The organism is Butyricicoccus pullicaecorum (assembly GCF_002160355.1).
GTDB classification, from domain to species: Bacteria; Bacillota; Clostridia; order Oscillospirales; family Butyricicoccaceae; genus Butyricicoccus; species Butyricicoccus pullicaecorum.
In genome coordinates, this window is record NZ_NFKK01000016.1 from 1 (window position 1) to 57671 (window position 57671).

43 protein-coding genes and 2 pseudogenes (1 of these 45 running past the window's edge) are annotated in these 57671 nt (G+C 49.8%); 9 read left to right on the forward strand and 36 right to left on the reverse strand.

What is annotated here, in order from left to right:
- Positions 1–830: 830 nt before the first annotated feature.
- The 22 genes from B5F17_RS11335 to B5F17_RS11440 form a co-directional block, all read right to left on the reverse strand.
- Positions 831–1802, reverse strand: a complete 972-nt coding sequence (locus tag B5F17_RS11335; RefSeq protein ID WP_087373938.1) for a flavodoxin family protein — start codon at positions 1800–1802, stop codon at positions 831–833.
- 123 nt (positions 1803–1925) lie between these two features.
- The gene (locus B5F17_RS11340; protein WP_162608164.1) at positions 1926–3281 is read right to left on the reverse strand and encodes an MFS transporter; all 1356 of its coding nucleotides are present in this window, start codon (positions 3279–3281) and stop codon (positions 1926–1928) included.
- 240 nt (positions 3282–3521) lie between these two features.
- A complete protein-coding gene (locus tag B5F17_RS11345; RefSeq protein WP_087373942.1) occupies positions 3522–4505 on the reverse strand; it encodes a sugar phosphate isomerase/epimerase family protein in 984 nt (327 codons plus the stop codon).
- An 11-nt stretch (positions 4506–4516) separates the two neighbouring features.
- Positions 4517–4948 carry a C-glycoside deglycosidase beta subunit domain-containing protein gene (locus B5F17_RS11350; protein WP_087373943.1) on the reverse strand — a complete coding sequence of 144 codons (432 nt, stop codon included), beginning with the start codon at positions 4946–4948 and terminating at the stop codon, positions 4517–4519.
- A gap of 12 nt (positions 4949–4960) precedes the next feature.
- Positions 4961–6064 carry a Gfo/Idh/MocA family protein gene (locus B5F17_RS11355; protein WP_087373945.1) on the reverse strand — a complete coding sequence of 368 codons (1104 nt, stop codon included), beginning with the start codon at positions 6062–6064 and terminating at the stop codon, positions 4961–4963.
- A gap of 241 nt (positions 6065–6305) precedes the next feature.
- The gene (locus B5F17_RS11360) at positions 6306–8723 is read right to left on the reverse strand and encodes a GH39 family glycosyl hydrolase (protein ID WP_087373947.1); all 2418 of its coding nucleotides are present in this window, start codon (positions 8721–8723) and stop codon (positions 6306–6308) included.
- Positions 8724–8809: 86 nt separating this feature from the next.
- The gene (locus tag B5F17_RS11365) at positions 8810–9832 is read right to left on the reverse strand and encodes an ABC transporter permease (RefSeq protein WP_087373949.1); all 1023 of its coding nucleotides are present in this window, start codon (positions 9830–9832) and stop codon (positions 8810–8812) included.
- A gap of 2 nt (positions 9833–9834) precedes the next feature.
- Positions 9835–11325 carry a sugar ABC transporter ATP-binding protein gene (locus tag B5F17_RS11370; RefSeq protein WP_087373951.1) on the reverse strand — a complete coding sequence of 497 codons (1491 nt, stop codon included), beginning with the start codon at positions 11323–11325 and terminating at the stop codon, positions 9835–9837.
- Positions 11326–11376: 51 nt separating this feature from the next.
- Positions 11377–12447: a substrate-binding domain-containing protein gene (locus tag B5F17_RS11375; RefSeq protein WP_087374014.1), complete on the reverse strand. Its 1071-nt coding sequence runs from the start codon at positions 12445–12447 to the stop codon at positions 11377–11379.
- A gap of 26 nt (positions 12448–12473) precedes the next feature.
- Positions 12474–13418: an ROK family glucokinase gene (locus B5F17_RS11380; RefSeq protein ID WP_087373952.1), complete on the reverse strand. Its 945-nt coding sequence runs from the start codon at positions 13416–13418 to the stop codon at positions 12474–12476.
- Between the two features lie 23 nt (positions 13419–13441).
- The gene (locus B5F17_RS11385) at positions 13442–14356 is read right to left on the reverse strand and encodes a sugar phosphate isomerase/epimerase family protein (RefSeq protein ID WP_087373953.1); all 915 of its coding nucleotides are present in this window, start codon (positions 14354–14356) and stop codon (positions 13442–13444) included.
- 17 nt (positions 14357–14373) lie between these two features.
- Positions 14374–15420, reverse strand: a complete 1047-nt coding sequence (locus B5F17_RS11390; RefSeq protein ID WP_087373955.1) for a Gfo/Idh/MocA family protein — start codon at positions 15418–15420, stop codon at positions 14374–14376.
- 316 nt (positions 15421–15736) lie between these two features.
- Entirely contained in the window at positions 15737–16999 is a 1263-nt protein-coding gene (locus B5F17_RS11395; protein ID WP_087373957.1) for an SGNH/GDSL hydrolase family protein, read from the reverse strand.
- A gap of 497 nt (positions 17000–17496) precedes the next feature.
- Positions 17497–18288: a DAPG hydrolase family protein gene (locus B5F17_RS11400; protein ID WP_087373958.1), complete on the reverse strand. Its 792-nt coding sequence runs from the start codon at positions 18286–18288 to the stop codon at positions 17497–17499.
- Between the two features lie 6 nt (positions 18289–18294).
- Positions 18295–18804, reverse strand: a complete 510-nt coding sequence (locus B5F17_RS11405) for a DUF1097 domain-containing protein (protein WP_087373960.1) — start codon at positions 18802–18804, stop codon at positions 18295–18297.
- A gap of 5 nt (positions 18805–18809) precedes the next feature.
- Complete coding sequence (locus B5F17_RS15285) at positions 18810–21530, reverse strand: FAD-binding protein (protein WP_087373962.1); 2721 nt, start codon at positions 21528–21530, stop codon at positions 18810–18812.
- A 3-nt stretch (positions 21531–21533) separates the two neighbouring features.
- Positions 21534–23642 carry an FAD-dependent oxidoreductase gene (locus B5F17_RS11415; RefSeq protein ID WP_087373964.1) on the reverse strand — a complete coding sequence of 703 codons (2109 nt, stop codon included), beginning with the start codon at positions 23640–23642 and terminating at the stop codon, positions 21534–21536.
- A 142-nt stretch (positions 23643–23784) separates the two neighbouring features.
- Positions 23785–24723, reverse strand: coding sequence for a flavodoxin family protein (locus B5F17_RS11420; protein WP_087373966.1), 939 nt, complete (start codon positions 24721–24723; stop codon positions 23785–23787).
- A 271-nt stretch (positions 24724–24994) separates the two neighbouring features.
- Positions 24995–25975, reverse strand: a complete 981-nt coding sequence (locus B5F17_RS11425) for a sugar phosphate isomerase/epimerase family protein (RefSeq protein WP_087373968.1) — start codon at positions 25973–25975, stop codon at positions 24995–24997.
- Entirely contained in the window at positions 25972–26418 is a 447-nt protein-coding gene (locus B5F17_RS11430; protein ID WP_087373969.1) for a C-glycoside deglycosidase beta subunit domain-containing protein, read from the reverse strand. The genes B5F17_RS11425 and B5F17_RS11430 overlap by 4 nt, the downstream gene beginning before the upstream one ends.
- A 32-nt stretch (positions 26419–26450) precedes the next feature.
- Positions 26451–27560: a Gfo/Idh/MocA family protein gene (locus B5F17_RS11435; protein WP_087373970.1), complete on the reverse strand. Its 1110-nt coding sequence runs from the start codon at positions 27558–27560 to the stop codon at positions 26451–26453.
- 186 nt (positions 27561–27746) lie between these two features.
- Positions 27747–30119 carry a GH39 family glycosyl hydrolase gene (locus tag B5F17_RS11440; RefSeq protein ID WP_087373972.1) on the reverse strand — a complete coding sequence of 791 codons (2373 nt, stop codon included), beginning with the start codon at positions 30117–30119 and terminating at the stop codon, positions 27747–27749.
- Positions 30120–30598: 479 nt separating this feature from the next.
- Between B5F17_RS11440 and B5F17_RS11445 the strand changes: the two genes are divergently transcribed.
- From B5F17_RS11445 to B5F17_RS11465, 5 genes are all read left to right on the forward strand, one after another.
- Complete coding sequence (locus B5F17_RS11445) at positions 30599–30880, forward strand: DUF960 family protein (protein ID WP_087373973.1); 282 nt, start codon at positions 30599–30601, stop codon at positions 30878–30880.
- Between the two features lie 15 nt (positions 30881–30895).
- A complete protein-coding gene (locus tag B5F17_RS11450) occupies positions 30896–32008 on the forward strand; it encodes an amidoligase family protein (protein WP_087373975.1) in 1113 nt (370 codons plus the stop codon).
- Positions 32005–32952 (forward strand): glutamine--fructose-6-phosphate aminotransferase, encoded by a 948-nt coding sequence (locus tag B5F17_RS11455; RefSeq protein WP_242968752.1) that lies wholly within the window; start codon positions 32005–32007, stop codon positions 32950–32952. The genes B5F17_RS11450 and B5F17_RS11455 overlap by 4 nt, the downstream gene beginning before the upstream one ends.
- Before the next feature lie 205 nt (positions 32953–33157).
- Positions 33158–33343 (forward strand): hypothetical protein, encoded by a 186-nt coding sequence (locus B5F17_RS11460; RefSeq protein ID WP_087373978.1) that lies wholly within the window; start codon positions 33158–33160, stop codon positions 33341–33343.
- Positions 33336–33890 carry an ATPase gene (locus tag B5F17_RS11465; RefSeq protein WP_087373980.1) on the forward strand — a complete coding sequence of 185 codons (555 nt, stop codon included), beginning with the start codon at positions 33336–33338 and terminating at the stop codon, positions 33888–33890. The genes B5F17_RS11460 and B5F17_RS11465 overlap by 8 nt, the downstream gene beginning before the upstream one ends.
- A 311-nt stretch (positions 33891–34201) precedes the next feature.
- Here the strand turns inward: B5F17_RS11465 and B5F17_RS14880 are convergent, their stop codons facing one another.
- The 7 genes and pseudogenes from B5F17_RS14880 to cas3 form a co-directional block, all read right to left on the reverse strand.
- The gene (locus tag B5F17_RS14880; protein WP_162608166.1) at positions 34202–34375 is read right to left on the reverse strand and encodes a hypothetical protein; all 174 of its coding nucleotides are present in this window, start codon (positions 34373–34375) and stop codon (positions 34202–34204) included.
- Between the two features lie 199 nt (positions 34376–34574).
- Complete coding sequence (cas6e, locus tag B5F17_RS11470) at positions 34575–35189, reverse strand: type I-E CRISPR-associated protein Cas6/Cse3/CasE (RefSeq protein ID WP_087373982.1); 615 nt, start codon at positions 35187–35189, stop codon at positions 34575–34577.
- Entirely contained in the window at positions 35170–35859 is a 690-nt protein-coding gene (gene cas5e / locus B5F17_RS11475; RefSeq protein ID WP_162608167.1) for a type I-E CRISPR-associated protein Cas5/CasD, read from the reverse strand. The genes cas6e and cas5e overlap by 20 nt, the downstream gene beginning before the upstream one ends.
- Before the next feature lie 10 nt (positions 35860–35869).
- Positions 35870–37012: pseudogene (gene cas7e / locus B5F17_RS15110) on the reverse strand (type I-E CRISPR-associated protein Cas7/Cse4/CasC).
- 3 nt (positions 37013–37015) lie between these two features.
- Positions 37016–37534 carry a type I-E CRISPR-associated protein Cse2/CasB gene (gene casB / locus B5F17_RS11490; RefSeq protein ID WP_087373990.1) on the reverse strand — a complete coding sequence of 173 codons (519 nt, stop codon included), beginning with the start codon at positions 37532–37534 and terminating at the stop codon, positions 37016–37018.
- Positions 37531–38976 carry a type I-E CRISPR-associated protein Cse1/CasA gene (casA, locus tag B5F17_RS11495; protein ID WP_087373992.1) on the reverse strand — a complete coding sequence of 482 codons (1446 nt, stop codon included), beginning with the start codon at positions 38974–38976 and terminating at the stop codon, positions 37531–37533. The genes casB and casA overlap by 4 nt, the downstream gene beginning before the upstream one ends.
- Positions 38960–41563: a CRISPR-associated helicase Cas3' gene (cas3, locus tag B5F17_RS11500; RefSeq protein ID WP_162608168.1), complete on the reverse strand. Its 2604-nt coding sequence runs from the start codon at positions 41561–41563 to the stop codon at positions 38960–38962. Before cas3 ends, casA begins: the two co-directional genes overlap by 17 nt.
- A gap of 222 nt (positions 41564–41785) precedes the next feature.
- On the opposite strand from cas3, the gene B5F17_RS15115 reads away from it, so the two are divergent.
- Positions 41786–41935: a DUF960 family protein gene (locus B5F17_RS15115; RefSeq protein ID WP_275532128.1), complete on the forward strand. Its 150-nt coding sequence runs from the start codon at positions 41786–41788 to the stop codon at positions 41933–41935.
- A gap of 865 nt (positions 41936–42800) precedes the next feature.
- Here the strand turns inward: B5F17_RS15115 and B5F17_RS11510 are convergent.
- The 6 genes and pseudogenes from B5F17_RS11510 to B5F17_RS11530 all read right to left on the reverse strand — a co-directional run bounded on the left by B5F17_RS11510 (position 42801) and on the right by B5F17_RS11530 (position 49578).
- Entirely contained in the window at positions 42801–43634 is an 834-nt protein-coding gene (locus tag B5F17_RS11510; RefSeq protein WP_087373995.1) for a Cof-type HAD-IIB family hydrolase, read from the reverse strand.
- Positions 43635–43679: 45 nt separating this feature from the next.
- Complete coding sequence (locus B5F17_RS11515; RefSeq protein ID WP_087373996.1) at positions 43680–45119, reverse strand: glycoside hydrolase family 1 protein; 1440 nt, start codon at positions 45117–45119, stop codon at positions 43680–43682.
- Positions 45120–45121: 2 nt separating this feature from the next.
- The gene (locus B5F17_RS11520; protein ID WP_087373998.1) at positions 45122–46978 is read right to left on the reverse strand and encodes a beta-glucoside-specific PTS transporter subunit IIABC; all 1857 of its coding nucleotides are present in this window, start codon (positions 46976–46978) and stop codon (positions 45122–45124) included.
- A 139-nt stretch (positions 46979–47117) separates the two neighbouring features.
- Positions 47118–47753, reverse strand: coding sequence for a PRD domain-containing protein (locus B5F17_RS11525; RefSeq protein ID WP_242968754.1), 636 nt, complete (start codon positions 47751–47753; stop codon positions 47118–47120).
- 123 nt (positions 47754–47876) lie between these two features.
- A pseudogene (locus tag B5F17_RS15120) lies at positions 47877–47945 on the reverse strand (CAT RNA binding domain-containing protein); the annotation flags it as partial.
- A 1360-nt stretch (positions 47946–49305) separates the two neighbouring features.
- Positions 49306–49578, reverse strand: a complete 273-nt coding sequence (locus B5F17_RS11530; RefSeq protein WP_087374002.1) for a hypothetical protein — start codon at positions 49576–49578, stop codon at positions 49306–49308.
- Between the two features lie 796 nt (positions 49579–50374).
- Between B5F17_RS11530 and iolG the strand changes: the two genes are divergently transcribed.
- The 3 genes from iolG (at position 50375) to B5F17_RS11545 (ending at position 53467) form a co-directional block, all read left to right on the forward strand.
- Positions 50375–51388 (forward strand): inositol 2-dehydrogenase, encoded by a 1014-nt coding sequence (gene iolG / locus B5F17_RS11535; RefSeq protein ID WP_087374004.1) that lies wholly within the window; start codon positions 50375–50377, stop codon positions 51386–51388.
- Positions 51389–51483: 95 nt separating this feature from the next.
- The gene (locus B5F17_RS11540) at positions 51484–52272 is read left to right on the forward strand and encodes a TIM barrel protein (protein WP_016146975.1); all 789 of its coding nucleotides are present in this window, start codon (positions 51484–51486) and stop codon (positions 52270–52272) included.
- Positions 52273–52459: 187 nt separating this feature from the next.
- Positions 52460–53467, forward strand: coding sequence for a sugar ABC transporter substrate-binding protein (locus B5F17_RS11545; RefSeq protein ID WP_087374006.1), 1008 nt, complete (start codon positions 52460–52462; stop codon positions 53465–53467).
- A 994-nt stretch (positions 53468–54461) separates the two neighbouring features.
- Here B5F17_RS11545 and B5F17_RS11550 read toward each other — a convergent pair.
- Positions 54462–57671, reverse strand: partial view of an S-layer homology domain-containing protein gene (locus B5F17_RS11550; protein ID WP_087374008.1) — the 3' portion only. Its footprint extends 1056 nt past the window's final position; only the last 3210 of its 4266 coding nucleotides appear in the window; its start codon lies beyond the right edge, outside the window; its stop codon occupies positions 54462–54464.

Sequence of the window (57671 nt, forward strand, 5' to 3'; positions counted from 1 at the left end):
TAAAATATTGTTTATTGAACTGTCTGATCTGTGTGTAAAAAAATACCCCCTTATTTCTGTGCTATAACATAGGAATAAGAAGGTATATGAGGATTTTTATGTACTTTTACGTGCGGATTTGTTGGAAATACAATAGGGCTTTGCTGTTTCGTTGTTCATGCACAAGATAATATGTCTGATCAACCATTTGCTTGACATCCCTTATTATTTTTATATGGACACATTTTAGCCTCACAATTCCAAAATATGTTTTCTAAACAAAATTCAGAATTTTCATTTTTCTTCAATTTCATTACATCCTTAAAAAGTTCAGTTTTACCTTTCCACTCCGATATCATTTTTTACGTTATATAATTTGTATTATATATACTTTTTACATATATACTTGATTTAATCATCATTATTATTCAATAATTGCCTATTCCAAAATTACTTTTGTGCATTTTACCCATTGAAAAAAGTTCGAAAAAATGGTTAAATATAAATACAGAAAACAAGACGTAAACACACGCCAAACACAAGATATTTATCTTGTCCACCATATTCACCTATTCACACGAGGAGGTTATTGATTATGAACCAGCAGCTCAGAAAGCAGATCCGTCAGTGGAAGGATGTCTCCAAGGATCCCATCAGCTTCGCTATGTATATGCAGTGCATGAACATCTCCCGCGGCTAATTTCCCATTCCAAACAGCAAGAACACACGCAGAGATCAATTTTGATCTCTGCGTTTTCTTTTTACCTGTTTTGAGCGCAGCAAAAAGCCGTACAGCACCTGTCTGTACGGCTTTTCAAGAGAAAGATTACATCTGCATGGCAAAAAATATATTATTTGTTGATATATGCGTCGAAATTCTTATACTTGTCCAGCATCTCGGGCAGTTCATCCTTGATCGCCGCCAGTTTGGGTCCACAAATTGCGCCGAAGCCCTGAATCTCGACTGTATGCTCACGCAGTCCGGCAAACGTACCGCGTGCGCGCGCCTGCTGCTGCTCGGAGAAGGTGACCTTAACCTGATCGCCCTCCACGCTCAGCTTACCTTCAATACCGCAGATCGGACACTCGACCGTGGTGGTACCGTTCATCATCAGCAGATTCTGATGGCATACCGGGCAGGTTCCGGTCTCACCAAACCACTCGATTTCCTCGTCCTTCTTATGATAGGCCAGCGCGGTCTGCTTGCCCATCTCGTGAATGTCGCTCATCAGCTTTTCATCCAGTACCGGGTTTCCGGTCGTTCCCATGTGATGCGCGTCGTAGTTACCGACCACCTTCATCATGGCCGGGAAACCGAACAGGTGCATGGTTGCCGTGCCCATGGATACCCAGTTCTTGGTGGTCGCACCACCGACCGAAATGTAGGACACCGTTCTGCGCTTGAAGCGCTCCTGCGGGAAGGCATCCGGATCGCCGGGTGCCTGACCTGCTCTGCGCTTGTCGAGGACCCAGTTGATCGCGGATACGTCGTGACGGCAGGAAAAGCGGTCTACAAGGTTCTTGAACTGACCAACCGGCTGGAGTACATAGACCGGTGCGCCGACGATCAGGCAGTCGGCCTTGCGGATCTCATCCTCAACCATCTGCATGTCATCCTTGATGATGCAGTCGTTGTCTCCGCCCTTTTCCAGACTGCCCGAGCATGCACCGCAGCCAATGCAACGATCAATCTTGAGGCGATTGGTGTTGATAAACTTGATTTCAGCGTCCGGCTCTGCCTCACGCGCACCGAACAGTGCTTCCTTGACCAGAATGTCAGTGTTTCCCATCTTTCTGCCGAAAGATAAACCCAGAATGTACATAAGTTCCCTCTCTGTCTGTGTTTTTTATAAATTTGAAACGGTTTGCACCATTTTCATGCGTTCATCATGAGGCAGACGAGATCGCCGCAGGGGATATCCCCACAGCGATCCAGTCGGCTCTCTTTACGCCTTTTCTGCAGCCATTGCGCTGCGCTTTTCTTCCAAGCGCTTGAGGATCTCCTCATTTTTCTGCTCACTGAGCGGATAGAAGAAGAGCGGAACCAGACATAGCAAATACATCAGGCCAAAAATCAGATTGGTGGTCAGGTTGATGCCAAACAGAGCCTCGGCAGTCTGCTGCTGGTTTGCAACGTAGCCAAGTGCACCCATAATCAGGAGCGCACCGGATACGCCGAACGCCGAACCGAACTTGGTCGACAGCGAGACGGCTGCATAGGACATACCGTCTGCGCGTACGCCAATGCGATCCTCTTCGTAGTTGATTGCATCCGGAATCATCGCCATAGGAATGGGGAAGGAGAAGCAGAAGAAGCCATAGATGCAATGCAGTGCCAGAAGCAGCGGGATGTTGGTCCAGCCGACCAGATAGATGACGATCAGCGAAGCGCCGGCACCGATGTAGCCGATTGCGGCCATCTTCTTCTTACCTACGCGGACAACGAAGTTCTTGGTCGCGAAGATACCAATAACCGTGCACAGCGACGGCAGCGACATAAAGGCCGAAATCAGGGTGAAGCTCTGCACATTGTACATCAGGTAGTAGATGACAACGCCCATACGGCCAAAGAATGCGGTCATTGCCAGCAACTGGATAAAGAACAGAAGCACAAGCGGCTTGTTGGTCAGCACAGCACGAATACTCATGCGAACCGGCATTTTCTGGCCTTCCGAAACCGGATGGATGGTCTCCTTGCAGTTTGCATAGACAAAATAGAACAGAGGCAGTGCACATACTGCAAAGATGATTGCAACATACAGGTAAGACTGCTTGGTGTAATTCTCCGAGCCGGAGAAGTACAGCAGCATGGGCGAGGTGATCGCATTGAGCAGAACCGAGCTTAAGTTGGTACCCATCATGCGGTAGCTGTTAAGCTGCGCGATGTCTTCGGGATCGGTGGTCATAACCGTAGACAGCGAACCATACGACAGGTTAACAACCGTATATGCCATACCGCAGCCGATATAGGTAACAGCCGCCCAGATAACTGCCGTGCGTCCGGTACCAAAGGTGGTAAATGCCAGTACGGACAGTACCGCCAGAATGGGTGCGCCATAGAAAATGTACGGACGGAAACGTCCCTTCTTGGTATTGGTGCGCTCGGCAATCGCGCCGAACATCGGGTCGTTGATGCCATCCCAAATCTTCGCAATCAGCATGATCGCGGACGCTGCCACCGGCGTGATGCCGACGACATCGGTGTAATAAATACTCAGAAAGCTGCCGATGAACGTCCAGCACAGGTTACTGGCAAAGTCGCCGACACCGTATGCAAACAATGTGCGTTTTGAAAGTTTCATCTCTGTTCTACGCCCTCTCTTATCCATATTTCCACTTTTCCCCCAGCGTTTCCAACTGCGCCAGCTATAAAAGTGTATTTTTTTGTGAGATTCTCACTATTTTTCGCAGAATCTGTGAATGACGATTGACAAGCAAATATAAGAGAGATAAAATAAATCCGGTAAATTCTTTTATTTATCACTCTCAAGACGTGGGTCGGTGCTGGCAGGCACCGGCCCATGTTGCTTTTTTTCGTCTTTTTATCGGCCTAACAGTCTCTTTTCCATCGCAAGCTGACGCTTGGTAAACTCGGTACCGCCGCAGTACAACTCATCCTCGTACTCGCAGATCAGGTAACCGTCAAAATCGGTATCGGTCAGCATTTCCAGAATCTCTTTATAGGGAATGCTGGGCTCGACACAGTCCTCACTCAGGTAATGGAATTTGCCGTGCATCTCAAAACTGTACGGCAGGATATCCTTAAGTTCCTGAAGCAGACCGGGCAGCGCGTCTCTGGACTTGAACTGCACGAAGCCGTACATGCCAGCCAGCACGCCGTTGATCGCCGGATGTGCGCCTGCTTCCATGAGCTTGCGCTGTGCTTCTTCCTGCGGAACACTGGTGCGGCGCATCTCCGCTGCCATTTCCAGATGTTCTTCCTTGACCCCTGCCTGAATGGCCTTCATCCACTGGGGCTTATTGGGTGCCACCGACAAGAAACCAAAGTCCGGAACAAAGCCCAGATACTTGGAACCTGTGCGCTTGATGACATCCAGATATTCCTGCATCACCGGGGAGGCCGGGGTCTCCGGGTTGTGGATCTCGATGCCGACCTTGACGTCGTACAGTTCAGCGTACGGTGCAAGGCGCTCGAATGCCGCCGGGGACAGCATATACTGGCTACGCATGACCTTACAACCCAGCTTATTGGCTGCCTTGAGGTCGATGATGGTATCGGCCAGCATCTCATCGTCGGTCAGGTTGCGGTCGTGCATCATGCCCTTATCATTGTTTGCGCCATAGCCGACCGGTCCAATGCCGTACTTGTTCTTGAGATCCTGCACCAGACCCAGAAACTCATCGCTGACATTGGGGTAAGAGGGCAGCATCTGCGTGCCGACAATCTCATAACCCTCTGCACCGGCTGCCGCCGCCTGCTTGACACACTCTTCAAAATCGTACTGATATCTCGCATACTCCGTTCCGTAGCAGAACAGCGTCGCGCCAAGTTTAATGTTGCTCATGCTGTACCTCCTTACGCAACCGTTACCGTAATCTTATCACCACTGTCAAGCGGCATAAATGTGTGATCGGGGCCGATCTGCATGTACGGAACGCGCAGCATCAGCTTGAGTTCGATCTCGTGCTCGCCCACGGTCAGGCCGCCCTTCTTGATGACACGGATCTTAGCCGGCTGAACCTGACTCCAGAACTCGGTCACTGCATACGTCAATTTATAAACCGGCATCTCCTTGCCGTTAAGCTCAAACGTCACAGCCTCCTGCGGCATCTTTTCACCGTCTACATAGACCTCAAGCAGGTCAATGTCGGACAGATAATGGCCACGATAGTAGGCCAGCTGTACATCAAACTCAAAACCGTTTTTCTGGCCATTGATGTACATGTCCTGAAACGATGCCTTTTTGATGATCTCTTCGTTGAGCTGCATGCGCATTGCGAATCCCATCACGATGCCCCCTTAAAACTTGACTTCCTTGTTTTCCTTGGCAGACTGATAAATCGCGTCCAAAATCTTGGTGACAACCAGTGCTTCCTCAGGCTTAACCAGCGGCTGGGTACCATTCTGAACTGCTTCCAGCCACTGACGGCAGTCGATGGTGCCTTCCTCACCGCCGCCGCCACCAAAGTATGCAACGCCGCCGACCGGAGACAGGGTCTCTTCCATCAGCTGGTTGTTGCGGCCGCGGTTGTAGATCAGCTCGTTCTTGGAGTAGCTCATACCCGAGTGAATCTCAGCGCCGGCCTTGGTGCCGCACAGGGTGGTGGATGCCTCGCGGGACTCCAGAATGTTCAGTGCCCAGCTTGCTTCCAGATTGATGGTTGCGCCGTTCTTCATCTTGACAAAGCCCATTGCAGAGTCCTCAACCTCGAAGGTGTTGGGGTCCCAAGGTCCAAACAGGTTACCCTCGGTTGCCTGCTGCAGGTTACCCAGCTTGTAGAATACCGAACCGCTGACGCTGTCTACATCGTAGTTGTTCATGCACCACAGGGTGATGTCCAGTGCGTGGGTACCGATATCGATCAGCGGACCGCCGCCCTGCTGTGCCTTATCCATAAATACGCCCCAAGTCGGAACGCCGCGGCGGCGAACAGCATGTGCCTTGCCGTAGTAGATATCGCCCAGATCATCGTTCATGCAAGCTGCATGCAGGTTTTGTACCTCAGGACGAAAACGGTTCTGATAACCAACGGTGAACTGCTTGCCCGACTTCTTCCAAGCCTCGACCATCTTCTCAGCCTCGGCAGTGGAGTGGGACATGGGCTTTTCACAGTAAACGTGCTTGCCTGCTGCGAATGCGTCGCAGGTGATCGGGCAGTGTGCTACGTTAGGCGTGCAGACATGAACGATCTCTACATTCGGATCTGCCAGCAGGTCATGGTAATCGGTATAAACCTTGGCACCCGGTGCGCCAAACTCTGCCGCAGCCTTCTCTGCACGTTCCTTCTGCGTGTCACAGAACGCTACGATCTCATTGAGATCGGAATTTGCCTTGAGTGCAGGGAAATGCTTCTGGTTTGCAATACCGCCGCAGCCAATCACACCAATTTTTAACTTGCTCATAATTTGACCTCCTCATTTTGCTTTTCCATTCCGGAACTTTCTCTCCGTTCTTTGTACAATGATTATAACAAACATTTTATTTGCCCACTTCATTTGCAACAACCTAAACAAACAGCAAATTTGACTTGTTTTGCCTGACCCTGCAGACAAGCACAAAAAGAGGTCAAAAACAATCGCTGTTTTTTGACCTCTCCCTGCAAAAGACAAGGCCGCCGCGAATGCCCGCGACGGCCTTGTTCTATTATGACAGTTTGCGCACACGAATAAAGCAGAATTCGTTGGCCTTCATGTTGCACACAATCGGCAGTGTGTGCTCGGATGCCTGCTCGGTACGGATGGTCAGACGCGGTCCGCACACCCGCTGCAAATAAGCAATATCCTTACGCGACAGCTCGGTTTCGAACCCCATCTCTGCCCAGAAATGAATCGGGCTGCCGATTCTTTCGTTAATCTGATAGGTCTTGACCTGATATTTCCCGTTCTTGACACCCTTGAGCTGCAAATTCAGGTGCAGGCTCTCCTGATCCTCGAAATACTTCCAGATGCTGTCTTTGGGGATCTCATCCTCACGGGTCAGGTAATAGTTATAGTTGAGTGCCTTCTGGTTGTGGCACACGATGGCGTAGGAATCATGCCCGTCAGTCGTAATGATAAAATTTTTACCCTTCACGACAAAGTAATTGTACAGCCAACTCAAGAAACGGAAGGCGTATCCGGCAGGCTTCAAAATACCATCCTTGCTGATGAGGCCCGATCCGCCGTGCAGCAGGCCGCGCGAGTCGAAATACTCGGATACACGGTCACTGCCGAAGAAATAGGCCAGCAGGTCAAGCTGTCCATAATTGTCAATGATATTCTTGACAATATATGCACCCTTGAAACAGGTGTCATTAATGTAATTTCGGTCAGAAACGGTCAGATTCCACTCAGTAATGTACAGCTTGGTGCGCGACATGCCTGCCTTTTGCATCAACTCCTTCATCACCGCAACCTTGTGCATCATACCCTCGTTGTCCGAAGATCGTCTGGAATATCGATCCTGATTGATCTCCCCCCGCTCGTACGGATAGTACAGTACTGAGATAAAATCCGGCTGGCAGCTCTGCTCACCCCACTCGCACAAAAACGGAAGAGCCGAACTCTCAATGTCAGAAAAGCCAATGCGCAGTCCGCAGCCACCGACTTCCAGACGGTCAGCATACTGCTTGACTGTCTCATAAATAACCGCAAACTGCTCAAAGTATTTTTCTACCGCGCCCTTTCTTCCCCACTGATCCTCATGAAACCACAGCTCCATACGCCAGGTGTTCAGCTCACTGCGGCGATACCGGTTGTGGAAGTGCCACATCATCGCACTGATCACCTTACGGTATGCCGGTACATCGATGTGATAAATGTTATGGCGCTCGTCAATGATGGCATTCTGCACGTCGCGGTACAGCCGCTTTGGCTTCATTCCCAGTTCGATATAGGGTTTGAGCTCATGCTCAATCAAAAAGTCAATGATCGCATCCAGCTTGGAAAAATTGTAATCATCCACATTCTCATTGGGCTGAATGAACATTTCTTGAGAAAAGATATTCCAAAAGCGCACATATCGGAAACCCAGCAGTTCCTTGAGCATGATGACATGATCGCGCACTTCGGACTTGAGCAGATCGCTCGCTGCACCGATGTTGATGGTATCTCCCCAGAAATCAGCCAGCGGCTGGCTGCCGGAGACCAAACAGCTCTCAGTTTGATCGCTGTTTTCCGGAACAGTCTCCTGTTCTCCCCCGCTCGAACGCAGGTAATTTTCCAGACGCTGTTTGACCACAGGGCTGTTATCGGTCGGTTCCGCGCCCTGTGCCTTACTCTTCTGATTCTTACGCATAGACGACGGCGTTTCTCCGTAACTGTCCTTAAACACCTTGGTCAGCGCCGCAATGTTTGCAAAACCGTTGTCAAACGCAATGCGCGTAATCGGCGTATTGGTGTAAAGCAGATCGTCCATCGCGTGATACAGACGGATATTGGTCAGGTATTCAGTAAAGCTCATGCCGTAGGTCTTTTTGAAAAAGCGCGACAAATAACTCTGCGACAAATGCAGTTTGTCCGCCAGATCCTTGGAGCTAATAGGATGGCTGTAATTGGCGTGGATGTAGTTATTGATCTGCACAATGCGCTCGTCAAACCGCTCGCGCTCATCTGCACCGCCCTGATCGGTAATGCGCAGCAGAAAATGTGTGGAAAGAATGTCCAGCACCTGATAACACAGCGCTTTGTAGCCAAAATCATTCTCCCGATCACGCACGCTGTAATACCGGTTGAGCAGTTTTTTGAACAAGCGGCGCAGGACGTCGTACTGATGGTTCTCGTCTCGTGTAGAGTCACATAGAAAAACTACGTCCGTACTCTTGACCATGCTGCTGATAATTTGGTACGGAATGGATATCTTGACAAACAACACGTCTTTGGATGCCTTATAGCTGTATCCGCGATTGGAATTGACAATAAAAATATCTTCATGCTTCAGATGGGTATGATAATCGCCCATCACAATCTCCATACTGCCCTCGAGCACATAAAACAGTTCGGCATCCTGATGGAAACAGTCAAACTGCTGTTGGACATTGGAAATATAAATTGGTAAAATCTCTTTTTTCAAATTTCCACTCATATTTTCTATGTACCCTTTATCTCATCATGTAGTCCTGACAGTATTATACCATAACGTGTTCTTTCTTGCAGTAACTTGCGCTGCACTTACGCCGACTTTTTACCGTGCAGTCTGGAACGCATGCGCGGACCGGCAACCTGAATGAAGATGACCAGCAGCAGGATAACGCCCTTGATTGCGTCGTTGATGAGCGAGTCCATCTTGAGTGCGACGATGATCTTGTCAATGACCGTGTAGGACATCGCGCCGAACAGCACGCCCAGGCACCGGCCGCGGCCACCCGACATGCTGATGCCACCCAAAACAGCGGCAGCAATGGCGTACATTTCATAGCTGTTGCCGGTGGTTGCCGGGTCGGCCGAGGCATTCATGGCAATCCACAAAAATGCACCCAGTCCGGCGAGCATACCGGTCAGCACGAAGGCGGACAGCTTGATCTTGCTCACACTGATGCCGGCCAGACGCGCAGCCTTCTGGTTGCTGCCGACGGCATACAGCTTTTTACCGTACTTGGTACTGGTGGTCACATAAACCAGCACCAGCGTCATCACGGTCAGAATGAGGCCCACTACCGGGATGGTCAGCAGACGGCCATTGCCCAGCTGATAAAAACTCTGATAGCTTTGGTGATCGGCAATCATGCGGTACACCGAACTGCCGCCGCCAATGAGTTCCTTATCCAGATTCTGGCAGGCATACTGAGCAATCGAGCGATAAATCAGCATAGTGGCCAGCGTGACGATGAATGCGGGCATCTCGGCAACGCCAACCAGAAAACCGTTGAGCAGTCCGAGCAATGCACCACACACCACAGCAAACAGCAGGGTCACGGTAATGCTGTCGGTCAGGTTGAACACCACCACCGAAAAACCACTCAGAAGCGCCAGCATGGAGCCGACCGACAGGTCAATCTCACCGGTCAGGCAGATCAGTCCCATGCCCAATCCCAAAATACCAATGACCGCCGAGTGACGGAAAATGTTCATCATGCCGTTCCAAGTCAGACTGGAACTCGCCGCGGCGTACACGGCAAAGACAATCAAAAACACGACAATATAGTGATACTGCGCCAATACTCTCGATGGCGATAATCGATTCTGTTTGCTCATGGTTACGACACCTCATTCGCATTTGTTGCATAGCGCATAACGGTCTCCTCGTCGATCTCGTCATGCGGCAGTATTTTCTTGAGCCTGCCGTTATAAAACACCGCGCAGGCATCGGCGGTCTTGTAAATCTCAGGAATTTCCTGTGTACTCAGCAGGATGGTCTTACCCGACGCAGCAAGTTCCAGCATCAGCTCATAGATCTCGGCCTTGGCGCCCACATCAATGCCCTGCGTCGGGTTTTCCAGCAGCAAAAGTTCTGCGTTGGTATTGAGCCAGCGGGCTAAAAATACTTTTTGCTGGTTGCCGCCGCTGAGCGACAGAATGCTGTCCTCGGGCTGGTTCATGCGGATGTGCAGCAACTCCCGATAGTGGTCGAAACGCTGGTGTTCCAGCTTCTTATGGATGCGGAAGTCATCGAGCGACAGGGTGTGCTCGGCCAGATACATATTTTCCAGCAGATTCATGTCGGGTACGACCGAATTTTCCTTGCGGTCACCGGGCAGCATGGCAATTTTGGCCCGCATGGCGCGATGGATGGAGCCGGGCTGCACCTGCTGTCCGAATACCTCCATCGTGCCGCCGTTCACCGTCCGGCAGCCGAAAATACTTTGCAGCACTTCCCCGCTGCCCGAGCCCTGCAAGCCGGTCAGCGCGATGATCTGACCGCGTTTGACCTCCAGATCGACATCGGCAAAGCCGTCACCGCTCCAATGTTCCAGCTTGAGCACAGTTTCTCCGGTCGGACGGGTGCAGTAAATATCACTTGTCAGGCCGGATTTTCCGACCATCAGCGCGGTCATCTCGTCCGGCGTGATCTCAGAAATCTCGCCTGTGCGCACAAATTTACCATTTCGGAGCACGGTGTATCGATCTGCAATCTGGAAAATCTCGGGCATCTTATGCGAGATGAACAGGAACGAAACGCCCTTTTCTTTGAGCCTGCCGATCATGTCGAACAGGTGCGCAATCTCATTCTGACTGAGCGAGGTGGTCGGCTCGTCCAGAATGAGCAGCTTGGCTTGGAAAAACAGTGCCTTGGCGATCTCCAATAGCTGTTTTTCGCTGATTTTGAGGTCAGATACCTGCGCCAGCGGGTCCAAGTGCACCCCCATCCGGGTAAAAAATGCCTGTGCCTGCTCCACCATGCGCTTTTTATCCACCCGGCCAAAGGCCTTGGTGTACTCTCGCGTGAGGAAAATATTCTCCCACACGGTCAGGTCCTCAAACAGGTTGAGCTCCTGATGCACAAATGCAATTCCCAGCTTCTCGGCCTGCGTGACCGTCATGTGCTGACAGTCTTCTCCATCAAAATAGATCGTGCCCTCGTCTCGGGTATGTACACCGGTCAGAATGTTCATCAGCGTGGACTTTCCCGCGCCGTTTTCTCCGAGCAGCGCGTGCACTTCGCCCCGCTTGACGGTCAGCGACACATCTTCCAGCACCGGCACCCCGCAAAATGACTTATAGATGCCGTGCATCTCTAACAGTTCCATGGTTTCCTCCTGTCATAGAAAAGGAGCCATATTGCTATGGCTCCCAAAAGTTTAGAACGCGGGGTATTCAGCGACGTTCTCCGATGTGACATTCTCACAGGCGATGACGTGATCCTGTTCGACCGTCTTACCGTCCAGATAATCGGTCATGTCGGTGATTGCGGTCTGGATCATGGCCGGGCTGTAAGTGACCGACATCAGGCCGCCCAGCTGGGACGCAATGTCCTGATAGCTCTCGCCCTTGAGTACGTCGTACAGTTCACCCAGTCCGCCGCAGCCGGTGATGACCGGCTTGTTTGCGAGAAATGCTGCCTTGGCATCCTCGGCAATGCCGCCGCCCTGCAGGGCTTCCAGAATGCCCATGGTCAGCTCGTCATCCTCTGCGTAGAACCACTTGATCGACGTATTGGCGGTATCACCCATAAGCGACTCAAACGACTGCTTGGTCTCCGAACGGCTCCAGTTCATCGCACCCGAGTATACGATTGCATTCAGATCGTCCTCGCTCCACTTCTTGTCCTCCGGGATGGTCTGGCCGTCAAATTCCAGCTCACCGGTGAGGTACTGGGTGAAGCCCTGATTGCGCAGGGTGGTGACCGAAGAGGTATCGCCCTCGTAGACGTATACGGTCTCGCCCGGCGTCAGGCCAAGCGATACAAAGTAGGCCGCAGCGCCCGCACCGATGCCCTCATTGTCGCCCTTGACATTGGCAACTGCCTGCGGTGCAACCGCGTCAATGATGCGGTCAAAAGTGACGTACGGGATGCCAGCGTCGATGACCTGCTGGATGGCAGACTGTACGGTATCATCCATGGGCTGAATGACAACTGCGATGTTCTCACCGCCCGAAGCTGCAATGTCCTCGAGCTTGGTGATCTGCTCGGCAGCGTCCGATGCCGTGATGACCTCGGCCGAGCAGGTACCCTGCTCGTTGATCTCAGCAACCTTTTCCTTTGCAAACGTCGCAACCGAACCGGTCCAGCCGTGATCCTCGGCTGCGGTCAGTACATAAATATGGGTCTTGTCTGCATTCTCACCCGCATCAGCCTGCTCACCGCCGCCGCAGGCGGTCAGACCGGTCAGCATGGCAGCTGCCAGTACCCAAGCTGCAAATTTTTTCATCTTGTTCACGTCTTTTTCTTCCTCTCTCAGCTCAGCAGCATACGCACGCCGCCGTAGATACCGGCATTATTGCCCAGCTTGGCTTCCTTGAACTCGGTCTCACGCGAAGCGTGGAAGGCCTTCTGCTTGAAGTTGCGGCGGACGGACTCCATCAGGATCTCACCCGCACGCGCCATACCACCGCCGATGACGAAGGCTTCGGGATTGACCACGCATGCAATCATGGCAAGTCCCTTGCCAAGGTATGCGCATGCACGCTCGGTCAGTTCCAGTGCAACCTTGTCACCCTGCTTGGCGGCGTCAAACACGTCCTTTGCCTCGATGTTCTGCACACCGCGCAGGCTGGTCTCGGCCTCCGGGTGCTCTTCGAGGTAACGCTGGGCGCTGCGAGCCACCGCGGTTGCCGAGCTGTACTGCTCGAGGCATCCCTCATTGCCGCAGGTGCAGGTTTCGGGCTGGTAATCCTCGACCGGCAGATGTCCGATCTCACCGGCGGCTCCGTTGATACCCGGCAGGATGCGGCCGTCGATGATGATGCCGCCGCCGACACCGGTGCCCAAGGTGACCATGACGATGTTCTGGTAGCCGGCGCCGCCGCCCTGCCACATCTCACCCAGAGCTGCGACGTTGGCGTCGTTACCTGCCTTGACGCGCAGGCCGGTGAGTACGTTCAGACGGTGCTCGACGTTGAACACATCCCAGCCCAGATTGACGCACTTGAACACCGTGCCGTCCGGGCCGACCGGACCGGGTACGCCCAGTCCGATGCCCTCGACGTCCAAGGTGGAAATCTTCTTTTCTTTCAGCTTGTTATCCACAGCCTGCGCAATATCGTTCAGGATGAACTTGCCGTCGGCCTCGGTGCGGGTCGGAATCTCCCACATCTCGAGCAGCTTGCCGTTGGTCTCAAACAGTCCCATCTTGATGGTCGTGCCGCCGATATCCACGCCGAATGCGTATGTCTTACTCATATGCTTCCCCTTCTGTCTGCCGCTTAGATGACGAAATTTCTCAGGTACTTGGCACTCAGCACTACCGCCTTCTTGGCATCGTCCAGACTGGACTCGAATGCCTTGTCCTCGACCTCGATGCAGGTATAGCCGTTATAACGGATGTCGGTCAGTGCGGATACATACTTGCCCCAATCGACGTCACCCAGACCGGGCAGCTTGGGAGACATGTACTCGAGCGGCGTTGCCATGACACCGACGTCGGCCAGCTTGTCACGGTACAGCTTAATATCCTTGTAGTGGACGTGGAAAATCTTGTCCTTAAACTCATAGATAGGCTTGATGTAGTCGATCTGCTGCCATACAAAGTGCGAAGGATCGTAGTTGATACCAAAGTTGGGGCTGTTCAGAATCTCGAATACCTTGCGCCAGTTCGCGGGCGAGGTCATAAGATTCTGACCACCCGGCCACTCGTCATCGGTGAACAGCATCGGGCAGTTCTCAATTGCAATCTTAACGCCCTTGTCCTCGGCGTACTTGACGATCGGCGGCCAGATCTCCTTGACCAGCTCCAGATTCTCCTTGACCGTCTTGTGCGGGTCACGGCCGAGGAAGGTGGTGACCATATTCACACCCAGCATAGCCGATGCGTCGATCAGCTTGTACAGGTGCGCAATGTAACTCTCACGCTTGGCCGGATCGGGGTCCATGGTGTTCGGATAGTATGCCAGAGACGAGATCTCTACGCCCTTATCCGCGCACAGCTTGTTGATCTCCGCTGCCTTTTCCGCGGTCAGGTTGGCAACGTCAATGTGGCTGACGCCTGCGTATCTGCGCTGCGCGCCGCCCTGCGGCCAGCACGCAACTTCCAGACATTCCAGACCGTTTTCAGCCGCGAAGTCCACGACTTCCTCAAAGCTCATGCCGTCGCAGATTGCAGTAATAAATCCCAGTTTCATTGTAAGTTCCTCCTCTATTATTCAAACAAAATCGCTTCATTGGTCTCGGCAGACTTCCATGCCGCTTCCATCACCGACAGTACACGGCGTACTTCGGAGATCTTGATGAGCGACTCGGCCTTGCCGTTGAGTACATCCACAACATTGCGGTAGAAATTCACCCAATCGGTCTCGACCGTGGGCAGCGGCTCGGTGACAATGCCTCCGGGCGGTACCGGTGCGAACTGACGGGTCGGGCCAGCCTCGGTCTCGGTGATCTGCGGCGGCAGCTTCTCCAGCATCTTGCCCGTGCGGTAGATATTGCCCTCACAGCCGAAGTTCTTAACAACCAGCGTACCCTTATCGCCCGCCGCCAGCCAGCGCGGCTGGTATTCCAGAATGTAGGTGGACAGCTCGATATGTGCGGTTACGCCATTGTCCAGCTTGAGGATGATCTTAAAGTAATCGTCCACTTCCTCATGCAGGACATTCTTGATATCGGCGTAAACCGACTTGATCTTGGCCTGCGGCATCATAAACAGAATCTGGTCGATCAGATGCACGCCCCAGTCGTAAATCATACCGCCGCCGTACTTCTTATAGATATGCCACTCGTGCATGTAGCCATTGCCCGAGTGCAGCTTGGATTCGATGGTGAAGATATTACCCAACATACCCTCATCATACGCCTTCTTGACAATCAGCATGTCCCGATCCCATCTGCGATTCTGGTGAGAGGTGAAAAATACGCCAGCCTTCTTGCATGCGGCCTCCATCTCGTCCAGTTCCTGCACATTCATCGCCGCCGGTTTCTCGGTGATGACATGTTTGCCTGCCTCCGCGGCCTTAATGCACATTTCTTTGTGCAGATAATTCGGTACGGTCAAAATAACGGTATTGACATTGTCATCTCTCAGCAGTTCCTCGGCAGAGGGATACATTTTATATCCCATCTCGACCGCTTCCTGCTGCTTGACCGGGTCAATATCACACACTGCCGCGATCTCTACGCCCGCACGCGGCGCGTTCTGTGCATGCCACTTGCCCATGCCGCCGAAACCGATAATACCTAATTTTACGTTCATCCTGTTCAGCTCCTTTTTATTTTCCTGCTCTCTCTCCTGTTTTTTACTGGTCTTTTGTTGTCTTAATGATAGTATATTTCGCCGTTTTTGACTCCGGATTTCTTGCAGTCAAAACGCATAAAAAATGACCTTTTTCCGCAGAACGCCATCAGACGCAGGAAAAAGGTCATCGGGAGTATATATTTTTTGACCTCTGGCCTTGATGCTCTTATGAATAACTCACAAAAAGGGCGCGTGTATGCCGAAGTTTTTCGATGTTTTGAAATTCAAACCGGCACAATACTCTATAAACCCGTCATTTACTAGCAAAACAGTATTACACCATCTTCGCCAATGCATCCTCAAAGACCGGAGTCCACCACTCTGTATAGCCCAGCGTATTCGGATGAATGGAGTCGATCATATACTTTTCTGCTTCTCCACTCTCGATTGTCTGATTCATGTCATCGTTGTTCCACAGGTCAATGACCGTAACACCCCATTTTTGCTGAATCTCCGGAATAATGGTCATCATCTCGGTATATTCAGGACTATCATAACGAGTATTGGTATAAATGGCAACCGGACAATTCCAGGTTTCTCCAATATAAGCGATGATATATTCCAATGCGCCTGTAACCGTCATAGTATCAAAAGAATCCATTTCCTTACTGCCACTCACCGTACCGACCGCACTCTTTTCTGTCGCATCGTTCGTCGAGAACTGTACAACAAACAAATCAAATGCTTGCTCCGGATCAATTTGCTTCATGCGTTCCACATAAGAGGACGGCTTATCGGTAATCAGCTTGGTGCCTGCAATCGCATACTTATAGGATTTAGTGGCTGCATGGTTATCTGCAATGGCATCCGCAACGGCATAACCGTTGCCGTCCATGCCAAAAGTAACAGACGAACCCAACCATGCAATATTTAATCCCGACAGCGCATCGCTCTCATCTACTGCTTCCTCTGTTTCAACCTTTCCTTCTCCATATCCAACCGCAACGTCGCTGTTTGCTGGATAAAGATATACGTTTCCCAGAGAAGGCATCAAAGATAACATCTTACCGTCTCGCATATTTTCCAATCCGGGATTTCCTGTCAGCGTAATGGTATCTCCAGACTTGAGCGTCACATCCTCTTTGGCAAGGAATATACCCATCTCATATAGATCGGACATATCCTTTGCACAGGAATTGAGGTTGGATCGAACGACAGATGTGTCATCATGCACGGTAATATTAACCGGTGTGGATGCAAAGGCATAGGTCGTTTTCGACAGCGAAACATAAATATCATAGCTGCCTTCCTGTATATCGGGAACCGTATACTGTACGTCCGAATGTTCTCCGAAACATACAATTGCCTGATTTTCGGCATCATATGCAGTATCCGTCTGCACACCTTCCGCATTATAGCTATAACCGTCAATCACCGCATCAGCGGCTGCCAATGTGATGGGACTTGTCTGCACGGCCTGCTCTACCTGCACATCATTCTGGGCCCCATTTTCAGCAGTTTGTCCGTTACCGCACGCTGTCAGTACGCATATACCGTATACAACTGCCAGCATGAAACCAATCGCTTTCTTTCTCATTTTTCTGCTCCTCTCATTTTCATCACTTCAAAAATCTATAATTTTGTACAATTTACACCTCCTTTCCGATTCAATATTTATCATTTTGTGTAATTATAGCATTCGTGTTCTGATTGAATATGTTTATTTTTCCCTTCAAATCCTATATTTTTGACTTTCCATTTTCTCTGCGTGCGTTATAACCACCCGAATGTCAAAAATACATTCTCCTTTTTGATATCTGCACTGTATCCAATATAAAAATGACCTTTCCCCATTACTTTACGGCGAATGGGAAAAGGTCATTGCAAGTATATATTTTTTGACCCAGACTTTGGAGCGCTTATGAGTAATAGATAAAAGGGCGTGTATACACAAGGGTTTTCAATGTTTTGGGCGCACACATAGAAAGCCTCAGGTGATTGCCACCTTTTTGTGCAAATCTGAAAGAAAGAGAACAGGAATCGTGCCCAAAGCCCTTGTAAAAAGGTTGGAGTTGTCCTTTTGGGGTCAAAAAATCAGAACTGATCGCGGTTTTCCGCGTAAACCGCCGGCAAAATGGCGGCCAGATTGGTGAATTCCTTGATATTGTGGGCAAACAGTCCCATGGGAACGAAATCGGGAATGCGTACGCCCTCGGGTACGATCTTCTGAATCTTGCCATCGACCATGCCATAGCCAATCCAGAAGCGCGAGCAGAACAGCACACCGTCCTTGTACGGATACCACTTGTGCGTCATTGCAGCAGCGCAGTTGCCCTCACCGACCGCGCAGACCATGGACTGGCACACGTCGGTGCCGACCAGTTCAGGAGCATAGCCGAAGTCCTTGGGATTCTTAAAGCACAGCTTGAGTGCATCCGGTCCGCCGCCGACGTCCTCCAGAATGTAGTGGTTGACGCCCCATGTTTTCTGGTGCATGGGTACATTGGGGTCGCAGACATAGGCCGCATTGTCGGCTCTGGCGAAATAATGATCCTCCGGATCCCAGATCTTATAGCGCAGGTCGGAGCCTACACTGTGCCACGGGAACCACCAGTCCAGCATCTCACCGGTCACACCCGGCATGTACGTCGTATTGCACACGAAAGCCGTGCCGTCCTCGTACACACCGAAGCCGATCTGGCAGTAATCGTCGTCCTTGCCTGCCAGAAACAGGTTCTTTTCGGCAAGGGGCACGCCCATCTTATCAGACGGGCCTGCATGCAGAACATCCAGCTTTTCCTGCGGGATGGGCGCTAAATCCTGCTCAAAATATTTGAAGTACGGCAGTCCGCGTTCTTCCTGACAAACGCCAACTTTCTTTGCCATATCCGTTCACTCCTTTGCAAATTTTCCGGCCATTTTACGCTGTACCGCGCCGACGAACACGCCGACATACCATACACCGACCAGCATGGCAACTGCAATCTGCCATGCGAGCGACAGCACTTCGGTCTGCGGCAAGGGGGATAAGATGGTCAGTCCAATGGCCCAGCCGCACAGCCAGGACGGGGTATCGATATACTTGGGGACAAATCCCGAAATCAATACAGCCAGACCGCCCATGACAAACAATGTCACAAACAGGGCTGCACTCTGGGAAACCGGCAAAGCTGCCATCAATCGCAGCGCCAGAATGGCCCACAAGTCACCCAAAAGAAAACCGATACTGATTTTCAGTGCGTTTTTTGCGCTGTTGCCGTGGGCAACGTACAATCCGGCGCAGATCAGTGCGACACTGCCGGTCGTCACCTGAATAAATGGGGCGAACACCGCCCAGATGGGCGGAAACAGGGCGATGCACAGGGCAAGCGTCCAGATCTCCGTCCATTTTCCGCGTTCCATTGGCTTTAACCCTCGCATTCTGCGATGTAATCGGCCACGCTCTCGCCTGCCATACGGCCGCTGTTGACCGCAAAGCCCATGGTGTTGCCCGGCAGGGTGAAGTTATAGCTGTCGCCGTAGATGGTGTTGGCATCCGAGCCCGCGGAGTACAGGCCGTCGATCGGGCAGCCGTCTGCGTCCAGTACCTCGCAGTACTTGTTGATGCGCACACCGCCGACCGTGCCGTAGGCTGCAACGTAGTACTTACCGACCAGATACTTGCCGCGGCCGGTGATCGGGTGCAGGTACTTCTGGGGCTTGTGGTACTGGGTATCCACGCCGCGCTCGCACATCTCGTTGTAGGTGTCGATGGTGTCGCGCAGCTTGTCTGCGTCGATGTTCAGCTTTTCGGCCAGCTCTTCCAGCGTCTCAGCCTCGATATAGCCCTCGTAATTATCCTCGACTGCCTTGGCTGCCTGTCCGTCAAAGGCGATAAAGGCGTCAGCCGGATGGACGATATCCGCGATATCCGGGCCATTCTTCTTGTACATCTTGAGGATGCCTTCGTCCATGATGCAGTAGCCGTAATTGCCCGGCTGCAAGCGCAGGGCGTTGCCGACATAGGTGGTGTTGCCCATGTCACCCTCGTTCATGAAGCGGTCGCCCCACTGGTTGATAAGCAAGTTGGGCTGACGCAGGACGGCATCGAGCAGGAACCAATTGAGGTTGTCGGGAATCTGATAGATTGCCTCGATGTTCGCGCCAAACTTGGCTGCGCCTGCATCCCACATCATGCGCAGGCCATCGCCCGTGATGCCCGGAATCTGGAACGGGAAGAAGTCCTCACCCAAATGCAGACCAAATTCCTGTGCAATCATATCCTTATTGTTGCCGAAGCCGCCGGTTGCGACGATAACCGCCTTGCCGCGTACCTCGATGCCGTTACCATCCTTGTCAACTGCGATCGCGCCGCAAACCTTGCCATTCTCCCGAATAAGCGAGGTTGCCGGGGTCTCGAGCAGGATGTCACAGCCGAGTTCCTTGGCACGCTGGGTCATCACCTTGACCATGGCGCTGGCCGCACGCGGGCCGATCACGCCGTTTTCCGGCTTGACAATGTGCCAAGTGGCCTCGGATTCCTTGAAGTAGCGGAATGCACCGGCAAATTCAACGCCCATATCTTCCAGCCACTGGATGGTATCAGCCGACTTATTGAAGTAAGTCTGTACCAGATCCTCATCGACCTGATAATGAGTGTAATTCATGTGCATGTGCAGCGCCTTTTCCACGCTGATGTCATTGAACTGTTCGCGCTGGATGCGGGTATCGATGCCCAAGGGGCCCATGCCCATATTGGCTGCGCCGCCGGTCGCGCTGGACTTCTCCAGAATCACCGACTTAAGGCCGCGCTCGCCTGCCGTGATGGCTGCCGCCAGACCGGCCGGGCCGCCTGCTACGATGACTACATCTGTCTCCATGGTCTTCATAATCTTCACCTGCATTTTCTCTGTCTGTTGGATGGGCTGACTCTGGGTGTGTACCGGACGCTCGATCCTGAGCGCGGTGCGCCGTCTCCTGCGCGGCGTCTTTTCGGTGGTTTCGGTGGTTACTGCCACCTTGGCACCCTTGATGCGCACCGGACGGTCGGGCAGCTTGGGTGCACGGCCGGACACCTTCTTGACCGCGTCCTGCGCACAGGCGGTGAGGCACTTGCCGCAGCGCGTGCAGTCAAAGGAATCAATGACCGACACATAGCCATCCTTCACTTGGATGCACTGCTCGGGGCAGACAGCTGCGCATGCGCCGCTGCCCTTACACAGCGTCGGGTCGATATAGATCTGTGTCAGTGACAAGCACACACCTGCCGGGCACTGCTTGTTCTTGTAATGGCTTTCCACCTCTCGGCCAAAGGACTTGAGCACGGACAGCGCAGGCTGTGCTGCATTCTCGCCGAGTGTGCAGTTGCAAGATACGGTCATGGCGCTGCCGATCTCTTCAGCCAGTGCCAGATCGCCTGCCTTGGTGCGTCCTTCAGATATGTCCTGCATAATCTGAGACAGCTGATAAAGTCCCTCACGGCAGAATGTACACTTGCCACAGCTCTTTTTGCGCAGGCGCAGCAGTTCCTCACCCGTCTCGTGCACCATGCAGTGCTCATTTTTCAGGGTATGAATCATGCCGCTTGTGAGACTGTCCGCACGCACGCTTGCCAGCTGCTCAGGCGCGTAGAATACATGGTCGGTGAGCACGCCCTTGATGTCCTCACCCACCAGCTTGTCCAGTGTAGTCTCGGGGGCAACCTCGGTCGGGGTCTGGTCATCCACGCACACCAGCACGCCCGGCTGCTCATCCATCAGGCGCACAGCCAGTGCGGTCAGGGTATCAAAAGGTACCAACAGATCATTCTGATGTGCACGCTTGTTGACCATCTTTTCCTCGGTGACGGTCAGTTTGAGGTCAACCTGTCCGGCATTCGCCTGCAATTCTTGGGCGTTGACCTCACAGTTGACGCTCAGTTCGGCGCTCTCCGCACCCGTGAGCACGGTCAAAATCTTGAGTCCGGCCACAACACCCGCCGGATTGAACTTGAGCAGGATATTCTTCATGCCATCGGTGTCCGCGTTGTACAGTGCGCCGACAATTTTACCCTGTACCGGTGCATAGGTGTCAAATCGAGTCTCCAAATCTGCACGGGTCATACCGCGCAGCTTGACCAGCGCCTGCGCGTTGTTCTGCATCATGCTCATTTCTTACGCCTCCTTGTCCGTATGGTAATCGCTCCACAGGCGGCTGCCCGTGATGGTGAAGCGCAGATCACATTGCAGGCAACGTGCGGCCTCACCGCACAGGCTGCTGCCGCAGATGCCCCGGCTGATGGGGTTAAAGTTGTCCTGTCGCTCATCCGGCGAGACGAAGTCCTCGGCTGCACGGGTCAGGTCACCGAAGCCCTCGACCTTGCCGATCTTGGGATCGGGCTGCTCGACCGGTGCCAGCGTCTCGGAGATGTCTCCGTCACCGCCTAAGTAGCGGTCCACCTCGGACGCGATCTCACGGCCGGACTCGACCGCCTGAATGACCGTTTTAGTGCCGTAAATGGCGTCGCCGCAGGCGAAGATACCGGAAATATTGGTGGTGAAGTGCTCGGGATCGGCCGCGATGCAGTTGCCGCGTCCGCGTTCCAGTCCGGAATCCTCTGCCAGATCGGTGCGCTGACCGACGGCAAAGATCACCGTATCGGCTGCAATCTCGTGCTCGGAGTTTTCCTCCTTCTCGATGATTGCACGGCGGTTTTCGTCAAAGGTAAAGCGCTTGACGTTGCAGAACTTGACTCCGGTGACTGCGGTCTCGCCGCAAATAGCCTCGAAGGTCTGTCCGGGGTGTACCTGAATACCCTCTTCCTGTGCCTGCTCGATTTCCTCGTCATCGGCCAGCATGGCTTCGCGCTTTTCCAGACATGCAACGTGCACTTCCTGTGCGCCCAGTCGCTTGGCCGTGCGGGCACAGTCAAAGGCAACATTGCCGCCGCCCAGCACGATGACCTTTTGGCCCATGCCGGTCGGCTGACCCATGGACGCATTGCGCAGGAAATCGGTATTGAGCAGGACGTTCTCCAGATTGCTGCCGGTCATGGGCAGACGTACGCCCTGATGGGTGCCGACTGCCAGAATAACTGCATCGAACTCATCGAGCAGTTCCTTGGGATGGTCAACCCGGCAATTTGTCTCCACCGTTACACCAAACTCGGTCAGGTAGGCCGCTTCCTTGTCCACGACCTCACGCGGCAGGCGGTAGGACGGAATGCCATACTGCATCTGTCCGCCCAGTTTGGGATAGGCTTCCTTGAGGGTAACTGCGTGACCCTGCTTGGCCAGATAGAAGGCTGCCGTCATGCCCGACGGGCCGCCGCCTACGACGCATACCTTCTTGCCGGTTGCTGGCAGGCGCTTGCTGTTGCGCTTCCACAGTACATTCTGAGCGTGCTCAGCGACATAGCGCTTGATATTACGGATGGATACCGCTTCGTTGACGTCCCCGCGGCGGCACTTGGTCTCGCACGCATGGGCGCACACGCGGCCCAGACACTCGGGGAACGGTAATTTTTCATGGATGACCGCAGTAGCTTCCTCGAACTTGCCCTCCTTGGCATAGCGGACGTAACGCGGCACATCGGTATGCGCCGGGCAGGTCGCCTGACAGGGAATCAGGGTGTCACGCTTCTCGGTCGGGGTGAAGTTCATGAGATCGCGGATGGTACCGGTCGGACAGACCTCGGCACACGCGCCGCAGAAACGGCAGTCCACGTCCTTGAGTAGTTTGTCATGCAGGGTACCGATGTAGGTTTCCATGCCCGACTGGTTGTATTGCAGCACGCCCACGCCGCGCAGGTCATGGCAGGCACGCACACAGCGTCCGCACAGCACGCAGCGGTTCATGTCGTGAATCAAAAGCGGGTTGCTCTCGTTCTTGGCAAAGCCCTTGACGCGGGTGTGCATGCGGGTGGCCGACGTGCCCATGTACTGAATGAGCGTTTGCAGCTCGCAGCGGCCATACTTGGGACAGGTCGAGCAGTCCTCGGGATGGGCGGCCAGAATCAGTTCCATGGACAGCTGGCGCAGGTGGGAAATCGTCGGGCTGTCCGTGTGTACGACCATGCCCTCCTCGGCTTGCAGCTTGCACGAGGGGACCACCCCATCCCTGCCCTCGACCTCAACCAGACACAGCCGGCACGAACCGATATCCGGCAGGTCAGGGTGATGACACAGATGCGGGATGTAAATCCCGTTTTGCAGCGCGGCCTCCAGCACGTTTGTCCCCGGCTGGACGGTCACAGTTTTTCCATCGATCTGGAGTGTAATCATAGACAATCCTCCATGTAACATCTAAAAAGTGCGTCCCGAACCACTGCACACGGCTGCATATCGGTTCGAGCGCCGATAATCTCTATCAAATCATCATTCTTCTGACACAGTGTACAGGTCAGGCTGCATCAGGCATGCAACATCAAACGCCCGGAAACGTCTTGCGCACATATTTTTCCTTACGTTCCTGCACCTTTTTCATGGCCTCGGGGTCACCATAGTAGCCGCCCTGTGTGGCTGCGATCTCCTCGAGATGCTTGGCACGTCCGGCAACCGTCGTACGATCCTTGAGCAGGCCATTTTCGGCAATGACAAACTTCCACTTGCCATCCACCTGCTCGAGCGTTCCGCCTGCACCGCACACCTGACACTCAATCGGATAGTGCAGGCCATCCCACTGGGGTTCACCCAGTACCAGCGCATTGCTATGGCAGTTCGGGCACCAGCCCATGTCCTCCTCACCCAGCCAAGTGCGTTCCTCCGGCGGAGTCTGCACGGCCTGCATGATGTGTTCCCCCATTTTTCTTGCGCGTGCCATCAGTGCATCATCCAGCAGGCACTGGGCATTGCCCGGCACGCGGGTTGCCAGCAGCATATCGACTACTTTCATATCGGTCGTGAACATGGTTGCCTGCAAGCCCTCAAGCGCCATCGACTGCCACGAACGCGTAGAACCGCCAACCGCAATCAATCCGGCCACACGATCCTTATGCGCAATTGCGCCGATGGTTTCAAGGAAGGACGTTTCATAACTCAGGCTTCTCTGTGCAAAGGTCAGATACGGAGATGCCGGCATCAGGTCATAGGTCGGTACCGAAATAATCACGCCGTCCTGCTCCAGCATGGCTTCCATGATCTTCTTTTTATCATCCTTACTGTCAAGCACACAGCCCACGTTCTTTCCCTGACTCATACCCTTGGTGCACGCCGTACAGCCCGTACAATCCAGAATATTATAGTCACGCAGGTTAATCATCGTCACCTCTGCGCCAGCTTCCTCACAGGCCATGAGCGCTTCCTTGAGCAAAATTTCACTGTTGCTGTTCTTACGCCCTGCCGTAATACCCATCACCTTATACATACAGCCTCATTCCTTTCTATCAACATCTCGGTTGTTGAGTTCATTATACCGTTCCCACCGCCATTGCGCCGTTTGTATTCTTTTAGATTCGACCTGTTTTTTTGACCTCTTCCTTCTATCTGTGCCCTATGTTCTAATCCGAGGTCAATTTGAATCGTTAATTTTTGATTTTCCAAACCCATATACGCTGTGCCGTACAGCAGTCAGGCAAAAAAACAGCCGCCTGTATAAAACAGGCGGCCAACCGTTGCAAAAATACAGGCAATCTTGCTCAGGCTTGTGACAAGATTCTCTGTTCCATTTTGATATGACGGCCAATCTGCTCCATGGCATCGTTGAGATAGAACGAATGTCCTTCATATTCGATCATAATTGTTCCGTCAAATCCCGATTTCACCACAAGATCCAGCAGTTGCTCGTAAGGAATCGTGGTTTCTACGCAATCCTCTGCGATATGATAGAATTTTCCATGAAAGTACTTGGCGTACGGCAGGATGCTCTCGAAGCCCTCAATATCCGCAGGCGCAAAGGACATATATCCAAACCATTCACTGACGGCCATCTTTTCCGCCAGTCCGCCGCCCATTTCCTCCATTTTCTTCAGCATATCCGCTTCCGTGTATCCACTCCAGCGGTGATCGATGATAAACTGGAGATTTTCTCTCTTGGCACCAAGATCGATGAATCTCTGGATATGCAGCTCATTCGGACGCTCAATATAACACCCGAAATCCGGCACAAAGCCAACCCACGGCGACTGCAGCCGCTCAAACAGCTTTGCCAGCTCCTGAATGTGCGGATCACTCGGACGCTCGGGCGCATGGATCTCGTAACACACCTTTACACCGTAAAATTCCGCCATCTGTGCTACCCGCTCGTACAGGTGCACCGGAATGCCAAATCCGCGGATATACGCACACCCCAGCTTATGGGCCGTCATCAGGTCAAAAACGACTTCATTCATCATCTCATCGTCGTCCATGTCGCGGTCCTGATATTTTGCAAAGTCCACATAGCCGCCGTAGCTGAACGGCTGCACGTCGTACTTCTTTGCCAGTCTGACCACTTCCTGGATCTCCTCATCGGTCGGATTGGGATAGTGCGAGAACATCTGTGCACCGACGATCTCAAACTTTTTCACACCCAGTCGATTGAGATCCTGAAACATCTGCTCAAAGCCGTATCCATCCTCTTCGACAAAACGCTGGGTGAACCCATACAGCGAAACGCCTAAGTCGATATTGTTCTTCATGCCAGTTCCCTCGCATTTCCCAAAGTCATTTTTGCATGCCCCGAACTGTCGATCATGCCGTAGACCTGCGGCGCAAACTTCATGTACGGGCTTTTGAACTCCAATCGAACCAAGACATCATGCGTGCCGGGTTCCAGTCCATAATTGAAAATCCGCAGGTGCGCGGGTGTCTTGATGCCCCAGTATTCCTTATACATGCACGGAAGCTCACTGAGCGTAAAGCACTTCTCATGCAGCTGAAACAGCATCAGATATTCCGGAATCTTCTCGCCATCGACGGTTACTTCCACCTTGTGCACGCAGGACAGCGGCAGACCGCGATAATAATTGATGCGCAGATCCAGATTGAAGCCCACCTGCTTGCCGTTGAGCAGGATGTTATAAAAGCCGTCCTCTCTGAGTACCCGTTTTTCAAATCCTAACTTCATAAATTGCGTCGGCATATCACATTCTCCTCCTCGGTCCGGAATGTCCCTTAGTCCTCGTATGTAAAATATACAGCCTTGCCGGTCTCTGCCGATTGATAAATGGCCTCCAGAATGCGCGTTACAACCAGCGCCTCCTCCGGCTTGACATAAGGCTCGGTATCGTTTCTGATGGCATCAATCCAGTATCTCTGCTCCAGAATCTTGGGATCGGTCATGTCCACACCGCCAAAGCCAAACACACCGGCTGTTTCCGCAGGCTGAATATTGACCAGCTGACCGTGAGACACCGTATTGGTGATGAGATAGCCCTTATTCTCCCAGTTATCGCCGAACATCTCAGAACCGCCCTCGGTTCCGCAGAGCGTCACCATCGCATCCTTGCAGTCGAGCAGGTTGAGCGCCCATGCCGCTTCCAGATAAATGGTCGCGCCATTCTTCATGCGGATCAGGCCAAAGGCCGAGTCCTCGGTCTCAAAGGTAGCCGGGTCCCACGGACCAAACTTATTGCCCTCCGGATGATCCTTCAGCTTCTGGAAGGTCTGTCCCAGAACGGATACCGGACGGTAATTGTTCATCAGCCACAGCGTCATGTCCAGCGGATGGGTACCGATATCGATCAGGGGACCGCCGCCCTGCTTGGACTTGTCCGGGAATACACCCCACGTCGGTACACCTCTGCGGCGCACGCCGTGTGCTTTGGCAAAGTAGATTTCACCCAGTTCACCGCTTCTGACCATCTCGTACATCTGCTGCGTATCCTTCCGGAAACGGTTCTGATAGCCGATGGTCAGCTTCTTACCTGTCCGACGGGCAGTATCCAGCATTTTCTTGCCTTCCTCATAGGTGATCGCCATGGGCTTTTCGCACAGTACATGCTTACCCGCCTCCAGTGCATCACAGGTGATGGGGCAATGATCCACGTTTGGCGTCAGCACATGCACAACGTCAATCTGCTCGTCAGCCAGCAGTTCGTGATAATCGGTGCATACCTTGGCACCGGGTGCGCCATACTGCTTTGCTGCCTGTTCCGCACGCTCTCGGATCACATCACAGAAATAAATCAGTTCCACTTCTTCCGGGAATGCCGAAAGAGCCGGAAGATGTTTTGCATTTGCAATACCGCCGCAGCCGATGATTCCAAAACGAAGTTTATCCATTTTTCTTGCCACCTTTCTGTTTTCTCTAGTGTACGCTTTTTCCCACGCTCCCGCTTTTCCCCCAGCCGCTTGTTTGTTATCTGTCTTTTCCTGCCATCCGGCCGGAGATATAAAAAACGGACAAGGCAGCTTATCCATTCTTGCCCTGTCCGTCTTTGATACGACGCATATTGTCCTGTGATGACCTTATTGGATCTCCCCATCGTCCAGCACAACCTGTACGAGTGTGATCTGGTGCGGTTTGAGTACAAGTTCAACCGAGATTTCTCCGTCCTGCACCCGGCCGGTCTGCTTTTGTATTCTGGGTCTGCTCAGTTCGCGCAGATAACGCGCCTCATCGGCATTCAACTGCGCGGGCCGTCCCATCTGCCTCCATTCATAGACCGCACTGCCCTGCTCTTCGGTCATATACCATGTTTTCATCCGATACCGGCGTTCCGGACGATTCAAAATCCTGAAACACAGCTTTTCCGCGGTATTCTCCTCGTAAATATCCATCTCTTCCCTGATCTGGCTTTCCTTATTCAGGTAATAGACATGCCCAAACTTTTTCGGATGAAATGCCAGAATAAAATAGGTATTCCCCCGATTGCATGTGACAAGAAAATGCTCGCCTTTGGCCACAACCTGTCCCTTCATCTGGCTCATAAACTGAAATGCATAAAAAACAGGCTTGTGCACACCGTCTTTGGTCAGCAGGCCATTGCCGCCCACAAACGGCTCGGTAGTATCCCGGTACTGCGTTAAAAAGTCACTGCCATGCTGATAGCACAGAATACAGCATTCTCCTTCCAGTGCTGCCAGATGCATCATCACATGAGCGGCCTTTCCGCAGCCGTCGTTGTAGGCATTGCGCTCGGAAATGCTGGTATTCCATTCGGTAATGACCAGCTTCATATCCGGATATCCGGCTTCCCTGAGCATCTTTCTCAGCTTTTTCACTTCGCATTCCACAAACTGCAAATCGGTAATTCTTCCCGAATAGACATCCTTTCCATAATGGTATGTACTGTACGGATAAATCTGTCCGGTCACGAAATCCGGGATGGTTTCCGCGTTTTTGAGCAGTGCAGGACTTCCGCCGAATGCGGCCTCGGGACAAAAACGATGCAGTACGCTGCGTGCGGTACTCCAAAGTGCCGCGTATGGCACATACGGCTTTCCAAACATTTCGCAGATGTCCTGATATTCCTCACTCTCATCCAGCTCAAAAATCCATTCTTCCAGCGACTCTCGCCCATAACGCTCGGCCAGATGCGCAAGACAGGTGTCCAGCAAAACCTTCCAATCCCTCAAATCCTGAAAGGGTACCTGATTTTCCTCACGAAACAGGTCTTCTCCAATATCTGCATACGCCCGTTTCAAATGTACTGTCAGATCCAACACCGGTATCATCCCATTATCGACAATAAAATCCAGCACGGTATCCATCAGCGCAAATGTATACTGATTTCCCTGTCGAATGTGTAGACTTTGACTGAAAATATTCCCCAAGCGCACATACCGGACTCCCAATGTCCGATGAATGCGCACCAGCTGCTCCTGAAGCACTGCCTGCAGCAAATCCCACATGGTACCGAAATTGATCCAGCTGATCGTATTATTTTGCAGCGGTCGGCCGCTCTGACGGTCAATTTCAATTTGCTGCACCTCTGTCTGCGCTCGCTCTTCAGGGATTGCCTGATCTTTCAGCCAGCTGTCCAGTTTTTCCATCACACTTATGTCGCTTTTTTCTGCGTCGGATGCCCGCTTCCGGATTTGTCTCCGATACTCGGAAGGAGAGCATTGATAGTTTCTCTGGAAGAGCTTATTGAAGGCAGACGGCGTTTCAAATCCACATTCCATGGAGATTTCCGTCACCGTTTTACAGGTGTAAAGAAGGCTCTCCACCGCGTGATTGAGGCGTACGCGGCTGAGATATTCCCGGAAATTCATTCCCACCGTCTGTTTGAACAATCTGGACAGATACGCCTCAGATAGATACAAACGATCTGCAATCTGCGTGAGTGACAGTCTCTCTGCATAATGATTATTGATATCATCCAGTGTCTGCTGGATTCTCTGGTCTTCGGTGCTGATTTCGTTCGCCTCCAGCAAAAAGTTTTCCGACAAAATATCCAGCAGTGAGTACTTCGCACACTCCAGAGAAAATGAATTGCGCTCGCCAGCCGCTCGGTACTTCTTGATGAGTGTATTCAGCGTCACGCGCAACTGATGCACATCTTGTACGGAATTGGTCACACTATTACACCAGAAATTGACTGGACGCCGACCCAGCATCTCCTCCATCATACTGCTGGAAATCAAAATGCGGCAGATCAGGCATTTCTCTGCATGCTTCCACCAATGCAGTTTGTTGGAGTTGATGAGTATAATATCTCCCTTTTTCATATGGAAAATATCGCCTGAAAGTACCAGCTCTGCCGCTCCATACAAAATATAATCGATTTCAATCTCTCTATGGGCATGCTTTTCTTCATCCGTGATTTCTCTGATATATATAATAAGCTCTTTGCAGTTTAGATCTGCCATCACTAAGTTCCCCCTGTGCTCAAACATAAAAACATGTTCTTATCGGCATTTCTGCCATTATTATAATCTTTTTTATGTATTTATTCAAATGACAGTATAGTTCACTCCATCTTTCTAGTTGACCACGCGCAAGATATAATGTTACCGTTACACATTCAAAATCCCATTTCAGCAGTGACAGTTCATAAACTAAATACCATAAAACCTCTCCTCTATTCGTCCAATAGAGGAGAAGCCAACAGTAAAGTGATTTTGTATATCTGAATGAAAAGCACAAGCGAAATCATAAATGCCCCACTCCATGGATCTGTGAACCGAGAATCTTTTACCCAGCGAAGCAATGAGAAACATTAATTTTTAATATGATTTATATCTTTCTTAATCATCATCCAAACAAAAGCAGAAAATATAAGTAATTCTTGCATTTGACAAAATATATATTATAATCATGAAGCCGAAGGAGAAATCCTTCGGCTTTTACTTTTATCTCAAAGGAGCTGATTTCAGTGAAACCCCGTTACATCACCCGTGGCATTGAGGCTACCATTCCGCCTTGGCTGCAAACCCTCTTATGGTACATGCGCGACAGTATAGAAGTCCCCGAGCGGGATTACCTGCAAATTTTCCATTTGTCCTGTGATGGCGACTGCCAGCGTATTGAGCATGCTCAAGAGCAGCCGGAATACCAGCACGTTGTCGTGATCCCGGGCGAGCAGCCTGTTGATGCCAAGGTGTACATCATCGAAGATCCCGATCACATTACCATGTTATTAGCAGACGAATACTAAAAGGAGGCTTTGAAAATGGAAGAGACGACTTATATCTGTGAGCGCTGCGGAGAACGAGTCCCGGCGGATGCCTGCACGATGGTTGCAGACACGATTTTGTGCCCGGACTGTGTAGATACCTATACCACCGTTTGTGATTGCTGCGGAGAGCGGCTGTTCGTCTCGGACGATCACGGAGACGAGAACATCACCCTGTGTGAGCACTGCTACGAGCGGCATTATACGAACTGTGAACGCTGCGGGCGCGTGATTTCGTACAGCGATGCCTACTATGAAGATGACGACGAGGACGAGCCGCTGTGCTATGACTGCCTGCAAGCTCGTTTGCAGCAGGCGACGATCCACGATTACAGCTATACACCGCGGCTGATTTTCCATGGCGAGCGCGACAATGAACGCTTCTTCGGCGTTGAACTGGAAATCGACGGCAATGGCAAGAGCCGCAAGAATGCCGGCGAAATCTTAAATGTTGCCAACGAGGATGCGCAGAATCTGTACATTAAAAGCGACGGATCGCTCGACTGCGGTATGGAACTGGTTACCCATCCGATGACCTTGCAGTATCACCTAGAACAGATGCCTTGGAAAAACGTCCTGCGCAAGGCAGTCGAACTCGGATATCTCAGCCACCGCACTACCACTTGCGGTCTGCACGTTCACATCTCCCGCGCTGCTTTCGGCGAAACCGAACAGGAGCAGGAATTATCCATTGCTCGACTGCTATACTTCGTCGAGAAATTCTGGACTGAGCTATTGCGATTCTCCCGACGTACCGAGCGACAGATCAACCGCTGGGCAGCACGGTACGGCATGAAATTATCGCCGAAAGCTGTGATGGAGTCGGCGAAGGACTCCCGTGCTGGACGCTATACCGCCGTGAATCTCACAAACGAAGACACCGTAGAAATCCGGATTTTCCGAGGCACGCTCAAATATAATACCCTGATCGCCACGTTACAGCTGGTCAATGCCATCTGCGACGTGGCTCTTCTTTTGTCTGACGAGGAATTGCAGGAGCTGTCATGGCATGGATTCCTTGACCGGATTCGCGAGCCGGAACTCATTCAGTACTTAAAAGAGCGAAATCTCTACAAAAATGACCCTGTTATGTACGAGGAGGACGAATGATGTGCAGCCTATTTGGACTGATTGACTATCAAAATGCCCTGACAACACGGCAAAAGAACCACATCTTACAGGTGCTTAGCAAAGAATGTGAAGTGCGCGGCACGGACGCGACGGGCATCGCCTACAACTTTGGCGGCAGCATCAAAGTGTTCAAGCGCCCGCTCGCCGCGCATAAGCTCAAATTCCATGTACCCAACGGGGTTCGTGTCGTCATGGGACACACCCGGCTTGCCACTCAAGGCAGACCGGCAGACAACTACAATAACCATCCTTGGTCAACTGACTCTTTCGCCTTGGCGCACAACGGCGTATTGTGGAACGACAAAGAGCTTCGACAGACCGAGAAGCTGCCGGATACTCATATTCAGACCGACAGCTATGTCGCTGTACAGCTGCTCGAACAACAGAAAGCCCTGGACTTCACGACCATCAGCGCGGTGGCGGAGAAAATTCAGGGCTCTTTTGTCTTTACGCTTCTCGACCGGGACGACAACTTATATTTTGTCCGTGGCGATAACCCGCTTGCAATCTTCGACTTCGGTGGCTTTTACCTGTATGCCTCGACCGAAGAAATTCTGCGGCGGGCGATGCGTAAGCTGCGCCTGCACCACCGGGAAGAAATCCATACCGAAGAGGGCGATATTTTGAAAATTGATCGGACAGGCCAGCGCAGTTTCGGGCACTTCAATCCGAATCACAGCATGGAACACTTTTGGCGTAATCCACGGTTTCGCATGCTGTCGTGGTTCGACGAAGTGGACGAGCCGGAGGCAATAGATGGACAGACCGACCTGCTGATTCAGACGGCCAAGTCGATGGGCGTGTCCGAAGATGAAGTGCTGGCACTGCTCGATCTGGGGTATGACCCGTGCGAAATCGAGGAATTGCTGTATAATCCGGCACTGCTGCACGAAGCAGCGGCCGAGCTGCTGTACGCCTACTAAATCTGAAATGGAGGTGAGATTATGGGTCTGGGTACCATTCTGGTTGTGATTGGTGAGATCATCGATCTGCTGGAAGACGAGGATGAATAGTTCCCTGATAGGCAGAGGAATCCTCAAATCCTCTGCCTATCACTTATATTACGATACTCTATCGCTATTTTCTTTAAAGTATGGTATACTAAAAATATAAACGGAGGTGTTTATTATGTTAGAATCCAATCTTGACCGGACATTAGGCATGACCGATGAAGAGATGACGCTGCGCTTCCGAAAAGCTGTTGATCTCGAAAAGCAATTAAAAATCGCACGCGGAGAGCCTATCGCACGTTTTGACAAGGCCACTGGAAAAGTCTTTTTAGAGTATCCTGACGGGAGACGCGAATATGTCTAAAAAGCCTGAAATTATTGTATTTGCTGGTCCAAATGGTTCCGGGAAAAGCACTGTTACCAGACTTGCTAAAGTCATCGACCCTTATATCAATGCCGATGATATCAAACGCAGCACACATTGCACCGACTTGGAAGCAGCTAAGCTGGCAGAACATTTGCGCAATCAAGCCATCGATCATAAACAATCTTTCACCTTTGAAACTGTATTATCGACAGACCGCAATCTATTGCTTCTAAAACGAGCAAAAGAGCAGGGCTATTTTATCCGCTGCATCTATGTATTGACCTGCAATCCACAAATTAACGTCGCACGTGTTCGTAGCCGCGTTCTAAGTGGCGGACATGATGTTCCAAGCGACAAAATTATCAGCCGATACCATAAAGCATTAGCATTGCTGCCTGATCTGATTTCCGTATGCGACATCTGCCATATCTATGATAATTCAGATGAACCTACTCGAATTTTCAAAAAGCGAAAAGATGCGTTTTTCTTCTGGGAGAATGATTTATGGTCAGAAGAGCAGATTCATGATCTGACACATTGCTGACCCCTTCCCCTACCCCTAACAAGAAAATACGCAAAAAACTTTATGGACAGAAAAGATGGAAATACATTCACTTTACACTATAAACACTGTTTCTCGTCCAAAAAAGTTAAAAAACACCTGCGACTTAATCCTCATAACCCGGAGGTCGCAGGTTCAAGTCCTGTCCCTGCACCCATTAAAAAGCACTGATTCGTTTGAATCGGTGCTTTTTCTTTTTCTGCACTTTCTCAGGACTTGAACCTGACGGATTACATATTTTGCCGAGGTTTCGGCAAAAATCCTGTCCCATTCCACAGGTTATCCGGATTGTTTCATGGGTTCTCTGAAGCTAATAGCAGGCATGTCATTGCAGCGATTGGAATGGGTGTCCGTCCATTTTTCTGTATTGCGATAATCGCTGCATCATTCTGTTCAATGATTGCATGCTCTACATACAAGTAACTCATGCTATCTTTTAATTTTGGCAATTCTTGTAGATTTTTCATTTTCCGAGCCACCTCTTTTGGAATTTCCCCACGTATGTATGGTTTACGTTCCTCGTCCGTAAAGTGCAGGCGCGGCTCCGGTTCATCCCCACGCATGTGGGGTTTACACTGGAATCAAGTTAAGTTTTGATCGATTTTCACTGTGATTCACCGAGTTTTATTCCGAAAAAAATTCTAAAACTCAGTAGATAGTCTTATATTATTGATTGAGTAATAGCATCCCCAAACCATAAGACTTTCCCGGACCGATTCCTTCTTGAATCGCTTTTTGAAATTGTCTGATATCGATAATCTGAAGTGTTCCCTGATAGTGGTACTGATCCAAATACATCCGTCCGCCGCGTTCCTGCGTATGCCGACCGGTTAACTGACCACCCTCCAGTTCCTGACAATTCAGCAGCTGAAAGCCATTTTGTACACCTTTTCGAGCCAACCATGCAATACGTTCGTCTAAGGTACGAAGAATACACCGTTGGCTGTTCTTCCGACCATCCTGCGCTACTTTTTTGGTCGGAGAAGCCAACAAATCAAAGTGCCAGACCTGCCCTTGCTGCATCGACTCCAACCACGGGGTCAAATCACGTTGTCCGCAAAAGTGCATCCCAGGAAGCACACGATCCCGGTTCACCGGGCGACTGGAATAGAGATATACTGCCAAAGCATTGCGGTCTTGACGTACGCGATACAGCACCTGTGCGTCCTTGCGATCGCTTTCAAACAGTCCCATTATCATCTGGTGGAACTGTTGGCAGTCGCCTAGGCGCCGCTGAATATCCCTGTGATGAGGAAGCAAATCAATTTTTGTCAGATACATCTTGCACCTCCATGGTGACTACACCGCGATATACCGAACGGAGCGCGAAGTCGCGTCCACCGGATATCCGTTCATCCGAGCGGGTATAGCTCGCCGTTCCGCTTGCTGCAATCTCACATTCATAGGACAGCGATTGTGGTGCCGTATCATCTCCATCTCGCTTACATACCGGATAGCGCCGAATCGCATCCATCAGATCAGTATAAGCCGTGGTCGCTTCTTCCAAGACCGGACGAGACGGAACACAACTCTTACGTCCCAGATAAATCGGCCACGCAGGATGCTGCAGCGCTTTGATAACCCTCTCTTGCCAGATTTCAGGCAAATCCAGCACCACCAGAAAACTGGCGTCCTGCAAATACCAGCGATGCGAAACCACAGTATTGCTTGACCGAGGCTTTCCCTCGGCATTATACAGCGGATTGCTGCGCACGGTATGAAAATCCAGCATACGGATACCGGGACGGTCTGCTCGCACTGCCATATGCAGGTTTGCAGACAGCTCGGCGATTTCCGGGTTTTCCCGCTCGAGTCCCAATGCACAGGAGAGCAGCCCTACGATACCCGATTTACTCGGAAAATCTCCGCTGTCGCGTGTATCCCACTTGGAATGATCGCCCCAAGACTGTAAAGCGCCTTCCAGCCGTAAAATAAGTAATGTTTTTTCCATCATAGCTGCCTCACGCCAGCGTGTCGGCGACCTGTTCGAGCAGTTCAGGAAGTGTCTTGCACACCGTTGTTTCACACGCCGGTGTGATGGACGCATGCATAGGGCAAAACCACATCCGCTGCTTGACATGTAAACCAAAGCTATTCTGGATGGTATCGGCTTGATGCACCAGTGCCTGAGTGCTGCCCTTGACCAGATCATAATCGTTCGCCGGCTCCGGTTTGATCGGGCGCACAAAGGCATTTACCATGCTGACTGGTACCTTTTCTTCCTTGCACTCAATTAAGATCGCACTGGGAAGTACATTTCCGGCAAAACTGTTCTGTTTGCCCGAAGGGTTGGTCAGTGCCATTGTGCGGATCAAAGCCGGAATCGCTGTCCGAATCAGCTCATCAGCATCCTCTGTATATTTCAGATTGTCGCGCAAGATATCGGTGTCCAGCGAAGCATACAGATAATAGCAGGATGCGTTATAATCTGTATCACCAATCATAGCCGATCCGGTTTCCTCCATGGTTGCACCGCTCAGAAGATCATCCATTGCCGTGAAGTAATCGGATTCCATGTTCAGCTTATTGGTTGAGATCGCGTGCGCAACCTACATAGCGGCCTCGACATCCCGGAATGCGTTGGAAGTAACCATGCGGCCAAACAGCGCCATATCCAACGTAATCGGACGAACATCCGCACCCTTCACGGCATCCTGCAGGTCTTTGGCCTTCAATGCCTTTACCTCTTTCACAGACGCGCAGTCCTTGATCATATCATGCACTGCATCCGCAACCGCCTGAATATCCTCCGGTGCATAGAAGATGATCTGTGCAGTATAACTGCCGTCTTTATTCTCTTTACCCTCTTTATTTCCAAATCCGCTGATTTTTTGAAATACCGCGTCAATGTACTCCTGACTGACACCAAGTTCGGTCAGTCTTTCAGCAACCAGCTGAGGAAGTTTACGGGTTCGGATACCCAAATGCTCTGCGCCAATTGCCTCGGAAAGTACGGATGACGTTCTCCAGCTTCGTTTCAGGCATTGGCTGGATACACGACCGCGGGTAGTCCCTGCAAACATACAGGACTTGGGGGCACCGGATTCATCCCGATTCAGATTGACAGGCGGATAGTTTTTCAGCATGTGAATTTCGTATAACATAAATCATTCTCCTTCTTGCACATCCGATGAATCTTCCGGTTTCCGATACAGTGCCCGCGCCCATTTGCGCTGTACACTTTGTTTTTTTCCATTCCAATAGAATAGATCTTCCAGCAGCTGCTGACAATCGACTGCATAGCCTTTGGATTTTGCCAATCGGATAAGTCGAACCAATTTGGTCAGCATAAAGCCATCTTCATCCCATGACACATCGAGCAAGGTTTCCAGACGATGCCCTGTACTTTCTGAGATATCCTGATCTCGTCCCAGCTGGTAAAAAATCTGCTCAATCGGCTGGCGCTTGACTTCTGCATCCCACAGGCAGTGCAGACAAGCTGCTGCGAAAATACGATCCTCCTGCCAAGTAGCAACCGCATAAGGCAAACACTGGTAAAAGATACGCACGGTACGTCCATCCGCCTGATACAGCATGGTTCCGACCGCTCGTTTGAGCGCGACCCGATCGCCCTTGGGCAGCGCATCCAACCGCTGAAAAAAGCTGTCCCAATCTGCTTTGGTCATCGTTTCATCTCCTTTTTCATGGCCGCAATTTCTTTTCCAAGGATTTTTTGCTGATTGTCCATGACTTGCAGCATGGTTTTACCGCGCAATGTCAGCTGCTCCAATATCCAATCAGCACTTTTGGCTACTTCCTGACACAATGCACTGACCGCAATATGGGAGCTGCTCTCGTAATTAAAATCAGACTGCACCATTGCATCAAACTGCTTCCACAAAAGCCGCTCACAAAATGCATAATATCGTTGTCTGGCTTGCAGCCGGCTCTCTTCTGCAATTTCTTTATCGATAAGAGATTTATACAGTGCTCGCCCCAATCGCTCAGCCTGCGCAATATATCCAGTGATAAATCGCAGCGCAGTTTCGTTACCCAGTAACTGCTTGGGGATCTGGAGATCGTGCCGCTGCGCCTTTATATAGTTAGCCTGATTGGTCTGAACCCCATAAAGGGTAAGGGATAAAGGACGATCAAAAGTGTCCAGATCTTCATATTGCGCTACAATCTGCGGTGCACGTTTGCCCTTTGTATCAATCAAATCGGTCAGATTACGCCAGATTGTTTCGTCATCGGAAGGCTTCCAATTAAAGCGTCCTTTTTGCGTGATTCGATATGTAACATGCGGATCCTCCCATGCATCGGTCACTTCGTAGTTCATGCCCTGACTGAAGTACACACCCAAGACACTATGACCATCCTCGCTGGGGATGAGATGAATTCTCCGGGCCGGAAAATACATGCCGAATAACCACGATGTTCGAGCGACCTTTTGCTTTGGCGTCACTTCATTAAAATTGCGCCACAGTACAGGCGGACAATCCAACGGCAGCTCAATCCGATCGGTTTCAAGCATGCCAAAGACCAAAGTTTCAAAGAGATTTCGTCCTTGGATTAGGGTAAACCACGGCGGTGCACCATTGACATTGGAGGGATAACCTTGTGCGGCAGCCGTGCAGAAAATCTGCGCGGCAAACAGCATCCGCAGCGCCTCGCCCGGCGTATAAACAGTACTCACTCGCTTGTGATCAAAATGAATGTGATTGTTTCCGTTTGGAATGGAATAATCTAAAACGGTAACCGATTTGGGCTCTCGGTCCCAGTCTTTTCGGTAGGTGGTCTGAAGAAACGGTCTTTCCGGATCAAACAGGTCAAAACGAACACCTTCTTGCTCGCATATGGTTATATATCCCCGGATCACATCCGGGTCAAAATGACCTTCCGCCAGCAGTCCATCCAGTGCATCATCGTCTTCCGGGCGGAGCATGTCCATCAAAAAGACAATCAGAAACCGATACACACTGTACTCTGTCATTGGCGAAGTATCCCGAACACTTTGGTATGCATGTGCCTGTTCCAGTGCTTCCAACAGACCAATTTCCTGTGTAATTCCGTTTTTATCAACAACTGGAATCCATGGCTGTGTCAAGATGTCAAACGATGCGCTCACTCACATCACCATCCTTAAAGGTTACACCCAACTCTTTGTTTACTATAATTTCTGCGCCGTTAATTTGAGTATACTGCATATTTCCGTCTTTGTCGATGACAGCTGGATAAATCTGAACACCCTCCAGCAGTCTCCTCCCAAAAAGCACATCTGGATTTCCAGGATGCAGAGGCTTGGCTCGTACAGAGACACTGGACTTTAGAATTTCTCGTGCCTCTTCCTTACTGACCACTGACAGAACAGTCCGACCACCATGTTTCTCACCTTTTTTGCAGAAATACTCAAAACGCTCCGGTGGCAAAAGTACAATCCGAACAGTAGGTTCTCCCAATCGCGTCTTAGCCGAGAGGTAGCTGCTACTTTCCAAATCGTCAAACTGAATTTTTTCAGATTCCTTAATCGGACTATATCCCTTTCCGGGTTCATGAATCAAATAGTTTCCACTCGCCGCAGCTTTCACCTGATCCTCGATCAGGTGTTCCATCCAACTGCTGAGTTCTTCAGGCGGTGCGGCTTGCGGGTCATATCCTCGTGTTACCAGAACAGGCAGATCCTCCGGAATGCGAATTGATCTATATTGCTCCAAAAGATGAATGCTTTGTTGTAAAAGGCACGTTGGATAGACAAATCCATCTGCACCAAACAGTTCCGATAAACTAGGTATCAAAACATAAAGGTTTGGAACCGTGATATGAGGCGGCCGAGGCGTATCCTGATGTCGAAACATTCGGCCAAGCCGTTGGAGCACAAGGTCTATCGGAGCAATCGCGGTCATCATCAGATCGAAATCCACATCCAGAGACTGCTCGACGACCTGTGTAGCCACCAGAATGGCTCTTTGGGGTCTCATGGATTTCTCTTTTCCAAAGAGTCTAATGCAGCGCTGCTCTATCTGGTCGCGCTGTTCTGCCGGAAAACGCGCATGGAATAAAAGCAGCTCTCCATCGAAGCCTATGGATTTGAGTGCTTGAAAAGTTTCTTGGGCCTGCTGTACAGTATTCAGTAAGATACACAGACAGCCGCCATCCTGTACCAATTCTTTGGCATATGCGGCAATCTGTTCTGCCTGATGCAGAATAGGACAAAGCGTAACAGATACGGTTTGCTGCTTCTCCGTGTGATGAATCGTGCGCACCAGCACTTTACCAGACTCTGTAATGGCCGTCACGGCAGGATAGCTTGAAGGGATTGATTCCGCGGTATAAGCAGATAGCATCTGCGTCTTTTTCTCAGGTGGAAGTGTTGCAGACAACAGAACAACCGGTATCTCCAGCACTTTGCACCATTCCAATAACCGGTGCAGAATCTCACTCATATACACGTCATAAGAATGAAGCTCATCAATAATCAACGCTTTTTCAGCCAAGCCGAGTAAACGTAAAACGCCATATTTCACAAGAAGAACTGACATCATCGCTTGATCTACCGTTCCGACAGCATAAGTTCCCAGCAATCCTCTCCGCACAGGGAGCAGCCATCTCCAAGCATAGCGTTCTTCTTCTGTATCAAAGTCCGGGCAAAAGGATGGTTGTCTCTCATCACTCAGCCACGCCATACTATGCAGCAGCCTGACTGGTTCCGATGCATGATGCATCTGCAAGAACGTACGCATACACCCAACCATTTGATTGGATATTGCTGCGGTGGGCAGTCCAACATAGAATCCGTATTTTCCCCATTGCCGCGCCATCTGAAGGGCAGCATAAACACCGGCTTCTGTCTTCCCCTCCCCCATAGGCGCTTCGAGCAGCACAACAGATATTCGTTCCTGTGCTTGCTTGAAAAGCATCTCGGTTTCTGCTTGCAGACCGCGCATTCCTTCTCTTGAAATACTCGGCCAAACCTGATGAAATTCTTGCTCCCATTCCGCAGGCTGTGATTCTAACCCACTGACTGTCAAAAACGTCTTAGCAAGATGCACTGCGTGCTCCTGCGCATCCGGTTGACAAAACCAAGTTTCAGCTTGTGCAAAATAATCGCTGGAGGCAATCCAATCAGATAGAATCACAATTCCCAGCAGCAAGGCCCCTGCGCTGCCTCTATCTTTTTTATCCAGATCAGGCAGCCACACGGTTTCCGAATGCAAAAATTGAATGCGCATCTGATATTCCAGTTCTTCCTGCAAAGTATTCCAGAACTGATTTTGGCACTCACCTTCCTTACCCAATTTTCCTTGATGATGTGCCTCTAAAAGATTCGCATAAAACTTTGCCATGCTGCGGTTTGGAACTTCCCTCCAAATACGCTCCCGCAAACATCGACAGGTGGTTTTTTCATGACGAATGGGTTCAGGATCGGGAAAATCAGGCTTTAAGCCCTGCTGATCCATCTTTTCTCTCATTGCAGGCCAACGATACTGAAACTGTCCTTCAATCTTTCCAATATCGTGAAGGGAAACGAGATACCCGATCCAATTGATTGCTTTCTCTGTACTGCAGGATAATGCACCCGATAATCTATGTAACGAACCCGGAGCAATCATGTGTCTAACGATGACCTGTGCAACAATACCAGAGAGCATAGAGTGTGTCAAAATGGATTGGTATGGGTCTGTTTTTGCCCAGATTTCATGTAAATCAAACTGCATATGCATCCTCTTTTCCCTGACAATAATCCCATAAAAATCACATTTATCTATCAATTTGTATCATTCAAATTATAACTTGATTTTATCATATCATCCGAATCATAGATAGCCTACAGCAATTATAAAAGTAACACTCAAATCAAATCGAATATAAAAGCCGAAGGAAAAATCCTTCGGCTTTTACTTTTCTATAAGGGGCTAATCCCAATAAAATCCCGTTACATCACCCGTGGTATCCAGACCACCATTCCGGCTTGGCTGCAAACGCTTCTGTGGTATATGCGCGACAGCATGGAAGTCCCCGAGCGGGACTATTTGCAAATCTTCCGATTATCCTGTGATGGCGACCGCCAGCGCATTGAGCATGCTTAGGAACAGCCCAAATACAAACACGTTGTCGTGATTCCGAGTGAGCAGCCTGTTGATGCCAAGATCTACATTACCCAAGCCCCCAATCATATCACCATGTCATTAGCAGAAAATAATTAAGAAGAGGACCGAATTATGAATGATCATTTTATGTCTGTAAACGCTGATGACGCGTCATTTCGTACAGGGACACGTATTATAATGACGACGAACCGCTGTGTTACGATTTGTCTACAGCCCCGTTTCATCAGGCTACGATTCATAATTACAGCTATATATCGCGGGTAATTTTTTGCAGCAAGCGCAACAACAAGTGCTTCTTTGGTATTGATCTAAGCATCACCGGAAACAACAAGCGCTCTACGAATGTCGCTGGCATTACCTACAGCAGTATCAAAATCTATAAGTGTCCGCTCCCTGCATATAAACTCTAATTCCCAGTATCCAGCAGGGTCAATGCCATCATAGTTCACACTTGATTTGCCACACAGCACAAACCGGCAAATAACTACGACCATCATTCTTGGTTTACTGACTCTTTTGTCTTGACACACAATTGCGCACCGTGGAACGACAGCAAACTTTAGCAGGTTGAAAGCCAGTCCTGATACCCAGATTCAAACTACAGCTATACTGTGATACCGTTACTTGAACAAGCAAAACCCTGGTTTTCACGATCATCAGCACGATGGCGGAAAATCCAGGGTTCTTTTATGTTCATCGACCTTGACTAGTACGATAATCTATACTTTGTACGTAGCTAAAATCTGCTTATAATCTCCGACTCCGTCGCCTGCTATTTCATACTCTTCGACCGAATAAATTCTGCATTTGAAATTAAGCAAGACGGAGTGCAATTTCATTGACGTTAGATCAGCCCCAACCGGCAAAACGCATGCAGCAGGCCATCCTGCTCCACATCATCTGTGACCAAATCCGCCATCGCACGAATCTCATCACCACCATTGCCCATTGCGACACCGTATGCGCAATATTCCAGCATTGGAATATCTACTTTCGCATCGCCAAAGGCAATGGTATCTGTCCGGTCGGCGTGTAGATGGTTCAGCAGCGTGTCAATCGCATGGGCTTTGGTGATATCCTTAATACCCAGATCACCAAACAGCGCACGTTCTCCGCTTCCGCCCCAAGTTCCCGCTTTTAAATCAGGAAACGCAGCTGCTGCATCTTCATAATCTTGTATGCTCCGTAATACAAAACTGATTTTATTGACATCCGTTCGATACAATTCGCCATCATAAATCATATCCGGAAATGCCTGCTGTACGGTCATTGTTCCGTCATCGCCATTCTTGCGGCGGCTGTACTCCCGCACCGCATCTGCAGCCCCGCTCGCAAAATTCTCGCTTGCATACAAGCCGCTGTTGCTTTCCAGATAAAACGGCAGTCCACGCGCCTGCAGCCAATCCACCACTGCACGGCATTGCGCAGCTGTCATCATCTGATGCAAAATAACCTTTCCTGCGTCCTCGACATAACTTCCGTTACCGCCAATCATACCATCCAGTCCGATCTCCCACAGGAACGGATAGATTTCTGCACGGCTGCGCCCGGTACAGATGTATACGCGGTGCCCATTTGCACGCGCCTGGCGTACAGCAAGCCGGGCTGAGTCCGGCAGACGTCCTTGATAATCCACGAGCGTGCCATCTACGTCCAAAAAAATGATTTTTGTATGCATGTCAAATCCTCTGCAATACCAATCGCAACCGAGCTTATCACGACCTCAAGCTAGATCCTCGCCGTTGGTCTTAATTACCTTCTGATACCAGTAGAACGACTTTTTCTTCAGGCGCGCAAAGTCTCCGGTACCGTCATCATAACGACGGACGTAAATAAAGCCATAGCGCTTTGCATACTCACCGGTCGAAGCCGAGACCAGATCGATGCAGCCCCAAGGCGTGTAGCCCATGAGATCGACGCCGTCCTTAACCGCTTCCTTCATCTGCTCGATGTGCTGACGCAGATAGTCGATGCGGTAATCGTCATTGATCGAGCCGTCTGCTTCAATGACATCCTTGGCACCCAGACCGTTTTCTACCACCATCAGCGGCAGGCCGTAGCGGTCATACAGGTCATTGAGCGCATAGCGCAGGCCCTTGGGGTCAATCTGCCAACCCCAATCAGAAGACGGCAGGTTGGGATTGGGCACGCCGCCCAGAATATTGCCTTCGCCGCCCTTAATATCCTTGGCAGTCTGGCAGGACGACATGTAATACGAGAAAGTGATAAAGTCCACCGTGCCGTTTTTGAGAATCTCGGCATCGCCCGGCTGGATATCCAGCTTGACGCCCATTTCCTCGAGCATACGGGCAGCAAAAGCCGGGTATGCGCCGCGTGCCTGCACGTCGGTGCAATAGTAATTGTACAGGCGGTTGTAATGTTGGCAAGCCAGCACATCATCGGGGTCGCAGGTCAGCGGATAGCTGGCCGAATAAATCATCATATTGCCCACGCGGTAGTTGGGGTCGATCTCGTGCGCCATCTGCACAGCAAGTGCGCTGGCGACGAACATATGGTGCAGACCCTGATAACGCTGCTGCGGGATATCCGGCTGGTTCATGAACTCGGTCGGATGCTCAAGATCGTTCAAAATACCCTGATTAAGCAGCGCACCCATGGGCGCGGACGCACTGTTAATCTCATTGAAGGTCAGCCAATACTTGACCTTACCCTTATAACGGGTAAAAATCGCGCGGCAGTAGTTGAGGAAATAATCGATCATGTCACGGCTGACCCAGGCATTGCACTTTTTGGTCAGACCGAACGGTACCTCGTAGTGCGAAATGGTGATAAGTGGCTCGATGCCGTATTTGAGGCATTCGTCAATGACTTCCTCATAATGGCGCAGACCGGCCTCATTGGGCTGAGCCTCATCGCCATTGGGAAAAATGCGTGTCCATGCGATAGAAAAACGATAGCATTTAAAGCCCATTTCGGCAAACAGTGCGATATCCTCACGGAAACGGTCATAATGCTGGATGGCTTCACGGCTCGGATAAAAGGTATCCGGCTCGAGCACCGGCGTGATGCGCTTGCTCTGGCCGAACTTACCGCCCGTACAGATGTCCGAGACCGAAATGCCCTTGCCGTCACGATCCCAAGCGCCTTCACACTGATTGGCAGCTGTCGCGCCACCCCACAGAAAATCCTTGGAAAGTACCATTATTATCCTCCTATTACGATATTGCGTCCCTGGATGGAAATGTCTCCTACATCCTCAGCATTGGTTACGATGACCGGTGTCTGGATCTCACAGCCCGCAGCCTGAATGGCCGGGATGTCAAACTCCAACAGCAGATCGCCCTTCTTGAACGTATCTCCACTCTTAATATGCGCGGTAAACGGTGCGCCGTTGAGTTTCACCGTCTCCAGACCGACATGAATGAGCAGCTCCACGCCGCTGTCAGATACCAGCCCCATTGCATGCAGGGTATCAAACAGATTGTCACAGGTGCCATCAAAGGGTGCATACACCTTACCTTCAGACGGGACAATTGCATAGCCCTCGCCCAGCACACCACTGGCAAAGGTCTGATCCTTCACCTCGGCCAGCGGAATGACCTCACCCGGGATGGGTGCTTCAATTATTATTTTATCACAAAGCGGTGCAGATGCGGGAGTAGTCTCAGGAACTGCGGGCGTATCGGCCGCCTCCTCTGCATTTGCCGGAGTCAGGATGAAGGCCAGAACAAACGACAATACCAGAACAACTGCAAAGATAATGCAAGCAAACATGAAATTGCTGCCGCCCTCGGGAGAGATAAACTGAACAATTGCGGTCAAGCAAGGAGTTGCGAATGCGAATGCCTTGAGGTTTACAAAACCTGCAATCAGACCACCGATCGCACCCGCGATACAAGCGCCGATCATGGGCTTTTTCAGGCGCAGGGTAACGCCATACATGGCAGGCTCGGTAACGCCAGCCAGCAGTGCCGAGATTGCTGCCGGGAATGCCATCTGCTTGATGTCCTTATCCTTGGTCTTAAACGCTGCACCGAAGGTTGCACCGGCCTGAGCGGTGTTGCTGCACAGCATAGCAGGCAGCAGCATCAGTTCGAAACCGGGATCTGCCAAAGACATCAGGCAAGCCGGAACAAAAGCCCAGTGCATACCGGTCATGACAATAAACGGCATAAATCCCGCAAACAGCAGCATTGCCAACCACGGTGCAAAGCCATAAATGGTGTTGATGATAACCTGGAGCACATTACCGATCATCAAGCCAAGCGGTGCGAGCAGGCACAGCGTGATGGGTGCGGTGATGATGACAATCAGCAGGGGCTTTAAGAAGTTTTTCGACCAGTCAGGCGTGATTTTATCGACCAGAATCTCGACATACTTGAGCAGAATGGTCGCCAGCATAGCCGGGATAATCGACGAAGCGTAGCTGCCATGCATGACCGGAATGACACCGAACAGATAGGTCGGCGTGTTACTGCTCAGCAAGGTAATCAGATTGGGATAAACCAGCATAGAAGAAACCATCGCTGCAAGGAAAGAATTGCAGCCCAGTTTCTTGGATGCCGTAATTGCAACCAGAATGGGCAGGAAGTAGAACGGTGCGTCGCCCAATGCGTTCATCAAAATGTACGTGTCGCTCGTATCCGACATGAGGCCGAGCAACGTGGGACCAAAGATGACCAGAAGCACCTTAATCAAACCGCCTGCGATGATCGCAGTGAAGAGCGGCGTCATGCAGCCCGCGATAAAGTCGAGCGCCGCCGAGATGGGATTGACCTTCTGTTTTACGGCCGGGCCGTTCTGCGTGTCAGACAGTCCTCCAAGTGCCAGCATCTCGCGATAAACATTGCCGACCGAGTTGCCAATAATGACCTGATACTGTCCACCAGAGATATTGACGCCAACAACGCCCTTAATCTTTCTAATTTCATCCTTGTTGGGGATGGTTTGGTCTTTGAGGACGAAGCGCAGTCTGGTCATACAGTGTGTGACCGAGGACACGTTTCCCGCTCCACCGACCGCCGCCAGCACTTGCTGCGCGATCTGCTTGTTGTCTGCCATGATAATTCCTCCTAAATATTTCTTTATTTCAAGCCGGACACATGACCTGTGCCGGAATCCGCGGCAAATAAAAAACCTCCCACAAAAGCACATGGCAAAATACACCATGTCTTTGTGGAAGGTAATGCTCAAAATATGATTACAGTCCTTCTCGCGTACAAATTCGGTTAATATGTAACAACAAATATAATTTTTCTTCCTCACTGAGCGTAAGATTCCATTTGGTATGGAAATATTCGCTGATGAGCTCGACGCATCGAGTGATTTTGGGATATTCAGTCCCCAAAGAGCGATACATTTCGCTGATATTAGAATCCAGCAGATTACCGGTTCCCAATCGCTGCAATAAATACATCAAATGCGAGGAATACCGGGCAAAATTGAACGAGGATCGGTTAATCACGATACCGATTTCGTCCTCTACAATGCTGACCGTATCCCCCAAGATATCATCATACCGCTGCTGCCACTGGGTGACAACATCGCACTTGGTCTTAGCATTGTAGCGCGCATTGACAAAATGCAGCGCAATTCCAGATGCCTCATTCTGATTGAGCTGGATAGTAAAGCGCCGTTCGATCTGCTTAAGCGCATACCGTCCGAGCTTGCCTTCCTGCGGATATTGCTGCTCTACCTCATAAATGAGCGGCATCTGTACGTAAATGTGCTGTTTTGCACGCTGGATGCAAAAATTGATATGATCAGCAAGCGTCAGCACAACATTGGGATTGAGTTCATAATCCAGTTCATTGCGCGCAATATCTACCAATTTCACTGTGAAATGCAGCACTTTTTCCGGCAATTCATTAAAAAGAGCCAGATATCTCTGATCCACATCGTAAAACCGTCGATCAATCACGGTCGGGTCAGTAATATCATACGGTGTTTTGGGAAATCCGATCCCTTTTCCGTATGCAATACAGGTCTCCCCCTCGCTGTCTACGCAGATCGCAAAATTGTTGTTCAATTTTTAATCACACGCACTACCGAATCACTCCAAAAGAAAAACCCTTCAAGACATAATTACACCTGTTAAACGGTGTCATTAGTAATGCCTCAAAGAGTTACAACCTAATCACAATGTTAGTATAGCAAAATCCGAACACGAAATCTATTTATTTTTTGCACAAGCTTTAAGATCAATTTTTAGGCAAAACTTTCATAAGTATCTGCGGATTCTCCTTTCTCCTCCGGTTATAATGCCGCCAAACATACCTTCACAGATGATTGTAAAATCCAACATATTATAAACGATCCGACCAATGCCACCTTGCCTGAGCAATTATACCATAACAATATCCAAAATAATTGATACTACAGTTCACTCTGTCAAGTGGTTCTGGACAAGATCCATCAGATCATAAAACTCCAGAAACACTTCCCACCATATACGGCCATCTTGATTTATTCGTTAAGGCTTCTTCACAAGCTCACCACATTACTTTGACCGTATCTATAATAAAATAGGCTCTCAAATAAATTATCCATCATTTTCATCTACTTCAATACAGATATACTTACTCTGCGCCTGCAGCGCAAAATCCTACATTCTCTGCTAAGTCATGCCTTGCTGCAACTAATTTACTATATCATAACGTAAAGGACAATTCATCCCAATCATAAAAACCATTGCATCCTGTGTCATCATAGTTAAGACGTAATCTCTCACGGCATTCTGTTCTATCGTTTTAGAATAGTTTGCCGACAAATAAATTTTGTTGCTCCCATGTCTACATTCCCTTCTTGTCTTCATTGCAGACAGTTCGCGAAGAATATAAGCAGCGGTTCAAACGACCACAGAACAAAAAACTCATAGAAACAATAAATTTCATCGCCGACTAACAAGAATTAGAACAGTGCAACCAGTACAAAAACTACCATCACATCTAACACACCAGACCAAAGAGACAGCAAACGCAATATTCATATTCCTTCCGACCAAAATCAGTTTCCGTTCTCTCTCATTTTTGTTGATGAACTCCTTATCAATATCCATAGTGCATGATACCCTAAAGCTTAAAATTACGTAAGCGATAATACTTTGCATTTCTAAGGACATAAAGCCCCTGATCTTTAGGAATAAATATTAAAATTTTGTTTAGCACTGGACTCTACGACATTTTGTATCCACAGGTACAAATTGTTAATTTCTTGCGCAGCAATAACCCTAATCACATCCAAAATTATTGAAAAATATGATATACACAACTTCCTCAAACTGCATTCACTGTTTGCACAAGGAAAACAACATATCATGCTACTCAATCTCCTCGTCAAAGCAACGAACCTAAATTATCACCATTCATCAATATTCCTCTGTGTCACAGCTAACAAGTGAACGCAATGCCTCCTACCAACAGGATACGATATATCATGATCTTCTCTTTTTTATAACTTTTAAACAGTTTACTGATAAAATAAATATTCTCTTCGGTACGCAAAGTTTGCACAACTACACAAACAGCCTCATGCCCAATTTCATAGTTCTCCCCACTAAATAACACATCTTCAGTCAGCACCCGGTACGCTTCATTTTTTAGTTTACCTCTTGGATAGAATAATCCCAGGTAAATTTCCAGCTCCTCTGCTTTCTGTTCCATCACCTAAGGGATATCCATCCAATAATGACTGCTAACTATTACACTTACCGTATATTCCGCCTAATTCCAAGTTTACCATTTATTTCCCTGATTATACTCCATCTATATTTTATATTCTCTGACATGTCATGCACAACTAGATAAATGGTATCTACATGGCCTTTATCCTCAATCGTGTCAGGCCAACTTGTTACACAGCGATTAACCATAGCCGATGCGATAATCTCAGCACTTAAATGATACCTAATATAAGCTTTCATATAACTGCTGATTTGACACCTGGTCTGTGGTTCTACGAGTTGCTCCTACATATATAAGTACTTCTTAAACGGTTGGACGCTTTCCCAGATGAGCTGCGCCGCTTTTCCAATATGCTATCGCATCCTATGCATACACTTCATGCACAATATATGTGCTTTTGCACCCTCTGGATTAAATCAAACTTTTTCTTGCGGTATTTTGAATTATTAGCGAATATATTGCTTGAAAGATTACATATTGTGTGCTTTTTGCTTTTGGGGTTTGTGCAGAGGCTACAATAAAAACCGTATAAAATCGTGAAATGCACAATTTCACAGGATTCTATATCAATTGGAACGAAAAACTGAATTTTTCCATCTGAAATCTGGTCGGTGCTGAAAGAGAACGGAAAATTGGAATCATTTATACGCAATTTTTTATTTGACATTTATTGTCTTCCATAATACAATTGAGACAACAAAAACACACATGTGTAAAAGCACATAAACAGAACTCAAATTCGGACGAGTGACATCACTCAGAAAGGAAGATAAAAATGAAGGTTGGTATTATCGGAGCAGGCCGTATCGGCAAGGTTCATGCAAAGAATATCTCCATGTTTGTACCGGAGATGGAAATCAAGACCATCGCAGACCCGTTCATGAATGAGCAGACCGAGGCGTTTGCCAAGCGATATGGCATCCAGAATTGCACCAAGGATGCAAACGATATCCTGAACGATCCGGAAATCGAGGCAGTTCTGATTTGCTCTTCGACCGACACCCATTCTAAGTACATCATCGAAGCGGCACACGCAGGCAAGCACATTTTCTGCGAGAAGCCGATCGATTATGATCTCGCGAAGGTGCATGCGGCAATCAATGCTGCCAAGGAAGCAGGCGTTAAGCTGCAGATCGGTTTCTGCCGTCGCTTTGACCACAACCACCGTGCAGTTTACGACATGGTACGCGATGGCAAGGTCGGCAAGGTCAACATTGTCAAGATTTCCTCGCGTGATCCCGAGCCGCCGTCTGTCGATTACGTTAAGGTATCCGGTGGTATCTTCTATGACATGATGATTCACGACTTTGATATGGCTCGTTTCCTGGCTGGCAGCGAGGTTACCGAAGTCAATGCAATCGGTTCGGTACTGGTCGATCCCGGCATCGGTGAGGCTGGCGACGTAGATACCGCGCTGGTTACGCTGAAGTTTGCAAACGGCGCAATCGGTGTTATCGACAACAGCCGTAAGGCAGTTTATGGTTATGACCAGCGCGTCGAGGTCTTTGGCTCTGAGGGCTGCGCAGAAGATCAGAATGATATCCCGAATACGGCTGTGCTCTCTACTGCTGATGGTGCAGTGCATGGCGTGGCCTACAAGGTTATGTTCGATCGTTACACCGGTGCATTCGTTGCCGAGATGCAGGCATTTGCCGATGCAGTTGTGAATGACAAGCAGCCGCCGGTGACTGGTGAAGACGGTCTGTATCCGGTATTGATGGCTGCTGCGGCAACCAAGTCGCTCAAGGAAGGCCGTCCGGTTCGCATTGCAGAAATTGAAAACGGCTAATTCAATCTCTTTTCTCTTCATTCTCGCGCGGTTATAGGCACTCTGTAGCCGCGCAATTTTCCCAATTTCCATATCAAAAGAAAGGTTTGTGTCTTATGAAGTTTGAGCGTTCTGCCTGCATTGAGCCGATGTACAGCGAAATTCCTTTTCTGGATCGCTTTCAGGCTGCGAAAAACGACGGATTTGAATATGTAGAGTTCTGGAGCTGGACCGATAAGGATCTGGATGCAGTCAAGGCAGCAGCTGAAGCTGCCGGCATCGGTATTTCGGGTTTTAACGGTGATGCAGACTACTCTCTGATCGACCCCACCCACAAGGAAAAGTATCTGGATTTTCTGCGCAAGTCGGTTGCAGCTGCACAGAAAATTGGTGCAAAGTCGGTGACCATCCACTCCAACGCACTCGGCGAGGGCGGCATCGTCGTCAATCACTATGATGATCTGAGCGATACCGTCAAGCTGTGCTCGATGTATGACATGCTGCTCGAGTGTGCAAAAATCGCTGAGGAGAGCGGCATTGCCATGAATCTTGAGCCACTCAACATTACGACCGACCATGTTGGCAACTTCCTCGCACACACCCAGATGGCAGCCGAGATGACTCGTTTGATCGGTTCGCCCATGCTCAAGGTACTCTACGACGTTTACCATATGCAGCTCAACGAGGGCTCTCTGTGTGATACCATCCGTGCGTATGCCGACCAGATCGGACACATCCACGTTGCGGATGCACCCGGTCGCCACGAACCCGGCACCGGTGAAATCAACTATCATGCGGTATTCTCCTGCCTGGCAGAGTGCGGATACACTGGCCGCATCGGCTATGAGCTGATTCCCAAGGTGGACACGGCTACCGCTGTTCAGGCAATTATGGCAACTGAGTAATCTGCAAAATTTTTGCGCCCCGCAAAGACCGTTTTTTCCTACCCCGAATGGCTTCGGCAGCACTCAATAATCATAACTAAGGTGTATAGATGTTCGTTTCATATCGATCAGGATATGAGCATGACGAAAAGATATTTTTCACGTATCGGCGTGAAATGGTAGTAGAAAGATAAAGGAGCGTATGATTATGTATGCAAAAAGATGGATGGCAGCAACCCTGGCCGGCGCAATGGCGCTCACATTGACCGCATGCGGAGGCAATGCAGACAGCACGTCGACCGCAGAATCCGGTAATTTAGGAGACGACGTGAAGAAAATCAGCGTTATCTTGAAAACCTCATCTGCTGAATACTGGCAGTACATTCAGGCAGGTGCAAAGGCGTATGATGAAGAGCACGATGATGTTGAAGTATCCATCAAGGGCCCGACTTCGGAAACTGCATTCGAGGAACAGATGGCTATGGTTGAGACCGATATCAGCACGGCTGATTTTGACGCGTATGTCATTGCACCGCTGCAGCCGGATACGGTCAAGACCATGATTGCAGGCGAAACCCGTCCGGTTGTTGCCCTCGACAGCAATATCCCGGATGCGCCGGAAGTTAAGACTTTCGTTGGTACGGGCAATGAAGCTGCTGCAAAACAGGGCATGGAAGCAGCCGTTGAGGCGGCAAAGGCTGCCGGTTGGACGGAAATTAAGGCAATCGAGATTTGCGGTGTACAGGGCGAGCCGACCAATGAAGCGCGCAAGGCAGGTTTCATGGCAGGTATCGAAGAAAACGGTGGAGATTTCCTTGAAGAAGAGACCCAGTATGCAAACGCGACTGCAGATCTAGCAGTTAACTGCATGGAAGCAATCATGCAGACCCATCCCGAAGGTATTGCTATCATTTGTGCCAATAACGATGATATGGCAATCGCAGCGGCTCGCACCGCAGCTTCCAATCCGGCTTATGAAAATACCATCTTCCTGGGTTTTGACGGCGTAAAATCGGCATGTGAATCCATTTTGAACGGTGAGCTGGACATGGCAGCTGCGCAGGACCCGTATAACATGGCTTATCAGGCGGTTGACGCAGCGGTTAGACTCATTGATGGTGAGACGCTGCCTGAATTTATTGACTCCGGTTCTGCTGTCGTTACCAAGGACAATGCACAGGAGCGCCTGAATACCCTCAATGGATATTTAAGCTAAATGCAATCTTCTCAACCAATTTAATACGGCATAAGAAAACCCTCTGGTGTGACGTTCATCTCACATCAGAGGGTTTTTGTTATTTGGTAGGTGCTCGGTTCCATAGCATTATACTTCAGATATCTAATTACATACGCACCTTTTAAATTCATAAGACTCCTAATTGTTTCACTTTTTAGTATGTAATGACAATAGAAATTACATCTAGAGCAAGCTCACTAGCTCGGTAATCTACCCTGTAAAGAGTTCTCCACAGAAGAATCTAACCGAATTCCAGTATATGTATCTTCCAAGCAGATCTTCTACCCCAAATCCACTCCCCCGCACTCATCAACACTTGATTCACCAATTACTGACGCTGCATTCTATATATTAGCATATTAGCTGGGGGAATCGTATTTCAATCCGATAATCCACTTCTCACTCACCTTGACCCGACCGAACTGAACATCGATAAAATGCTGATCAACGTGTTTACAGATATGATGCTTATTTTCCTATAATTAAATATAATATAACAATTTATAGATACATGCCCTACAAAAATCCTATTTCGATCATGCATCTATTCTTTGCAGTATTTCTGTTGACTTTTTGTAAGTTTTTTAATTTCAAATGTATAGATCGACAATCTAGCTATTTCTAATAAAAACGTGTCTTCTTCATTATAGTCTTTCTCATACCGAGCCGTCTTTTCTCCTGAAAACATTGTTCATTTGAGTAGTCTGACCTAAATACAAAGCATCCTCTTATTTTACCATATAATATAGTAGTACATAAGTGTATGAAATATTTTATGTGCTTTTAGGCGTAGATTGATTAGAAATTTATTAACCGTTCTCTGCACAGTTATTTATACACAAATAGCATAGCGCATTTTTTAATTTTGGTTTGCAAACTCTAAATTGCATGAACACCATAAATATGAAAAGAAGCTGACCATAAGGTCAGCCTCTTTCCATTTTTGTGTGTTATCAATCGTTTGATTGACTGTTTACGCTACTTCGCCGCCGGTACGGTGGGTGTTGACCCAATCCTTTTCCAGTGCAGCCCAGTCACGGTTCTCCTGAAGGGCAGTCCAAGTCTCATACTCTGCGTCCTCGAAGAGGTCATAATCGTGCGAGTTGGTAGCCTCCTGGATTGCCTCGTAGTACCAAGCACCCTCCGGATTATCCGGCCACTTGATCATGGTATCCAGCATGTGGTCTGCATGCGGCTTGCGCTGGAGTACGTTATTAACCAACGTGACCGCCTCTGCACGGGTGATCGCCTGATCGGGCAGGAAAGTACCATCCGGATAGCCATGAATCCACTGTGTCATCGCTGCATCATTGATGTTCTCACGCGCCCAGTGGTTTGCAATGTCGGTAAACAGGTCTTCCTCAACATCATAGCCCGAGGACATGAATCGCGATGCAATCGCCGCGAACTCTGCACGGGTAATATTATTGTTCGGGCGGAAGGTGCCATCTTCATAACCCTGAATGATGCCTGCGTTGACCATCGTCGAAATTGCATTGTTGTACCATGCGTCCGGTGCAACATCCGGGAAGTTGTTGGTCGTCATCCAGAACTGGTCACGCGCTTCGTCGGTCAGCAGACGGAAGAAAATCGTCGCAACCTCTGCACGACTGATGTTCGCCTGCGGCTTGACCGGCCAGCGGCTCTCATCCTCGGTCGGCTGTCCGGTTACATAATCCTCGGGATAGCCCACGATGTACGCATAGTGATCGACCGTGTTGAGCCACGGCGTCTCTGCCAGAGGTACTTCTTCGTCGATAATCTCTTCTTCGTCATCATCATCGCGGTCGTTGTCATCATCCGGGTCATACTCCGGGTGATGCGCTCCGCCGCCGCTGGATTCTTCAACAGTATAAGAAACTACAGGCTTGGGGAACTCAACCGGTGTAATCGGATTGCCATCCGAGTCTATCGGGTACAGAATTGCAATATTATTGGTATTGAGCTGATTGTACGTGCCCGGCTCACTCTGCGGATTGGTCAAATCAACTGCATACGCCAGCGTAACCGGTTGTTCCACGGTAACCGGAACATTGATATCCAGCACGAAGCACTCACCATAGGTCTCGCCGTCAAATTCTGTACCGCCTGCATAATAATGCAGCACAAACTGATCCGGATCTTCCGTAGTGCCGAAGTTATAGGTCGCATCATCTTCCCCCTTGGTAACATTCAGCGTTGTATCTCCAACCGTCAGTTTGAGTCTATTGACATCATTGATGAAGTTGAAGTCGTAGGACTTGCCCTGACTATCCGTGCCAGAACCAATTTCATCGATAATCTGAGAACCTGCATCTACAAACTGACCCAGTTCATTCGAAATCGAACCTAGAATGGATTCAAGTACGGCCAATTTTTCCTCAGCAGAATCGTTATTAGATGGACCTACATAGTAATTACCAATCGTTTGGGTCCATTCACAGAATCCGGAACTTACAGCTCCTAACGACGGTAAACTATCCGCATGCTTATAGCGATATCCGATCGTAACGATCTGATATCCAGCATCCTTTACTTTGAGCAACTCCTGAGCCGCAAAGTAGGTACCGCGTTCCATATTTAGGTACGGATACTCATCAAAACTCTGCACCTGTGCCGTTGTATAACACTGTTCATCAGGAGCCGTTGCAGCCTCTTCCTGCGAGAACGAGTTTTCAGCACTTTCTTCAATTGCTCTACCCTGTTCTGCAATGAAGTCACCAAAGGTTTTATCGTCCGCCTCGGCACGCATATACATGGAATCGTTTGTACGGCCTCCTATTTCCGTAGCGTCCATATTATTCAAGCACTGCTTACGATCACCATTATGTACCGTACAAACAGAAGTGTCCTCCGTATCACTACGGCAATAATAGTATCCTGCACCATCAGTCATCAGAATAAGATGGCGATTCTGAGGCATGGCCTCGCCGCTATCCAGCAGCCGTCTTGCTACGCGAATGCCCACCTGCAGATTAGTACCTCCATCTTGAACGATCTGAGATTTTTCTGCCAAGACGTTTTCAAATTCTTCTGCCAGCTTTGCCATGAAGTCATCCACATTTTCTGCATTGACTTCCTGAAGCTCTGCCAAAGCTCCTGCAGTGTGAGAAAATCCAACCACACCGATATTCAAAACGATATTATCCTTCTGAGCCAGCTCCTGTACCATGTTCGTCAGCGCTTGTGTCATCGCCTCAGAATTATTTTCCAATACGCTGGAGCAGTCGATCGCAAAGACAACGTCCACGGCCTTTTTATATTCTGCAGCAGGCAGAGACAATGTAACATTAGACTCATAATTCTCGTCCAACGGGGTTGCCGTCTTACCAACCGGCGTGCCATCCCAAACCACATCACGCTTCCACTGTGCAAACAGAGTCAAATCCGAAGCCAGCGTAATCGTGCTGCCAATTTCATATGTCTTACCCGAAGCATCAGCCCAGCCGGCAAAGGTGTAACCTTCACGAGTAAACATATTGTCCTTTACTTCGACATCAACCGAACTTACACCTTCATTTAATGTATAAGTCTCGACCTCATTGTCCTCTGCGCCGCCATTTGCATCATAAGTCAATGTCAGCATCGGACTATGCGCAGCTTTCAGCGCAAGTGCTCCAGTAATCGTTGCAACGCCCGACTCATCAAAATTGCTAAATTCCTTTGTGTAATACGGCGACTCATGTCCCTGCCAACGAGTGCCTTCGCTGTCATCATACCAACCGGTAATATCATCATCGCAATCATCTAACGTCCAACCAGAACCTACCTTACTAAAGGTAATTGTTCCGGTATTATAGATATCATCACCAGAAGTAACTGCGTGGTTATTATAAATAACAGCGTCCGAAGGAAGGATCAACTGCGCGGTATCTTTCGTATTATAAATACCGCCACCATGACTTGTACTTCCCTTATCATTTACGTTATTCATAATTGTGAGTTTAACGCCTTCTTCAAACTCACAAACACCTCTGCTGGAAAATCCACTGCACTTGTTATCCGTAATTGTAACTTCTGCTCCGCTTTCCACAAGGCCATTTGTTACGCTTGCAGTAAGATTCAAACCTGCACAATCTCCATCATAGGAATTTCCAATTACTTCCAGCTTAGATTTGCCGTCTACTTTAAAATCGCCACTTACATAGACACCATATAAGCCATTATTTTCAGAAAGCAGGGTGGACTCCTCAAGAATTACATC

Coding starts and splice junctions, on each gene's coding strand:
- cas3 (WP_162608168.1), bottom strand. CDS start 41,563: ATGCAGTTTGATTTACATGAAATCTGGGCAAAAACAGACCCATACCAA.
- B5F17_RS11375 (WP_087374014.1), bottom strand. CDS start 12,447: ATGAAAAAATTTGCAGCTTGGGTACTGGCAGCTGCCATGCTGACCGGT.
- B5F17_RS11520 (WP_087373998.1), bottom strand. CDS start 46,978: ATGGCAGACAACAAGCAGATCGCGCAGCAAGTGCTGGCGGCGGTCGGT.
- B5F17_RS11390 (WP_087373955.1), bottom strand. CDS start 15,420: ATGAACGTAAAATTAGGTATTATCGGTTTCGGCGGCATGGGCAAGTGG.
- B5F17_RS11395 (WP_087373957.1), bottom strand. CDS start 16,999: ATGAGAAAGAAAGCGATTGGTTTCATGCTGGCAGTTGTATACGGTATA.
- B5F17_RS11345 (WP_087373942.1), bottom strand. CDS start 4,505: ATGAGCAACATTAAACTTGGCGCGACGCTGTTCTGCTACGGAACGGAG.
- B5F17_RS11440 (WP_087373972.1), bottom strand. CDS start 30,119: ATGTTTGAGCACAGGGGGAACTTAGTGATGGCAGATCTAAACTGCAAA.
- B5F17_RS11545 (WP_087374006.1), top strand. CDS start 52,460: ATGTATGCAAAAAGATGGATGGCAGCAACCCTGGCCGGCGCAATGGCG.
- B5F17_RS11530 (WP_087374002.1), bottom strand. CDS start 49,578: ATGGAACAGAAAGCAGAGGAGCTGGAAATTTACCTGGGATTATTCTAT.
- B5F17_RS11420 (WP_087373966.1), bottom strand. CDS start 24,723: ATGTATAAGGTGATGGGTATTACGGCAGGGCGTAAGAACAGCAACAGT.
- B5F17_RS11360 (WP_087373947.1), bottom strand. CDS start 8,723: ATGAGTGGAAATTTGAAAAAAGAGATTTTACCAATTTATATTTCCAAT.
- B5F17_RS11380 (WP_087373952.1), bottom strand. CDS start 13,418: ATGAGTAAGACATACGCATTCGGCGTGGATATCGGCGGCACGACCATC.
- B5F17_RS11340 (WP_162608164.1), bottom strand. CDS start 3,281: ATGAAACTTTCAAAACGCACATTGTTTGCATACGGTGTCGGCGACTTT.
- B5F17_RS11385 (WP_087373953.1), bottom strand. CDS start 14,356: ATGAAACTGGGATTTATTACTGCAATCTGCGACGGCATGAGCTTTGAG.
- cas5e (WP_162608167.1), bottom strand. CDS start 35,859: ATGGAAAAAACATTACTTATTTTACGGCTGGAAGGCGCTTTACAGTCT.
- B5F17_RS11365 (WP_087373949.1), bottom strand. CDS start 9,832: ATGAGCAAACAGAATCGATTATCGCCATCGAGAGTATTGGCGCAGTAT.
- cas6e (WP_087373982.1), bottom strand. CDS start 35,189: ATGTATCTGACAAAAATTGATTTGCTTCCTCATCACAGGGATATTCAG.
- casB (WP_087373990.1), bottom strand. CDS start 37,534: ATGACCAAAGCAGATTGGGACAGCTTTTTTCAGCGGTTGGATGCGCTG.
- B5F17_RS11465 (WP_087373980.1), top strand. CDS start 33,336: ATGTCTAAAAAGCCTGAAATTATTGTATTTGCTGGTCCAAATGGTTCC.
- B5F17_RS11455 (WP_242968752.1), top strand. CDS start 32,005: ATGATGTGCAGCCTATTTGGACTGATTGACTATCAAAATGCCCTGACA.
- B5F17_RS11460 (WP_087373978.1), top strand. CDS start 33,158: ATGTTAGAATCCAATCTTGACCGGACATTAGGCATGACCGATGAAGAG.
- B5F17_RS11355 (WP_087373945.1), bottom strand. CDS start 6,064: ATGAGCAAGTTAAAAATTGGTGTGATTGGCTGCGGCGGTATTGCAAAC.
- B5F17_RS11510 (WP_087373995.1), bottom strand. CDS start 43,634: ATGCATACAAAAATCATTTTTTTGGACGTAGATGGCACGCTCGTGGAT.
- B5F17_RS11515 (WP_087373996.1), bottom strand. CDS start 45,119: ATGGTACTTTCCAAGGATTTTCTGTGGGGTGGCGCGACAGCTGCCAAT.
- B5F17_RS11370 (WP_087373951.1), bottom strand. CDS start 11,325: ATGGAACTGTTAGAGATGCACGGCATCTATAAGTCATTTTGCGGGGTG.
- B5F17_RS11405 (WP_087373960.1), bottom strand. CDS start 18,804: ATGGAACGCGGAAAATGGACGGAGATCTGGACGCTTGCCCTGTGCATC.
- B5F17_RS11400 (WP_087373958.1), bottom strand. CDS start 18,288: ATGGCAAAGAAAGTTGGCGTTTGTCAGGAAGAACGCGGACTGCCGTAC.
- B5F17_RS14880 (WP_162608166.1), bottom strand. CDS start 34,375: ATGAAAAATCTACAAGAATTGCCAAAATTAAAAGATAGCATGAGTTAC.
- B5F17_RS11450 (WP_087373975.1), top strand. CDS start 30,896: ATGGAAGAGACGACTTATATCTGTGAGCGCTGCGGAGAACGAGTCCCG.
- B5F17_RS15285 (WP_087373962.1), bottom strand. CDS start 21,530: ATGAGCATGATGCAGAACAACGCGCAGGCGCTGGTCAAGCTGCGCGGT.
- B5F17_RS11335 (WP_087373938.1), bottom strand. CDS start 1,802: ATGTACATTCTGGGTTTATCTTTCGGCAGAAAGATGGGAAACACTGAC.
- B5F17_RS11435 (WP_087373970.1), bottom strand. CDS start 27,560: ATGGATAAACTTCGTTTTGGAATCATCGGCTGCGGCGGTATTGCAAAT.
- B5F17_RS11425 (WP_087373968.1), bottom strand. CDS start 25,975: ATGAAGAACAATATCGACTTAGGCGTTTCGCTGTATGGGTTCACCCAG.
- B5F17_RS11415 (WP_087373964.1), bottom strand. CDS start 23,642: ATGATTACACTCCAGATCGATGGAAAAACTGTGACCGTCCAGCCGGGG.
- B5F17_RS11540 (WP_016146975.1), top strand. CDS start 51,484: ATGAAGTTTGAGCGTTCTGCCTGCATTGAGCCGATGTACAGCGAAATT.
- B5F17_RS11350 (WP_087373943.1), bottom strand. CDS start 4,948: ATGGGATTCGCAATGCGCATGCAGCTCAACGAAGAGATCATCAAAAAG.
- B5F17_RS11430 (WP_087373969.1), bottom strand. CDS start 26,418: ATGCCGACGCAATTTATGAAGTTAGGATTTGAAAAACGGGTACTCAGA.
- iolG (WP_087374004.1), top strand. CDS start 50,375: ATGAAGGTTGGTATTATCGGAGCAGGCCGTATCGGCAAGGTTCATGCA.